The organism is Aquimarina sp. AU119 (assembly GCF_900312735.1).
GTDB classification, from domain to species: Bacteria; Bacteroidota; Bacteroidia; order Flavobacteriales; family Flavobacteriaceae; genus Aquimarina; species Aquimarina algiphila.
Genome location: NZ_OMPF01000008.1, coordinates 57,672 through 103,014, shown reverse-complemented (window position 1 = coordinate 103,014; position 45,343 = coordinate 57,672). Strand labels below are relative to the sequence as shown.

General features: G+C 29.6%; 62 protein-coding genes (1 of these 62 running past the window's edge). 59 read left to right on the top strand and 3 right to left on the bottom strand.

Features of this window, described 5'->3' with window-relative positions; genetic code table 11:
• Window positions 1–249 precede the first annotated feature (249 nt).
• From DK442_RS08165 to DK442_RS07990, 36 genes are all read left to right on the top strand, one after another.
• Window positions 250–831 carry a Crp/Fnr family transcriptional regulator gene (locus DK442_RS08165; protein WP_109435372.1) on the top strand — a complete coding sequence of 194 codons (582 nt, stop codon included), beginning with the start codon at window positions 250–252 and terminating at the stop codon, window positions 829–831.
• Window positions 832–897: 66 nt separating this feature from the next.
• Entirely contained in the window at window positions 898–1,521 is a 624-nt protein-coding gene (locus DK442_RS08160; RefSeq protein WP_109435371.1) for an FMN-dependent NADH-azoreductase, read from the top strand.
• A 173-nt stretch (window positions 1,522–1,694) separates the two neighbouring features.
• Complete coding sequence (locus DK442_RS08155; protein WP_160114088.1) at window positions 1,695–2,123, top strand: hypothetical protein; 429 nt, start codon at window positions 1,695–1,697, stop codon at window positions 2,121–2,123.
• A gap of 254 nt (window positions 2,124–2,377) precedes the next feature.
• Window positions 2,378–3,460: a hypothetical protein gene (locus tag DK442_RS08150; RefSeq protein ID WP_109435369.1), complete on the top strand. Its 1,083-nt coding sequence runs from the start codon at window positions 2,378–2,380 to the stop codon at window positions 3,458–3,460.
• Window positions 3,461–3,708: 248 nt separating this feature from the next.
• Window positions 3,709–4,395, top strand: coding sequence for a YqjF family protein (locus DK442_RS08145; protein WP_235010923.1), 687 nt, complete (start codon window positions 3,709–3,711; stop codon window positions 4,393–4,395).
• 201 nt (window positions 4,396–4,596) lie between these two features.
• On the top strand, window positions 4,597–5,652 hold the full coding sequence (locus DK442_RS08140; protein ID WP_109435367.1) for an AraC family transcriptional regulator: 1,056 nt from the start codon (window positions 4,597–4,599) through the stop codon (window positions 5,650–5,652).
• Window positions 5,653–5,757: 105 nt separating this feature from the next.
• Window positions 5,758–6,543: a type 1 glutamine amidotransferase domain-containing protein gene (locus DK442_RS08135; protein WP_109435366.1), complete on the top strand. Its 786-nt coding sequence runs from the start codon at window positions 5,758–5,760 to the stop codon at window positions 6,541–6,543.
• 1 nt (window position 6,544) lies between these two features.
• On the top strand, window positions 6,545–6,952 hold the full coding sequence (locus tag DK442_RS08130) for a nuclear transport factor 2 family protein (protein WP_160114087.1): 408 nt from the start codon (window positions 6,545–6,547) through the stop codon (window positions 6,950–6,952).
• A 177-nt stretch (window positions 6,953–7,129) separates the two neighbouring features.
• On the top strand, window positions 7,130–8,158 hold the full coding sequence (locus DK442_RS08125; protein ID WP_109435364.1) for a serine hydrolase: 1,029 nt from the start codon (window positions 7,130–7,132) through the stop codon (window positions 8,156–8,158).
• Between the two features lie 3 nt (window positions 8,159–8,161).
• Window positions 8,162–8,608 (top strand): DUF4440 domain-containing protein, encoded by a 447-nt coding sequence (locus DK442_RS08120; RefSeq protein WP_109435363.1) that lies wholly within the window; start codon window positions 8,162–8,164, stop codon window positions 8,606–8,608.
• A gap of 288 nt (window positions 8,609–8,896) precedes the next feature.
• Window positions 8,897–9,616 carry a hypothetical protein gene (locus DK442_RS28595; protein WP_235010922.1) on the top strand — a complete coding sequence of 240 codons (720 nt, stop codon included), beginning with the start codon at window positions 8,897–8,899 and terminating at the stop codon, window positions 9,614–9,616.
• A gap of 78 nt (window positions 9,617–9,694) precedes the next feature.
• Window positions 9,695–10,030: a hypothetical protein gene (locus DK442_RS08110; RefSeq protein WP_109435362.1), complete on the top strand. Its 336-nt coding sequence runs from the start codon at window positions 9,695–9,697 to the stop codon at window positions 10,028–10,030.
• Between the two features lie 187 nt (window positions 10,031–10,217).
• The gene (locus tag DK442_RS08105; protein ID WP_109435361.1) at window positions 10,218–10,658 is read left to right on the top strand and encodes a hypothetical protein; all 441 of its coding nucleotides are present in this window, start codon (window positions 10,218–10,220) and stop codon (window positions 10,656–10,658) included.
• Between the two features lie 228 nt (window positions 10,659–10,886).
• Window positions 10,887–11,483 carry a GrpB family protein gene (locus DK442_RS08100; protein WP_109435360.1) on the top strand — a complete coding sequence of 199 codons (597 nt, stop codon included), beginning with the start codon at window positions 10,887–10,889 and terminating at the stop codon, window positions 11,481–11,483.
• A 189-nt stretch (window positions 11,484–11,672) separates the two neighbouring features.
• Window positions 11,673–11,951, top strand: coding sequence for a hypothetical protein (locus DK442_RS08095; RefSeq protein ID WP_109435359.1), 279 nt, complete (start codon window positions 11,673–11,675; stop codon window positions 11,949–11,951).
• A gap of 288 nt (window positions 11,952–12,239) precedes the next feature.
• A complete protein-coding gene (locus tag DK442_RS08090) occupies window positions 12,240–12,761 on the top strand; it encodes a GNAT family N-acetyltransferase (RefSeq protein ID WP_109435358.1) in 522 nt (173 codons plus the stop codon).
• A 2-nt stretch (window positions 12,762–12,763) separates the two neighbouring features.
• Window positions 12,764–13,261 carry a GNAT family N-acetyltransferase gene (locus DK442_RS08085; protein ID WP_109435357.1) on the top strand — a complete coding sequence of 166 codons (498 nt, stop codon included), beginning with the start codon at window positions 12,764–12,766 and terminating at the stop codon, window positions 13,259–13,261.
• Between the two features lie 137 nt (window positions 13,262–13,398).
• Entirely contained in the window at window positions 13,399–14,121 is a 723-nt protein-coding gene (locus tag DK442_RS08080; RefSeq protein WP_109435356.1) for a hypothetical protein, read from the top strand.
• 23 nt (window positions 14,122–14,144) lie between these two features.
• Complete coding sequence (locus tag DK442_RS08075; RefSeq protein WP_109435355.1) at window positions 14,145–14,903, top strand: hypothetical protein; 759 nt, start codon at window positions 14,145–14,147, stop codon at window positions 14,901–14,903.
• A 238-nt stretch (window positions 14,904–15,141) separates the two neighbouring features.
• Window positions 15,142–15,678, top strand: a complete 537-nt coding sequence (locus tag DK442_RS08070; RefSeq protein ID WP_109435354.1) for a GNAT family N-acetyltransferase — start codon at window positions 15,142–15,144, stop codon at window positions 15,676–15,678.
• 295 nt (window positions 15,679–15,973) lie between these two features.
• The gene (locus DK442_RS08065; RefSeq protein WP_235010921.1) at window positions 15,974–16,600 is read left to right on the top strand and encodes a hypothetical protein; all 627 of its coding nucleotides are present in this window, start codon (window positions 15,974–15,976) and stop codon (window positions 16,598–16,600) included.
• 178 nt (window positions 16,601–16,778) lie between these two features.
• Window positions 16,779–17,468, top strand: coding sequence for an SH3 domain-containing protein (locus tag DK442_RS08060; protein ID WP_109435352.1), 690 nt, complete (start codon window positions 16,779–16,781; stop codon window positions 17,466–17,468).
• Window positions 17,469–17,663: 195 nt separating this feature from the next.
• Complete coding sequence (locus DK442_RS08055; RefSeq protein ID WP_109435351.1) at window positions 17,664–18,200, top strand: YcxB family protein; 537 nt, start codon at window positions 17,664–17,666, stop codon at window positions 18,198–18,200.
• Window positions 18,201–18,229: 29 nt separating this feature from the next.
• Window positions 18,230–18,913 carry a hypothetical protein gene (locus DK442_RS08050; protein WP_109435350.1) on the top strand — a complete coding sequence of 228 codons (684 nt, stop codon included), beginning with the start codon at window positions 18,230–18,232 and terminating at the stop codon, window positions 18,911–18,913.
• 161 nt (window positions 18,914–19,074) lie between these two features.
• Complete coding sequence (locus DK442_RS08045) at window positions 19,075–19,500, top strand: hypothetical protein (protein WP_109435349.1); 426 nt, start codon at window positions 19,075–19,077, stop codon at window positions 19,498–19,500.
• 202 nt (window positions 19,501–19,702) lie between these two features.
• Complete coding sequence (locus DK442_RS08040; RefSeq protein ID WP_109435348.1) at window positions 19,703–20,122, top strand: hypothetical protein; 420 nt, start codon at window positions 19,703–19,705, stop codon at window positions 20,120–20,122.
• 108 nt (window positions 20,123–20,230) lie between these two features.
• Window positions 20,231–20,719, top strand: a complete 489-nt coding sequence (locus tag DK442_RS08035; protein WP_200825098.1) for a nuclear transport factor 2 family protein — start codon at window positions 20,231–20,233, stop codon at window positions 20,717–20,719.
• A 76-nt stretch (window positions 20,720–20,795) separates the two neighbouring features.
• Window positions 20,796–21,359, top strand: coding sequence for a hypothetical protein (locus tag DK442_RS08030; RefSeq protein ID WP_109435347.1), 564 nt, complete (start codon window positions 20,796–20,798; stop codon window positions 21,357–21,359).
• 181 nt (window positions 21,360–21,540) lie between these two features.
• The gene (locus DK442_RS08025) at window positions 21,541–21,912 is read left to right on the top strand and encodes a DUF1428 domain-containing protein (protein WP_109435346.1); all 372 of its coding nucleotides are present in this window, start codon (window positions 21,541–21,543) and stop codon (window positions 21,910–21,912) included.
• A 107-nt stretch (window positions 21,913–22,019) separates the two neighbouring features.
• The gene (locus DK442_RS08020; protein ID WP_109435345.1) at window positions 22,020–22,544 is read left to right on the top strand and encodes a DUF4269 domain-containing protein; all 525 of its coding nucleotides are present in this window, start codon (window positions 22,020–22,022) and stop codon (window positions 22,542–22,544) included.
• 141 nt (window positions 22,545–22,685) lie between these two features.
• A complete protein-coding gene (locus tag DK442_RS08015; protein WP_109435344.1) occupies window positions 22,686–23,183 on the top strand; it encodes a DinB family protein in 498 nt (165 codons plus the stop codon).
• Between the two features lie 97 nt (window positions 23,184–23,280).
• Window positions 23,281–23,940, top strand: coding sequence for an alpha/beta hydrolase (locus DK442_RS08010; protein WP_109435343.1), 660 nt, complete (start codon window positions 23,281–23,283; stop codon window positions 23,938–23,940).
• A 175-nt stretch (window positions 23,941–24,115) separates the two neighbouring features.
• Window positions 24,116–24,715: a DUF6624 domain-containing protein gene (locus DK442_RS08005; protein WP_109435342.1), complete on the top strand. Its 600-nt coding sequence runs from the start codon at window positions 24,116–24,118 to the stop codon at window positions 24,713–24,715.
• 181 nt (window positions 24,716–24,896) lie between these two features.
• A complete protein-coding gene (locus DK442_RS08000; RefSeq protein ID WP_109435341.1) occupies window positions 24,897–25,511 on the top strand; it encodes a hypothetical protein in 615 nt (204 codons plus the stop codon).
• A gap of 133 nt (window positions 25,512–25,644) precedes the next feature.
• The gene (locus DK442_RS07995) at window positions 25,645–26,535 is read left to right on the top strand and encodes an alpha/beta hydrolase (protein ID WP_109435340.1); all 891 of its coding nucleotides are present in this window, start codon (window positions 25,645–25,647) and stop codon (window positions 26,533–26,535) included.
• A 111-nt stretch (window positions 26,536–26,646) separates the two neighbouring features.
• A complete protein-coding gene (locus DK442_RS07990) occupies window positions 26,647–27,132 on the top strand; it encodes a GNAT family N-acetyltransferase (protein WP_109435339.1) in 486 nt (161 codons plus the stop codon).
• Window positions 27,133–27,172: 40 nt separating this feature from the next.
• Here DK442_RS07990 and DK442_RS07985 read toward each other — a convergent pair whose 3' ends face one another.
• Window positions 27,173–27,850, bottom strand: coding sequence for a class I SAM-dependent methyltransferase (locus DK442_RS07985; RefSeq protein WP_109435338.1), 678 nt, complete (start codon window positions 27,848–27,850; stop codon window positions 27,173–27,175).
• A 233-nt stretch (window positions 27,851–28,083) separates the two neighbouring features.
• Here DK442_RS07985 and DK442_RS07980 point away from each other — a divergent pair, with 233 nt between their 5' ends.
• The 7 genes from DK442_RS07980 (at window position 28,084) to DK442_RS07950 (ending at window position 32,370) form a co-directional block, all read left to right on the top strand.
• On the top strand, window positions 28,084–28,464 hold the full coding sequence (locus tag DK442_RS07980; RefSeq protein WP_109435337.1) for a hypothetical protein: 381 nt from the start codon (window positions 28,084–28,086) through the stop codon (window positions 28,462–28,464).
• Between the two features lie 183 nt (window positions 28,465–28,647).
• Window positions 28,648–29,439 carry a DJ-1/PfpI family protein gene (locus tag DK442_RS07975; protein ID WP_109435336.1) on the top strand — a complete coding sequence of 264 codons (792 nt, stop codon included), beginning with the start codon at window positions 28,648–28,650 and terminating at the stop codon, window positions 29,437–29,439.
• 143 nt (window positions 29,440–29,582) lie between these two features.
• The gene (locus DK442_RS07970) at window positions 29,583–30,221 is read left to right on the top strand and encodes a hypothetical protein (protein WP_109435335.1); all 639 of its coding nucleotides are present in this window, start codon (window positions 29,583–29,585) and stop codon (window positions 30,219–30,221) included.
• Between the two features lie 140 nt (window positions 30,222–30,361).
• Window positions 30,362–30,925 carry a Crp/Fnr family transcriptional regulator gene (locus tag DK442_RS07965; RefSeq protein WP_109435334.1) on the top strand — a complete coding sequence of 188 codons (564 nt, stop codon included), beginning with the start codon at window positions 30,362–30,364 and terminating at the stop codon, window positions 30,923–30,925.
• A gap of 120 nt (window positions 30,926–31,045) precedes the next feature.
• Window positions 31,046–31,240 (top strand): 4-oxalocrotonate tautomerase family protein, encoded by a 195-nt coding sequence (locus tag DK442_RS07960; RefSeq protein WP_109435333.1) that lies wholly within the window; start codon window positions 31,046–31,048, stop codon window positions 31,238–31,240.
• 5 nt (window positions 31,241–31,245) lie between these two features.
• Entirely contained in the window at window positions 31,246–31,989 is a 744-nt protein-coding gene (locus tag DK442_RS07955) for an SDR family NAD(P)-dependent oxidoreductase (RefSeq protein ID WP_109435332.1), read from the top strand.
• A 12-nt stretch (window positions 31,990–32,001) separates the two neighbouring features.
• On the top strand, window positions 32,002–32,370 hold the full coding sequence (locus DK442_RS07950) for a nuclear transport factor 2 family protein (RefSeq protein ID WP_109435331.1): 369 nt from the start codon (window positions 32,002–32,004) through the stop codon (window positions 32,368–32,370).
• Window positions 32,371–32,437: 67 nt separating this feature from the next.
• On the opposite strand, the gene DK442_RS07945 is transcribed toward DK442_RS07950, so the two are convergent.
• Complete coding sequence (locus DK442_RS07945; RefSeq protein WP_109435330.1) at window positions 32,438–33,313, bottom strand: haloalkane dehalogenase; 876 nt, start codon at window positions 33,311–33,313, stop codon at window positions 32,438–32,440.
• A 115-nt stretch (window positions 33,314–33,428) separates the two neighbouring features.
• Here DK442_RS07945 and DK442_RS07940 point away from each other — a divergent pair, with 115 nt between their 5' ends.
• The 16 genes from DK442_RS07940 (at window position 33,429) to DK442_RS07865 (ending at window position 44,970) form a co-directional block, all read left to right on the top strand.
• The gene (locus DK442_RS07940) at window positions 33,429–34,295 is read left to right on the top strand and encodes a LysR family transcriptional regulator (protein WP_160114086.1); all 867 of its coding nucleotides are present in this window, start codon (window positions 33,429–33,431) and stop codon (window positions 34,293–34,295) included.
• A 116-nt stretch (window positions 34,296–34,411) separates the two neighbouring features.
• On the top strand, window positions 34,412–35,086 hold the full coding sequence (locus DK442_RS07935; protein WP_109435328.1) for an SIMPL domain-containing protein: 675 nt from the start codon (window positions 34,412–34,414) through the stop codon (window positions 35,084–35,086).
• 24 nt (window positions 35,087–35,110) lie between these two features.
• Window positions 35,111–35,611 carry a YfbM family protein gene (locus tag DK442_RS07930; RefSeq protein WP_109435327.1) on the top strand — a complete coding sequence of 167 codons (501 nt, stop codon included), beginning with the start codon at window positions 35,111–35,113 and terminating at the stop codon, window positions 35,609–35,611.
• A 63-nt stretch (window positions 35,612–35,674) separates the two neighbouring features.
• Window positions 35,675–36,106, top strand: a complete 432-nt coding sequence (locus DK442_RS07925; RefSeq protein ID WP_109435326.1) for a hypothetical protein — start codon at window positions 35,675–35,677, stop codon at window positions 36,104–36,106.
• The gene (locus tag DK442_RS07920) at window positions 36,027–36,983 is read left to right on the top strand and encodes an AraC family transcriptional regulator (protein WP_333925588.1); all 957 of its coding nucleotides are present in this window, start codon (window positions 36,027–36,029) and stop codon (window positions 36,981–36,983) included. The genes DK442_RS07925 and DK442_RS07920 overlap by 80 nt, the downstream gene beginning before the upstream one ends.
• Before the next feature lie 89 nt (window positions 36,984–37,072).
• A complete protein-coding gene (locus DK442_RS07915; protein WP_109435325.1) occupies window positions 37,073–37,630 on the top strand; it encodes a YbhB/YbcL family Raf kinase inhibitor-like protein in 558 nt (185 codons plus the stop codon).
• A gap of 150 nt (window positions 37,631–37,780) precedes the next feature.
• A complete protein-coding gene (locus DK442_RS07910) occupies window positions 37,781–38,689 on the top strand; it encodes an AraC family transcriptional regulator (protein WP_109435324.1) in 909 nt (302 codons plus the stop codon).
• A gap of 90 nt (window positions 38,690–38,779) precedes the next feature.
• Complete coding sequence (locus DK442_RS07905; RefSeq protein WP_109435323.1) at window positions 38,780–39,544, top strand: SDR family oxidoreductase; 765 nt, start codon at window positions 38,780–38,782, stop codon at window positions 39,542–39,544.
• A gap of 135 nt (window positions 39,545–39,679) precedes the next feature.
• A complete protein-coding gene (locus DK442_RS07900) occupies window positions 39,680–40,069 on the top strand; it encodes a DUF4345 domain-containing protein (protein ID WP_109435322.1) in 390 nt (129 codons plus the stop codon).
• Between the two features lie 131 nt (window positions 40,070–40,200).
• Window positions 40,201–40,962 (top strand): hypothetical protein, encoded by a 762-nt coding sequence (locus DK442_RS07895; protein ID WP_109435321.1) that lies wholly within the window; start codon window positions 40,201–40,203, stop codon window positions 40,960–40,962.
• Between the two features lie 90 nt (window positions 40,963–41,052).
• Complete coding sequence (locus DK442_RS07890; protein ID WP_109435320.1) at window positions 41,053–41,520, top strand: N-acetyltransferase; 468 nt, start codon at window positions 41,053–41,055, stop codon at window positions 41,518–41,520.
• Between the two features lie 25 nt (window positions 41,521–41,545).
• Window positions 41,546–42,268, top strand: a complete 723-nt coding sequence (locus DK442_RS07885; RefSeq protein ID WP_109435319.1) for a DNA alkylation repair protein — start codon at window positions 41,546–41,548, stop codon at window positions 42,266–42,268.
• The gene (locus DK442_RS07880) at window positions 42,252–43,154 is read left to right on the top strand and encodes a radical SAM protein (protein WP_109435318.1); all 903 of its coding nucleotides are present in this window, start codon (window positions 42,252–42,254) and stop codon (window positions 43,152–43,154) included. Before DK442_RS07885 ends, DK442_RS07880 begins: the two co-directional genes overlap by 17 nt.
• 39 nt (window positions 43,155–43,193) lie before the next feature.
• Complete coding sequence (locus DK442_RS07875; RefSeq protein ID WP_109435317.1) at window positions 43,194–43,745, top strand: DUF1697 domain-containing protein; 552 nt, start codon at window positions 43,194–43,196, stop codon at window positions 43,743–43,745.
• Window positions 43,746–43,815: 70 nt separating this feature from the next.
• On the top strand, window positions 43,816–44,352 hold the full coding sequence (locus DK442_RS07870; protein ID WP_109435316.1) for a Crp/Fnr family transcriptional regulator: 537 nt from the start codon (window positions 43,816–43,818) through the stop codon (window positions 44,350–44,352).
• A gap of 51 nt (window positions 44,353–44,403) precedes the next feature.
• The gene (locus DK442_RS07865) at window positions 44,404–44,970 is read left to right on the top strand and encodes a DinB family protein (protein ID WP_109435315.1); all 567 of its coding nucleotides are present in this window, start codon (window positions 44,404–44,406) and stop codon (window positions 44,968–44,970) included.
• Between the two features lie 90 nt (window positions 44,971–45,060).
• Here the strand turns inward: DK442_RS07865 and DK442_RS07860 are convergent, their stop codons facing one another.
• Window positions 45,061–45,343, bottom strand: partial view of an endonuclease gene (locus tag DK442_RS07860; RefSeq protein ID WP_109435314.1) — the final stretch only. 2,294 nt of this gene lie beyond the right edge of the window; the window shows 283 of its 2,577 coding nt (coding positions 2,295–2,577); the start codon falls outside the window, past its right edge; the stop codon is at window positions 45,061–45,063.

Below are 45,343 nucleotides of genomic sequence, written 5' to 3'. Positions count from 1 at the left end.
AAAAGAGAAGGGATTATCAATGTTGACGAACTGCAATGTTCTACGTGTATATTAATCTTATTCCTCTCTTTTGTTCTTTCTGATTAAACCTTAAAATTAAGAGATTGTAAACTTAAGACGTGTATAACAAATTGCGGTCGAATTCCTTAGCGGAATTCATTGCAGATTTGCTACCTTAGTGACTTATCAGAATGTTTCCTTCGGAAAATTCCGAAACAAGCCATACGCAGAACGTTGGCAACAATTTAAATGAAAGAGAAACTAATCAATTCCATTTCAAAATACATTAAGTTAAGTTCCGAAGAAGAAAATTCAATTGAGACTTTTTGGACAGAAAAAACCCTTGAAAAAGGAGATTATCTTTTGAGAAATGGGGAAACTTGTCGAACTGACAATTTTATTGTTAAAGGAGCATTAAAGGCTTTTTACATAAATCCTGAAACAGGAAAGGAAGAAATCCTATATTTTGCAATTGAAAATTGGTGGGCAACTGATATTGAAAGTTTTCAAAAACAAAAGGCTTCTATCTATAATATTCAAGCAATTGAAAAAACTGAACTGCTTCAAATTAACTACCACTCATTTCAAAAAATGTTACTTGAAATCCCGAAACTTGAACGCTTTTTTAGAATCATCCTTGAAAATTATCTTGGCAGTTTACAAAAAAGGTTAATTACAAATATCACCTTAGATGCCGAACAGCGTTATTTCAGCTTTATTGAAAATTACCCAAAAATTGCAGATAAAGTGCCTCAATATTTAATCGCTTCTTACTTAGGTATCACTGCCGAATTTTTGAGCAGAATTCGTAAAAAATACAAACCATCTTAAACTAGGTCAATATCTTTCTTCTTCTATTTATAGAACTTTGCTTCTTTATTCAAAAATTAGAAAAAAATGAACAAAGTACTTATCATTAATGCAAGTGTCAGAAATAAAAAATCACACAGTAGAAAATTAACACAACTTTTTGTAGAAAATTGGAAAAACAAAAATCTAAAAGATAGTTTTTCTTATAGAGAGGTCGGACTTACTGAAATTCCATCAATAAATGAAAAATGGATTGCAAGTGCATTTATCAAACCTAATGAAAGAACAAAAGAAAATCAGTCGGGAGTTGAGTTTAGCGACGAATTGATTAAAGAGTTTAAGGAACATGATATTTATGTTTTAGGAACCCCGATGTATAACTGGTCAATTCCAAGCGGACTAAAATCTTACATCGACCAACTCATGAGAATAAACGAAACTTGGAAATTCCGTTCAGGAGAACCAGACGGAGATTATGTTGGACTTCTTGAAAACAAAAAAATGTTCATTCTATCTAGTCGTGGAGACACAGGTTATGGAGAAAATGAGAAAAATGAACATATGAATTTCCAAACAACCTACTTGAAATTCGTTTTCGGGATTATGGGTATAAAAGACATTTCTATAATTTCATTGGATAATGAAGAGTTTGGTGGAGAAATATTTGAGAAATCAAAAAAGAAAACCTATCAAAGGATTGAACACATATGAAAAATATTGTCAACACCTTGTGTAATTAATTGCTTAGTCATAATCTACTTGCAAAAGTCTTCACGGACTTTCTTTCTGTGATTTATTTGCTAACTTTAGTGCATAAAACATCCAACTAATCATACACAACCCCATTGTGCAACATATAAATTACTCTTGCGAAAGAATTTACAATGCTAAAAACTCTGACTTTAATTTTACTATTATTATATCTACTCTCTTGTAAACGAAGAGAATGCCCCTTGCCGATTGTTGAAATTGAAATGATTAACAAAGCGAAACACTGTTATGGAGGAAAAAGCTCTTTGACAATTACAGATAAAGAAAAAATCAATAAAATTGAATCTCTTTTAAAAAAACTCAAAACCAATATTTCTAACAAAACTTCAGCGAAAAATAATTTTGGATTTATTGAAATTTTATATTCCACATCTGACTGTAAGAACGTTGAATATTTCAATATAGTCTTTACGAAAAGTTCTGGAGATTTAATTCACTATAACTCAGATAATGATTTTGATTACGAATACTTCAAAAATGATGAAATTGTTCAGTACGCAAAAACTGAAATGATGATGTTAGAAGATAGAAAAAGTAAATAAAATACATTCCACAACACTATATATGTGATCATAGCAGCTAAGTGATCTATCGAAAGGTTGTTGTATTTTTGGTAAGGCGCAATGCTTGCAAAAAGTAAAAGTTAGCAATCAATGCGCAGATAATGTCGATAACTGGGTAACATTTTGCACAGCTACCACACATATGTTAAACGTTACCTGCAATAATGAAGAAACACCTGTACATATTATTAATTTTCGGATTTTCGATTTTAGTTTGTGCCCAAAACAAGCAATTGAATTTTGAAAAACAGCTCGTGGATTATTTTCAGAAACAAAGTTGGGATGAAATAACAATCACTCGCGATAGTCTCTACACAAGTCTATTTAAAGAAAAATTCAATGTTTCTGTCAGTAAAAATTTTATAGAATTCGATACAACTCATATTGTAGTTAAAAATCCATATTTCGCAGAGAAATATGAAGAAGCTGAAGAAGATAGGGATTACGTTAAAAATTTCCCCAAATCATTTTCAGTTATCTATAAAAACTCACTTGTTTCCCTATTCGAAAATGGCAAGTTTTCTTGTTTTAAACTTGATAGCTTTGAAAGAGATACAAAACTTGAGAATAAACTAAATACTAAAAAGTTCAAATACCATTGGATAATCGACAAACAGTTAGGAGCATCATCTGGTAATTCAATTTATAAATGGAATGGAAATAAATGGATAAAGTATAAAGGCTATTTTCCTTTAAAAAATCAACCTAAACTATTTGAAGATAATGAGTTCATAATTTATGGAGATTGTCACGGAGAATGGGGTGGAACAGTTTATTTTTATGAAAAAAAATCTTCAAAAATATTTTTTACCGAATCTACTTGTGCCAATTCTGTTATTAAGGACAAAAATGGATATAATGTAATGGCTCATTTGGGACACGGTGGAGGTTCGGCTGAAATAAAAACGATAGCTAACCCAAGAAAATTAACCATAGCAAAACCAACTGAAATCAGAAAAACAGTAAATGGAGAAGCTTTAGGTTATGTTGACAAATCCAAAGCTTACAAGAAAAAGATTGATTTTTATGGAGTTCAAATATTTTCATCTTTCAAATACCAAGACAAAGAGCTATTTATAGTTCATCTTTCTGACTTGACTTTTCTCGCAGAAATTAAAGGCAATGAAATTGAGATTATAAATCCTTTATTTTTTAGTGATTTATATACGCACGACCCGATTACCAAACAATATGGAAATTACATTTTGATGAATTTAGACCATTATGGAACAGGGCTTTATAGAGAGATTTCTGTTCTGATAATAGATAGAAATAAAATAATAAAAGTAGACTGGAATGAAAATCACAACCGCTAACATGGTGTATAAAACATAACTAATGAGTGCTTAACCGATAGGTTTCTGTATATTTAGAAAGTCCGCCAAATTTTTAATTTGGCTTTTAAAAAGTGAAAATTAAAACAAAATATGAAAATTTGGCTCAGTACTAAATCGAAATATAGAGTCTCTTTACACGCTACGTTTCATACACTTAGCCATTGTAGTCAGTTGCAGAAATGACAATCCGAGAGATATTAAATACGGTTGATCACAGACCTTGGAAAATGCCAACTGAAAAGTGGAAATTTTATCAAGAGTGGAATAATGCAATATTTCTTCATTGGCAAGTGGAATTATCTGAATTGAAAAAGTTTGTCCCAAAAGAACTTGAAATTGACCTTTTTGATGGAAAACCTTGGATTTCTGTTGTTGCTTTTACAATGGAAAAAATACGACCAAAAAATCTACCTTCTTTTTCACCAATTTCGAATTTTGATGAAATTAATATCAGAACTTATGTGAAATTTAATAACAAAACAGGAGTGTATTTTTTGAGTATCGAAGGCGGAAAAAGTTTGTCATGTAAAGTTGCAAAAGGAATGTCTGAACTGCCATATAGATTTTCAAAAATAAAACGGACTGAAAATCAATACGAATCCAATAACCAGGAATTTAATGACAGATTGAATATTCAGTTTGGGATTGGAAATGAAACTACTGAAAAAACAGAATTGGAAAAATGGTTGACTGAAAGATATGCTCTTTTTCAAAATACAGAAAAATCTATTAATGAATTCGAAATTCACCATTTGGAATGGCCTATTAATGAACTTGAATTGACGAATTTTGAGTTTAATTATCCAAGATTTAAAAACCTGATCAAAAATGATCCTGTTAAAACTCAATTTTCTAAAGGTGTGAAGGTTCTTGCTTGGGGGAAAAATAAACTGACTACAACACCATATATGTGATCGTAGCAGCTAGGTAATTAATCGAGCGGTTATCGTATTTTTGGTAAAGCGCAATGCTTACAAAACTGAAAAAAATAGCAATCAATGCGCAAATAATGTTGATAGTTAAGTAACATTTTGCCCTGCTACGACACATATATTAAACGTTAGCAAATATTAGAACAAAACAATAAAATCTTTGAAAAACATCAAATTATATAAATGAATTTTGATAATCAACTATTATTTTTCTTTAGTGCATTAGGGGCATTCAATGGGCTTTTTTTGAGTACTTATTTCGCGTTTTTTATAAAAAAGAGAAACCGCTCTACTTATTTTTTAGCTGGTTTATTATTTGTAGTTAGCGTTCGTGTTACAAAATCAGTATTTCTAACATTTTACGAGAATATTTCTACACATTTCATTCAGATTGGTCTCTCTGCATGTTTACTCATCGGGCCATTTTTATATCTTTACATTAGAGAAACAACTCGCTCAAAAAGTAGCAATTCCTATGGTTGGCTTATTCATATTATACCAATTGTAGTTATAATGATTCTACTTGGTTATTATTTTCCATATAGCGAACATCGTTATTTGTGGCAGCGCTCTTCAGCAGGCTACTTGTCTTGGTTCATGTTTGCGCAATGGTTTGTTTATATTGTTTTGTCGCTTGCTTTAATTAGATCACAATTGTACAAACTAATCTCAAAAACTAAAAAATTAAATAGTAAAGATATTTGGTTAACTACAGTTACAATAGGAGTGTCTATTATTTGGCTGGCGTACTTTACAAGTAGATATACATCTTATATCGTGGGCGCTTTATCGTTCTCATTTGTACTTTATCTTGCAATTCTTTTGGTGATTTTAAAGCGACGAAATAAATTGTTATTTTTTGAAGAACCAGAAAAATATGCTTCTAAAAAAATTAAAAATACTGAAGCAGAACAACACATTCAAAAGATGAATGATTTAATGATTGAAGAAAAATTATTTAGGGATAGTACTGTAAAATTGAAATTATTGGCGGATAGATTAAACGTTTCAACACATTATTTATCCCAACTGCTTAATGATAATTTAGGGCAATCCTTCGCTCAATATATAAATACGCTCCGTGTGGAAGAATCAAAGAATTTAATTAAAAATAACAATCAGTTTACACTCGAAGCTATTGGTTTAGAAGCTGGCTTTAGCTCTAAATCATCCTTTTATTCTACTTTTAAAAAGATTACAGGCGCTACGCCAGCAGCTTATAAAAAACAGATGTTATAAAGTTTTTTGTCCAAAATTATAATTCTGTACTTTTCTATTATAACTCCGGATTGAATTTCAAAAGGATTTGTCGAATTTTGATAGCATCATCAAAAAACGATAATCATGAAATTTAAAATCTTATCGATAATCTTAAGTTTTTCCCTAGGATTATCAAATCAAGTACATTCAGAACAAGAAAGTAAAGGCAACATTTTGTTCATCATGTATAATGCCAAAACCTATGGCGATTCAGATATTGAAACAGGTACAAGTTTTGCCGAAATTGTTTATGCTTACGATGTTTTTGTAAAGCATAATTACAAAGTTGATTTTCTGACTCCAGATGGCGAAAGCATTCATTTAGGGGATTACTACAAAGCCAAATACCCTTTACAATATCGCTATTTTAATGATAGTGGTTTTATGATACGTCTTAAAACAACTTTAAAACCATCTGAAGTTAATCCTAAAACTTATAAAGCCGTTTACTATGTTGGTGGTAGAGCGGCTATGCATGATGTGCCAGATAACGAAGCTATTCAAAATATAGCGATGGAGATTTATGAAAAGAAAAACGGTGTTATTTCCGCAGTTTGTCATGGAACTGCTGGAATAGTCAACTTAAAAACTAATAATGGTGACTTTTTAATAAACGGAAAAAAGGTCAATGGTTACCCAGACGCTTTTGAGAGAAAAGAGAAACCTTATTATGAAGAATTTCCTTTTTCTATTGAAAAAAAAGTCAACAAACATGGAGGTCATTTTACATACTCAGCTAATGGTTGGGATAGTTATGCCATAGCTGAGAATAGACTTATCACGGGACAAGCCCCTACAGCTTCTGCAAAAGTGGCGGAGTTGGTTGTTGCCAAACTTCAAAAAAATCAAAATCAATCTAAAAACAATTAAAATGAAAACATTAATCACTACATTATTACTATGCCTAAATTTTTTTACAATTTTAGCTCAACAATCTGATTATTTACAAGTTGAGAAAACAGTTTCTTATTACCTAGATGGTGGAACAAACAACGACTTTGAAATGCTAAAAAAAGCATTTCACGAAACCGCAACCATGAAGTTTATCCGTAATGGCGAATACAGAGAAGTCAATGCTTTAGAATTCTTTAAAAAAGCTGTTAAACCTGGATCAAAACAGAACCGGAAAACGCATATTTCTTACATCAACGTTACAGGAAACGTAGCAAGTGCAAAACTTCAAATAGATTATGAAACCTTCAGTTTTATTGATTATATGAATCTTATTAAGATTGATGGTGAGTGGAAAGTCGTGAGTAAGATATTTTATAGAAAGTAGAACTAATGAAATTGATTTAGCCATTGAAAACTATAAAAAGCCCTTAGAATTGAACCCAACTAATACTAATGCGATTGAAATTCTAAAAAAACTAAACCAATAAATATAATTCTTATCCTATTCATAATAGATTAAGGAGCATTGTGCCTAAAAAGATTAAAAAAACCTAATTATAAAATGAAACATAAAATAATTCAACTCTTAATATTAGTATTAACCTTAACGTTTTCTGCCTGTAAAAACTACAAAAGTGTAGAAGCTTATGTCGATGAAATAAATCAAAAAGGAGAACTCAATGGTAATGTTCTCGTTGTAAAGAACAATGAGGTTTTATACGAAAACTCTTTTGGTATTGCTCATCCTAAAACCAAAGAGCCTTTAACAGCGTCTCATCGTTTCGCTATTGGTTCTATTTCTAAAGAATTTCCAGGAGTGGCCGCAATGCAACTGTACGAAAGCGGAAAACTGAAGCTTGAGGATAAGGTAAGTAAATACCTTAAAAATTTACCATCTTGGGCTTCTACAATAAGCATTCAGCAATTGTTTAAATACACAAGTGGTTTGCCAAGAGTAGCATGGGAGCGTTATGGAGAAAACGAAATGACCGTTACTCACGACTTGTTACTGAATGATTTAAAGAACATAGAACAGCTTGCTTTTGAGCCAGGAACAGACTATCTCTACTCAAACTACAACCCTATATTACTCATGCATATTATAGAAGAGATTTCTGGTCAATCTTTTGAAGATTATGTAACTCAGAACATATTTAAACCTGCAAAAATGAAAAGTAGCTATTTTGGAAAAGCTACGCCTTGGAAAAACGAAACGTTACCTGCTCATCCATTTAACAAAGACAATAATCTTGATGCTTTTAAGATGGATGGCATTAAGTTTTTGATGTTATTTACAGCACAAGATATTTACCAATATCTCCAGCACTTGCACAGTTATCAATTACTGTCAAAAGAATCCATAAAGCTTCTTTCTGAAAGAGAAGGCTCACAATCGCCTTTAGGTGTTTTAGAATGGGACGATAGTAAATTAGAGGTTCACCATCATCATGGCGAACAAGGAAGCTATGAGTCTGTAATTAGATATTTTCCTGAAGAAGAATTATATATTATTATCTTAAAGAATCAAAAGTTTTTTAATGTAATGGATATGGCAGATGAGATACACGATATAATAATCACTAATAAATAGTAAATGAAATTTATAACTAAAATAATCTTAGCACTTACAATATTTAGTCAAGTGCAGGCTCAAACATTAAAAGGGAATAAAGAAGACATCAATCAAATTATAGAAAACGCCAAGGCATTTTCGCGCTATGTTATGGCATCGGATTATAAAATGATTGCTTCATCTTATACCGAAGACGCAAAAATCTTCCCTAATTACACTATAATATTAGAAGGTGAAGACATTATAAAATACTGGACACTACCTAAAGGAATAAGTACTAGTTTTCATAAAATCACCCAAACAGAAATTACAGTAGTTGAAGACACAGCTTATGATTATGGTTATTACGAAGGAAAAACCAAACAAAAAGATGGTCAAATTTCTTCTTGGCAAGGAAAGTATGTCATTGTTTGGAAGAAAGTAAAGGGTAACTGGAAAATGCATTTAGATATTTGGAATAATATATAAAATTGTAATAAATCAGAACCAAGGTAATGTTTATGCTATCTGATAAGATTTTTGAAATAGTAATTTGGAAAAATAACATTTGCTAACACGGTGTATAAAGCATAGCCAATAAGTGCTAAATCGAAAGGTTTGTGTATATTTAGGAAGTCCGCCAAATTTTTAATTTGGCTTTTAAAAAAGTGAAAAATTAAAAACAAAATATGAAAATTCGGCTCCGTGATAATCCGAAAAGTTAGTGTCTTTTTACACGCTATGTTTCATACACAATACCGTTAGCAAACATATCCAATGAATATCAGTTTTGATCTTGACAGTACATTAATTCCGAATGGAAAAGAATTTGAAACCGAAAAGAGGAACGGAATTGCTAAACTATTCGGAATTGAAGAAATACGGAAAGGAACGAGTGAATTGATTTCTGATTTACAAAATCAAGGACATAAAATTCATATCTATACAACATCATTTCGAACTAAAAGAAAAATAAGACTGACTTTAAAATATTATGGAATAAGAGTAAACCGAATTGTAAACCAAATGGATAATCGAAAAGTTTTAAAATCTCGGAATATTAATTCATCGAAATATCCACCAGCTTTTGATTTTGATTTGCACATTGACGATTTAAAAGGTGTCGGAATTGAGAGTGAGAGATTTAATTTTAAAGCAATTATTGTTAATCCGAGTGATAAAAATTGGATTGAAAACATAAAAAGTGGAATAGAGCGAATATTTGAATTGAAAATACTCAAAAGACTATTAAAGGAACTTTGGCTTCAATCGGATGACTGTTCAGAACCTATTGAAAATATGTGGTTCTCTATTCAAGAAGTCGCCAAATCTACTGGAAACAAAAGAAAGGAAATAAGAAAACATTTGAACTTATTAATAGATAATAAGTATATTGAGATTACGTCAGAAGAACCTTTATTGTTTGAATTTACCGAAAAAGGAAAAGCAATTAAGACAGATTTGGAAATAGAAAAAATAATAAAAAATGTTGGGTAACAAGGTGTATAAAATCATAGTGGCTTTGCCACGACGATTCATACACGCAACGTTATAGCCAATTAAAAAGAAATCAAATTGAATTTAGATAATAAAAAATTTATAACTACGGAGAATAAAAGTGGATTATCATCAGGTGAAACCATCTTCCATTATTTCCAAAATGGAACAACTATTACAGGAAAGTATAAAGGAGGGTCGATTTTGGAGGGACTTTTTATTGGAAAACAAACTCAAGACTCAGAAATAGAACTCTTGTATCAGTGCTTAACAACTGAAGGAGAATTAAAAGCTGGAGAATCTAAAGGCAAAATTTCAGAAACAAAAAGTGGAAAACTGAAATTGGAATTTGACTGGAACTGGTTGAATGGAGATTTATCAGGCGGAAAATCGGAATACAAAGAAATTGAATAAAAAACTGGCTACAACTTTATATATAAAATCATAACAAAAGTTTAGTGCTATTTCCTTGTTACAATGGTGCTAGATTTTTATAAATTAAACAAAAAATAAAAATGCGCAGATAGATCAATTGGTTCAGGCTTGCCTTGCCTTGCTAGGACAAATATATTTAACGTTGTACACAATACCGAAAATCGTTTTGAAAAATAAATCGAACAATAAAAATCGAATTGAAGAGGACTTTATTGATAGCTGGAATTTAATTGAGAATTTCTATCAAGAATATCCTGATGATAGTCGTCCGTTCACAAATGATGCTCTTAGATTGATAAAAGAAATGAGAAATTGTAATCTTGATAAAGAATTAAGAGCTGGTCAATCTCTATGGTTTTTCCTTTTATCAAGAAACAGATGGCATGGTTTGGACAAAGAGCCACATATTCGAATTACTTTTCTAGGTAAGAATAAAATGGATATCAAGTCAAATTTTGATGGAAAAGAAATAAGCAAAGAATCTGAAGTAAATTATAGTGAATATTTAAAAAAAATGATTAGTAAATTATTAGAACAAGAAATAATCCTGAATGAATATGAAGATGACGACCTTGATACGTTTTTTGCTTCTATTGATAATGATTAATGCTAATTAGAATTTAAAAAATACTGTGTACGACAACATATATGAGATCATAGCAGTTAAGTGATGATAGACCCAACAGTTCTTGTATATTTGGTAGGGCGCAATGCTTGTAAAAAGGAAAAGTTAGCAATCAATACGCAGATAAATCTAAAAGCAAGGTAACATTTTACTCTGCTACGACACATATATTAAACGTTGTGCACAAGCCGATAAAAAATCGAAAAACAAATGAAAAAAACGCTAAATGATTTAACCAAAGAAGATTGGAATACACTTTTTCCAATTGAACTGGTAGACCATAATCCTGAATGGAAAAACATTTATGAAAATGAAAAGCAGCGAATTATAGATAATGTAGGACAGGAAAAAATAGTAAGGATTGAGCACTTTGGCAGTTCATCTATTACCTCAATAAAATCCAAACCTTATATCGATTTAATGATTGAAATTCCTAAAGGTTTATTGTTTGACGAACAATTAATCGATCAATTTACGGAATTAGGTTACTCTCATTTTAAAGTCCCGGAAAGAGAAAATATAGAGGAATACTCATCATTTGGAAAAGGATACAATGTAGACGGAACAAAAGAACAGATTTTTCATATTCATATGTGTCCAAAAGAGAATTTGATGTGGAAACAAATCGACTTTCGGGATTATCTGAATGCAAACTACAAAAGAGCAAAGCAATATGAGGATTTAAAACTCGAATTAGCGTCTAAATTCAAAAATGACCGAGGTTCATATGTGCTTGGAAAAACCGACTTTGTAAATGAAACGCTGGAAATAATTAATAGAAAAGCCAACGCACAACATGGTATATAAAACATAGTTATTATAGGATTTTCAAGAGGTAATTACTTATCACGTAAGACCACCAAATTTTTAAATTTGGCTTTTAAGAATGATAAATAAAAAACAAAAAATAAAAATGCGCAGATGCATCAATTGGTTTAAGTATACTTGCCTTGCTCTAATTTATATATTTGGCGTTGTAGATAATAATTAAGGATAATGTTTGACGAGATTTTAAAACATATTGAAGAAGTTATCGAGCTTAATGAATTGGAAAAAGAACGTTTCACCTCTATTCTGATTAAAAAGAAATTACGGAAAAGACAATTTCTTATACAAGAAGGTGATTTAGTTAAGTATGAATACTTTGTTGCAGGTGGTTGTTTAAAAGCCTATGAAGTAGACGATAATAGAGATGAACATATTATACAGTTTGCAAAAGAAAATTGGCGGATAAGTGATTCAAAGCTTTTTTTGAAGAAGGAAAAGCCTCATTAAACATTGATTCTATTGAAGAATCAGTCGTTTATGGAATAGAAAAGCATTGACATACAAAATTAACATGACTTAATATTCTATAATTTCTTGTGAAAATATTGTTTGTTACAATGAACTTAAAAAGGATGATTATTTGATATCTAAAGGTTTGTACAAACAATGTAAAAAAACCTAAATAGAATTAATAGAACTTGAAATAAGAAAATAAAAGTGCCTAACAAATGTATAAACTACATTAACATAACAGTTTATATGAAACGTTGACAAACCATTTGAAAAATTAACGAAATGAATGAAGTTACATTTGGAAAAGCAAAATTGTCTGAAGCTTTACAAATATCCATTTTAATGAAAACGGTTAATGTTCAATCATATGCTACAGATGGAATAAGACTTGAAATGGCTACTTATATTGATGAAAGGTTTTCACCTAAATATCTTGAGAAAACCATTAAAAACAATCCAAACAGCTTAATCGTTGCCTATATTAATGAAAATCCAATTGGAGTAGCCGAAATTATATTTGATACTTCTTGTCCAATTAGAAAAATTCAAATTCCTGAATTGAGTAAACTGTATGTTTTGGAAAGATTTTATGGAAAAGGGATTGGATATAGATTACTTAAAGAAGTCGAAAATGAATTGTTAGAAACTGGATTTAAACAACTTTATCTTGAAGTATTTACTGAAAATCCAAAAGCAATTTCATTTTATCTAAGACAATCATATCAAAAAATAGGAAAAGTAAATTTTCCAATGCAAGATAATACCTATAAAAATTGGGTTATGACTAAAACCTTGAATCAATAGTAATGATTGAAATTAATAAGACACAAAATAGAAGGGATTATAGAATTATCGAAAAATTAGCGACTATAATTTTGCACGAAGTTTATGACCCAATAATTCCTGCTGAACATACCGATTATTTTTTAAAAGAGTTTCAGTCAGAAAATGCAATTGAAAACCAAATTAAAAACGAAAATTTCAACTATTTTCTCTTAAATTTTGACGCTAAAAATGTTGGTTATTTAGGAATTCAAATACTGAATAAAAAATTAATTTTAAGTAAACTTTATATTCTGGAATCTTTTCGTGGACTAAAAATCGGAAAAAAAGCGCTAGAATATGTTAATGAATTTGCAACGAATAACAGAATTGAAAAAATTGAGTTAATTGTTAACCAACAAAACCAGAATACGATTGATATTTATCTGAGAAACGGATTTAAAATTATGGAATCGATTGTAAACTCCTTTCCGAATGGACATTCTGTTGAGGATTATAAAATGGAAAAGATAGTTAGTTAAAAATAAAAGCCGATTTGCCAAAAACGTATAAGAAAACATAGTGTGGTTTAAGAAAATTTGATAGGTTCGTGTTTATTGGCAAATCGCCAACCCTATATTTCTTATACTAGATGTTAACATTAATTTAGCTCAGAATAATGAATATTTTTAATAAAATCAAAGATATAATTGATAGACGAAAATCTATAAGCAATATCTACGATGATATTCAAAATTTGGATGAAGTATTACTTGAAAAACGGATTGAAATATTCGCAAAAGTAGTTACACCAAGATTTGCAGAAATTGGACTCAATAATTGGAATGGAAAATATATTTGGTTCAGTGATTTCAATGATGAAGGGATAAAACATGTTGTTGAATACAATGTACTTAAAGGTTTTGGCGGTTCTTTCTCTTTTGGTAACTGTTTTGATTTTGTTCCCACAATATCAGGTAAAAAACTAATTAATCACCGAACAGATAAATCAACAAAAGTTATTTATTTCAATCGTTTAGAAAGTTGGCAAGAAAGTTTTAAAAAAAACAGACCTATTAACCCTGATAGAATAAGCACTGTAAACGAACAAAAATTTAAGGATAGTTTAAACCGTGTATTATCAAATAACATCCCTAAACTAAAAAAATGGTTTAATGGAAAAACCACAATTGAGAAAAATATTTCAGCGTTACTTAAGGATATCAAAAATCCACCTTTTGAAATTGGACAAAGAATAATTTCTTTCGAATATATTTTAGCTTTTCTTCATAAAGAAATAAAAGATTATGAGTTAGCTAATTATTGGATCAATAAACACTTTGACAAAGGTTTGAATAGTGAAAATGAGAAAGAACTAATTTTAAAACGAATAAAAAATTAATGTTAACAATAATGTAAAGATTGATGGATAAAACATATCAAGACAATGTAGCTTTCTCTTTTATCAAAGTTCTTACAATTATTTTTTTATTTACTCCACTTATAGCTTTTATTGGTTACATAGCAATTCAAAATTTAGAGGGACATTACTACTTATATGCTTTTATATATGGGCAATTATCAATTTTATTTGTAAAATTAATCTTCGAACATAGTAAGCGAGCTTTTATTTCAGATATTGTTGAAAAAAGACTTGAACCTATATTAAAGTTTGAATATGAACAAAAGGAATGGAACAAATTTATCAAGAAGGTTTTAAAGAAAAAGATTAAAAAGAACTCTATTATTTCAATAGTGATTCTTTTAATTTCAATTACTTCAATAATTGCAGGGTATAACTTAAAAAATGATGGGGAATTCGCCTTGGCTGTTGGATATAATCTCTTGATGATTTCATTTTTTTGGGGACTAAATTCTTACCTTTATGTTCTTAATCCAATTTATAATGCTTTGGATAACAATACTAAAGAAATACAATGTTTTAAGTATGGTATAGTTTTAATAAGTAATTATTATATTTTAAAGACCTTTAATTATATGGTTAATATAGAATTAGAGAAAAAAAATAACGAAATATACATTTGTTTTACTGATGAAACTAGAAGTACAAGTGTCGATGGAAATGATGCAAATGTGATAACAAAAACACATATACTTATCCCTCAAAAAAATAAAAATGATTCAGATAAAATATACACAAAAGCTTTTAGAAAGTTAATGTGATTTTATAGGTTGGTTATTGAAGCTTTTAATTAATAAACTATTTTTGTAAAGTATATTCTAATAAATAATGCTAGTGTTAACACCGTATATATAGCAAAGAAGGCGTTCATTAGTTTACGAAAGTTCAGTGCTATTTACCAATGCCGCCAAATCGTTGATTTGGCTTAGTACAAACCTAAATGTTTATTACTTTCTATTACCCTACTTGCTATATATTTAACGTTATCTATAATTTGGAATGAAAATCTTGATAGAAACAGAAAGATTATTGTTAAGAAAAATTACTCTGGATGATAAAGAGAAATTATTTAGGTTGCACTCTGATCCAGATGTACAAAAGTATACAGGTGAACCTATAGTTGAATCTATTGGAGAAATAGAAAAGGCAATACAAACAAGAATTAAGAATTATGAGAAGTATGGATACGGGAGATGGGCTACTTTTCTAAAAAATGAAATGCAATTTGTAGGATGGGCTGGTTTAGCATATCTACCAGAATTTGATGAAATTGACCTTGGCTATAGATTCTTACCAGAATTTTGGGGGTCAGGTATAGCAACAGAAGCTTCTCGTGCAATTTTAACTTACGGATTTGATAAACTCAAATTAAAAAAGATAATTGCGATTGCAATGAAAGAAAATAAAGCATCGATCAGAGTAATGGAAAAAGCCGGAATGGAATTCGAAAAATTTGCCCCCTATGAACCTGGGAGTGAAGATGCCGTCTGGTATTATTGCGACCAAAAGCTTTTAACAACAAATAAATGCTATTAAAACGAGTGTTTATTGAGAACACTATGAGCAAGCTACAAGTTAAAAACACTCGAATGAAAATTCTATTTTTTACTATCATTTCTGTTTTGCATAGAGTGAAAAAACAAATCTAATTGTCAAACAGCTAAGAAATTTATATCATAAATTTATTTCTATTTATGTAAATGGACTTCCAAAAAATAAAAAAATCACATTCACGTTGAAAGCAACAAATGCTAAAATCATAATTGGAGTTAAAAAGCGATAGATATTTCAGACTCGAACGGTAATATTAACTTATCTAAACAACCATCTATTGGAGGCAATTCTTCGAGGTAAAACCGTTTTATTATATTTACCGTCGTCATTAATTATAAGAATTATGTGTAGATACGGAATGACTACATACAAACAACATTATGCTTGTTTTGAATGTCGAAAAACATTTAAACGTAAATTATTGGTTGATATTGATAAAGGAGCAGCCTATTCAAAAGATTTTGAAAGTGTTCCTTCAAAATGTCCTGAGTGTAGTGCATTAATGGCAAATATGGGTTTGGATTTCGAATCTCCCAAGAAAAATGACTTAAAAACTTGGAGCCATATGAAAAACTTATACAAAAGCGGAATTACTTTCCACTCTTGTGGTTGTTCTGGACCAGGTTATATTCCAAAAAACAAACCTCAACTATTAGAGTTTTTAAATGAGAAAAGAGAAGGGTTTATTAAACATAAAAGATTCTGGTCTAATAGAATCGAACCAAAGACCAATAGTGAAAAAAATAAAGATTTAGCCAACAACAGTCATTACATATATAGCATACCTAATAAAATAAAATCTGGTACAAAAAAGAACAAAAAAGCTGATAAAGTTTTAGCAGTTCAATATTGGGCTGAAAAAATTGAAGAAATAGAACTTCAGATAAATAAACTAAACTATTGACAATAATACCTATATTGTTATAGCAGCTAATTGATAAATCGAATGACTATTGTATTTTTATAAAAGTGCAATGCCTAACAAAAAGAAAAGCTAGAAATCAATGAGCAGAAAAATCCAAAAAGCATGGTAATTTTTTGCTCTGCTTAGATACATATATTTAACGTTGGTTACAATTCGAATGAGAAATTTTATATACATATTAATCGGATTTCTTGGTTTAAATACAAATGCTCAATTAATCAATGATGAATCTTATTTAGATTTAGAATTTTTAAAATTTAAGACAGAACTTTTGCACTGTGTAATCCAAAAAGATAAAGAAAAACTTAAAGGTTTTCTTGCAAATCGTGTATTAGAAAGTAAAAACACATGTGGATATCCCGGTTGTACTAAGGATGAATTTATCAAATACTATTTTGAAGAAAATTCTGAAGAATCTTGGAAGAATATGCTAACTATTTTAAGATTTGGATTTAGTAGAGTTGAAGATGAAAACCCCAACAATATTATCCCTCATGACAAAATAATATTTCAAGGACCTTCATATTTAAAAAAAGTAGATAGAGATAACGAAATAATCGTAATTGGAGAAAATGTAAATATAAGAGAAAAACCAAGCTTGAAAGGAAAAGTTATAAGACAATCATCTTTTGAAAAGTTTAGTTGTGATTGTAATATTATTACAATGAAGAAAAGTACATATCAAACGGTTGACGGAATAAATTGGCTTGAAATAAAGCTAAAATCCGGACAAGTTGGATATATTTCAGCAGAATTAACTTCTTATTCCCTAATAAAAGAAATGATCATTGCAAAAATAGATGGAAAGTGGAAAATAATATCTTTTTTTAACTCTCCAGGTTGTTAAAAAAAATGTATCCAATATTATACCTAAAAATCAGAGCAAAGTTAAGTATCAATCATAAGGTCATTTCTTTTTTTGCTGTGGCACTAAATTTTTATAACTTAAACAAGAAATAAAAATTGTGTAAATAGATCGATTGGTTCAAACATACTTGCTCCTCTCCTATTCATATATTTAGCGCTACCATTACTACCAAAAATGAATCTAAACTATAAACTTACCAACTTAGATTTTTTAGAATATCAACTATACGCATCTTCAAAATCTAAATCCCATAAAAAGAAACGTCAAAATAGTAGAATTATAATTCCAATTATTTTTTTGATATATGGATTATACTTGACTCTTAAGGACAAAAATTACATTGGAATTTTAGTTTTTGGAATTACAGCAATTTTATGGTTTGCCTTCTACCCTATTTATTCAAGCTGGAGATACAAAAGGCATTTTAAAAAATACGTTGAAGAAAACTATAAAAACCGTATTGATACGTCCGTAGAAATTATCCTTGATGAAAATTTTGTAAGGGCAAAAGACTTCACTTCTGAAACTAAAATAAACGGAACTGAACTTAAAGAATTAATTGAAACAAAAAACCATTTCTTTATAAAATTGACAACCGATTTATCACTTATAGTTCCAAAACATTCGATTAAGGATAAAGCTGAATTTAAAAGATGTCTGGCAGAATTGGGAACCGAATATATTGACGAACTAAATTGGGAATGGAAATAAAAAAGTACTAAGGATAATATACCGTTAGAATGAATCAAAGAACAAGCAACATACTTTTCAATATTGGAATTGCATTTCTCATACTAGGTGGAATTGGATTGACCTTTATGGCTTTTTTTACTTTTATCGGATTACCCATTTTTATTATTGGGATAATTCTCATTTCATTGAGTAAAAAAAAATTAAAAACAAAAATCATATGGATTTTTTCTATGATTACTCTTGTAATTTTATTTTGGCCCATTTGGATTAAAATTAATACTGAAAAACCAGAAACCTACCTCATACCAGAGAATTATTCTGGAAAAATAATAATAGTTTACGGAGAAGATTGTGGAATAGAACCTTTAATAGAAAATGGACGTCGAGTTTTAGAAATACCTAATAACGGAATTTTAATTATTAAGCCTGAATTTGAAGGCGGAATTATTGACCACAAATACTACTTTGTCAACAAAAATAAAGAAAGAACAAAAATTGAACGATATGAGAATGATTCAGATAGAACTCAACATGTTCCGGGAATTCGATTGATCGGTTCTGGAGGAATTGGCGGAATCATGATTGATGGAAGTTCTTCAACAGAATCACCTTTAGCAATACGTTATACAGAATTTGAAGTCTATCAAGACACTCTAACTGATTATAATTCTAAGGAAGAACAAAAGTTTGATTCTTTAATGAAAGATATTGTAAATGAGTGTCGAAACTAAAAAAATAGCGATAACAATACCACATGTAATTAATTATAGGTTCTGTGTATGCTAGTAAAATTCTACGTATTTGCCTCTGGCTCGTCTCGTTTGCTTTTACTAACTTAGTCTTTGCTGATACAACTAACCTTTCATAATCATGTTAGCAAACATAAATTCTAATGGCCTATTCGAAATTAAAATATTCTGAATCTCACCCTTTAAAAGCCGAATTGGTAAATAAAAGATTATTATCTAAGGAAGAATTTGTAAATAAATATGAAAAATTCCCTTGGAAAGAATTGTTAGAGGAACAACTGAATGCAGATGACAAAAACATTCATTGCTCTCCTTCTCTAAATGTTGAAAATAATGATGGAAAATTAATATCGGTTTCCATAGTTGGTCAATTAAATGATTATGAATTTTATGTTTGTTTCAAAAGACCAATAACTCGAAAGAGGAAAAAGTGGTTCGGACTTATCGAATATGATTATTACGATAAAGATTTCTGTAGTGTAATCCCCGAGCAAACAAAAAATGACGGGCTTGAAGCTTTTCTACTCTTTTATGAAGGTAATTTTGAGAAATTGGAAGAAAGGTGGTAAAACCAAAGATTCGTTAACATCAAGAAGTATGATGAAGTAATAACTTATTAGCTCTAGTATATTTGATATGTCATCAAGTTTGTATGAAGTATGAAGAAAAAGTTATAAAATCCGCGTAGATTTACAGATCGTATTATGGTAACATTTTGCCTTGATACAATAAAACCTAATAAACGTTGTACATTATGTGAATTGGATATTCATGAATCATAAAAAGATTTACCGATATACTAATATTGAATTGTTTGACCTCATCAAAAATGGAGTCAATAAAAATGACGTTAAAAAAGCTGAATTAGAATTAGAAACTCGGAATCTGACTCAAAAACAGTTATCAGAAGTCGAGACTGAGTACATCAAGTATAAAAAATTCCAAAATAATCGCAAAACTGCTCCTTTGACAACGAGAGAATGGATACCCCTTTTCTTTTTACCATTTTTTATTCCTATGCAAAGATGGAGAAAGTCTGATCATTTTTCAACGTCAGAATTTGAACGATATGAAAAGTATGGATATGAAGAAAAGGCACGAGAAGCTAGAAAAGTTCGATGGTATGGAACTTTATTCTGGATTTTAATTATAATAAATATCGTGTTTATTCATAATTACCTCACAAGATAAAAAGAGGTAAAAAACACATAATATTGTCGCCAATTAAGTAACAATTTACACGACTACGACACATATATTAAACATTACCTGTACGCCATAAACCATTAATAAAGTTAAATGAAACAAGCAATTATATTATTTACATACTTAATTATTTCAATCTCATTTTTATCATGTAAATCAGAATCAGAGAAAAAAGATAATCAAATAAGGCAATATACTCCAGCGAACAAGAATTTATTCAATGAAATATTAGCTATGGATAAAGAGTTTTTTGACGCCTACAATACTTGTGATTTAAAAAAGCAAGCAGACATTTATAGTGATGATATAGAATTCTTTCATGACAAAGGTGGATTAATGACCTCAAAACAAGATATTATTGATGGAACCAAACGTAATATTTGTGGAAAAGTAACAAGAACACTATTAAAAGAAAGTGTTGAGGTATATCCGATTCACGATTATGGAGCAGTACAAATAGGTTTTCATAAATATTACAACAATCAAGAGCCGGATGCTGAATCAATACCTATGAAGTTTATATTAATCTGGAATAATCAAAATGGAAAATGGAAAATTAAGAAAGTAGTAAGTCTTCATTAAGAAAACTAATTTAAAAAAAAACAGTGGGTAACAATGTATCAAAACACATAAGGTTTTTATACTTAATCTAAAATATATGAATAGAATTATAATCCTATTATCGTTTTTGACAATTGCATTTATATCCTGTAAAACTTCTAAGGAAGAAATTGATCAACTTGAAATTGCAAAGCAATACTTTAAGGTTCTTGACAATTCTGATTATACTGGAATAAAGATTTGGTTTGCAGATAGTTTAATTACCAAAGAAGGAGAATATAAACAGGTTTATTCTCAAAACGAATACCTGGAGTTTCTAAAATGGGATTCTGTTTTTGATCCTAACTATGAAATACTAGAAATAGAGCAACAAGACGGAATTATTAAAGCAAAGATTTCAAAAATGGATAAAAGAATCTTTTTCCTTCATGAAGAACCATTTATAACTAATCAAAGTATAAGGTTTCAAAAAAATAAAATAGTTACTGTAGAAATAGATTACGTGAATTTTAATGAAAAAACTTGGGAGAAAAACAAAACTAAACTCTTAACCTGGATTGACGAAAATCATCCTGAATTAAATGGATTCATATACGACCAAACAGAAACTGGGGGAATAAAGTTCTTAAAAGCAATTGAGCTGTACAAAAACAGAAAATAACGTCCTAAATTACTAGGTGTTATGTCATAGCGATTAAGGGATAGCTAGATGTTTTTTGTATATTTAATATGATACTATGCTTGCAAAATAAAAGCTAGTGAGTAGAAAAATCTACTAATCTTACAAGAGATCGTTGATTAACAACAAAAAATAGATTCTAAATAAAAACGATTAAGAAAACATGACAAATTATATCGACGGATTCGCCCTTCCCATTCCGCAAAATCATCTGGACGAATACAAACATGTTGCCGAAACTGTTGCAAAGATTTGGAAAGAACATGGTGCACTAGCATATTTTGAGTATGTTGGTGAGGATTTAATGTTTGAAGGGACACGTACTTTCCCAGAACTCTTAGATGCAAAAGAAGATGAAGTCATTGTATTTGGATGGGTTGTATTTGATTCAAAAGCAACACGTGACTTAGCAAATCAAAAGGTCGCTAAAGACCCGAGAATGAATAACTTAATTTCCCCATTAACAGATCCTTCAAAAATGATCTTTGATGCCAAACGAATGGTATATGGTGGATTTCAACCTCTCGTCCAATAGATTAACAAGGGGTCTTGATCAGTTATTGACAAAAAATTACAACCGATTTTCTATAACTCACCATGAACAAACTGTTATGTACATCGTCTTAAATTAACTGGTACTAAATGAATGATTTCACAAAAATTGATTATTTAAAATCTGGAAATAAACGTCAACGACAAGCTTATAAAGTGTTGAAAAAAATTAAGATTTTAGATCACCTTAGAAGTTATAACCCAATTTTAACAGGAACAATTCCAATTGATATTGATTTAACCAACAGCGACCTGGATATCATTTGTGAATGTAAAAATTATGAAGAGTTCTATATACTTTTAACTGAATTATTTGCAAACGAAAAGGATTTTCAAATCAGAACCATAAATTGTAATAATGTGAAATCAATACTAGCAAAATTTAGAATCGAAAGTTTTGAAATCGAAATTTTTGGGCAGAATATTCCTACTCAAGAACAAAACGCATATAAACATATGATGATTGAGTATAAAATTTTGAAAAAAATGGGAGCAAAATTTAAGACTGACATTAGGAAACTAAAAAAAGAAGGATTAAAAACTGAACCTGCTTTTGCTAAATTACTAGGGTTAACTGGTAATCCCTATGAAGAATTGTTAAAGGTTCAAATATAAAAACAAAGTATACAATAAGGAAAGTTTATAACCCCTAAAATAGTTCAGGATATTATTTCAAATTTTGTCACTCTTTGTCCTTTTTTGCTAACTTAGTTCACTAGCGTCATATGTCAAACACGAATATCTCATAACAACTTAATGAATACCTTAATCAACCACATCGTTGAACAACTAATTGAAGTCCAGAATGGAAAATTATGGATTGGGAGTAATTTTAATACTAAATTGAATCAAATTGATGAAAATTTGTTTTTCACAAGACCAATAAAAGGTTTGCATAGTATAGCAGAAATAATTTCTCATTTAACCTTATGGAGACAAGAAACCATATTAAAGATTCGAACCGGAAAAGGAAGTAAAACAGACGATTGTGAAGAAAATTGGCTGAATAATCAAAGATTAGAACCAATGGGTTGGCAAAATATCATATTAAAATATAACAAAACCCTAACCGAATTAATAAACCTGCTAGAATCAAAAAGTGATACGTTTCTTGAGGAAGAGTACTATGATACAGATTTTAAAGATTATTATAAATATAGCTTTGTAATCAACGGAATGTTACACCACGATTTATATCATTTAGGCCAATTAGGAATAATCATCAAATATTTGAAAGAAAGTTACAACCAATGACTCATTGCATGTTGTTTACTTGTATGGGACTAAACCTTTATAAATTGAATTAAAAACAATAAAGTAAAAAAATAAACGTCATATTAATTAGAAAAAAATGACAAAAAACATCTATTATGTTAGTGGATTAGGTGCAGATGAAAGAGTCTTTACTTTTTTAAAAATTGAAAATGCTAATGAAACTTTTATTAAATGGTTAGAACCAAATAAAAAAGAGTCACTTGACTCCTATTCAAAAAGGCTGATTGATCAAATTGATAGATCAAAACCAATTATACTTATTGGAGTTTCTTTTGGAGGAATTGTTGTACAAGAAATAGCTAAACATATACAGGTAGAAAAACTTATAATAATTTCAAGTGTCAAAAGCTTTAAAGACTATGGACTTAATCTAAAGCTAGCTAGTTTTACCAAAATATATAAGATTATACCTTCATTTATCCTCAAATGGTCTAATAAATTAACTGCCGATTATTATTTTGGTACAGAGTCAAAAGAAGAATCTAAACTATTAAGTGCAATTATTAATGATACTGATGAAAGATTCATGGTGTGGGCTATTGATAAGATTATGCAATGGAAAAACTTCTCCCAGGGAAAGTATAATATCATACATATTCAAGGTAGTAAAGACAGAATTTTTACAAATAGAAATATAGATAATACAATATGGATTAAAGGAGGTGGTCATTTTATGATCGTAAATAAAGCAAATGAAATATCTGATATTATTAATCAATCTCTAGCTAAGATGTAAAAACACGGTAAATATTAAGAAGCAAATGGCTAAAGATTGAAAATAACTAAAGAACAATTTTATCTAAAAAAAAAGAGATAAATCTAATAGAGATACCTCATTCTATTTCACTTTGGTGAATGTGAATAAACAAGAATTATCTTATTTAGTAATTTAAGTCAATAGGAACAATAAAATGGATTACAAAAACATTGCAAAAAGAATAATTGAATTAAAAAATGCGGACCTTGAACTTAGGGACAAGCTGATACAAACTGGACAACTCGATGAAGGATATAACAAAGAAATGGAGAAATTGCACAACAAAAATGCTGAAGCTTTAGATGAAATAATAGATGCAATCGGTTACCCTACAATTGATAAAGTAGGTAAAGAAGCTAATGAAGCAACTTGGTTAATTATACAACATTCGATCGGGCAACCTTCTTTTATGAAAAAGTGTGAGAAACTATTAGAAAAGGCTGTAAATGATAATAAAGCAAATCCAAAAAATCTAGCGTGTCTAACTGACCGAATAGCTGTATTTGAAGGTAATCCACAACGTTATGGAACTCAATTTGATTGGGATAAAAACAAAGAGTTAAGTCCATATAGTTTTGACGATTTGACCAAAGTAAATCAAAGAAGAAAATCAATTGGACTTAATACACTTGAAGAACAGACAGAAATTATAAGAACACAAGCTAAAAATGAAAATCAATCACCGCCAATTGATTTTGAAAAAAGGAAACAAGAAATTAAAAAATGGCAAAAAAAGGTTGGATGGACAAAATAAAAACTATCAATAACCAACCTGTTTGAATTGAAAAAAGAAATAAGAGAAAATTACTGTTATGGTTTTAGAAGTAAAAATATAAAATCAATGTATAATTGTAAATACCTAGGTAACATTTTGCTCTATCATGACATATATATTAAATGTTGACATTAATTAAAAAATAGGTTAAAGTATAAAAATGAATAAACTCTGGAAGCTTTCTGAAGCTAAATCTGACAAGTTAATTTTGATTAAAAATCAAACCATTTACAAAGGGAATCTTGATCCTGAAAAAATAAACAAATTCAATTATAATATAGAAACTTCCACAAATAATGAAATTGAAAAGGAATTATTCAGTATACCCTACAAATACATAAAAAAAATAATTAACCAAAAGGGGATTAAGCATATAAAGATATTCTTTGGAAAGGACTCAGAAGAGGAGCTCAATGTGGAGGATGAAAAAATAAAAAACGAAATTTTTGATTTTTTAAAAGATGATATTAAAGGATTAAAATATAAATCTGAATTACCAACTTTTTTAAATTATTGTAAAGCTCAAATCTTTGCCATACTAATTTTAACCGGAGTTTTTATATGGAGTATGTATTATGCAATTGAAATCGATAACGGAACCGTTTTTGAATTACGTGGAGGAGGTCGTATCGGATTAGCCGGGCTAGTTTTTATATTAGCCAATCTAGGAAAAGTGAAATTAATTATTGGATATTCTTTATTTTTAGGAATTACTCTTTTATCCCTGTTTCGAAAATTAAAATCTAGAGCAGAAAGACAGATTTTACATAGGTAAAAACTGAAGGCAATACCAAGAATTATTGTACATAAGCTATAGTATTGAAAAGTTTTAGTAGTAAAAGATTAAAAAGAGTACAGAAAAATCACTGAATGAGTAATGTTTTGCTTTGTTATTATACCTATTTATTATGAAATCTAAATTATATACGAAAAGATATTTTTTATTGGTCATACTCTCGTTGGGGTCCTTTCTTAATGTATCATGTCAAGAAACCACATATAAACCCGTTAAGTATCCAAATAATTATAAAGCCCAAATTGACGTAGTCTATACCAAAATAGAGCATTGGGAAGGTCGTATGGATATATATACTAATCCGATTTCAGAAAAACCAACTCCCATTGTTATTAATATTCATGGCGGAGGATGGAATCATGGTGTTAAAGAGTCACAAACTGGTTTTGGATATTTTTTTAAGAAAGGATTTGCTGTTGCCAATGTAGAATATCGTTTGGTAGACGTTTCTCCAGCCCCTGGAGCGATTGAAGACCTTCGATGTGCGCTAATATATTTGTATAAACATGCTAAAGCATTAAACATTGATACTAACAAGATCGTTGTAATGGGAGGTTCTACAGGAGGTCATTTGGCTCTTATGACCGGTTTATTGGGTAATAATAGAAAATTTGATACGAACTGTGAATATGATACTAAAATTAAAATAGCTGCAATTATTGATAAATACGCACCATCAGATTTAACATTAATGATAAAGGGATCTGTCAAAAGATGGCTGGGTGATGCTTATAAAAACAAAGAATTTATAGAATCTGTTTCACCATTTTATTATGTAGATAAAAATAGTCCCCCAATACTAATTATACACGGTAACAAAGATCCATATGTTCCATATCAACAGTCTGTGCTTCTTTATGAAAAATTAAAAGCAAATAACATTAAAACAGAATTAGTAACTATTGAAGGAGGAGGTCATGGAAAATTTTCAAAAGAACAAAGATTAATGTTAAATGAAAAAATATGGAGATTCTTAAACGAATTAGAATTGACAAAGGACTAAGTGTAAATTAAATTTTAGTTGATCTCATAAATACAATTAAAAGTTCACTGCTTTAATCCTGTGCTAATATCATCGTCGAAATGTTATAGATAATTTTAAATCTAAATAAAATTGAATATACGCAAAGCAACAGAGCTTGATTATAATCAAGTTTGGGATATCTTTTCAAAGGTTATTGCAACAGGAGACACATATGTTTTCGATCCAAAAACACCTAAATCTGATTTAAAAAAATATTGGTTTGCAGATTATATGCAAACTTTTATCATTGAAGAAAATAAAACTATTCTCGGAACATACGTTATCAAACCTAATCAAATAGGTTTGGGAAATCATATTGCAAATTGTAGTTATATGGTAAGTCCTAATGCTCAAGGAAAAGGAATTGGAAAAAAACTTTGTGAACACTCTATAAAAACAGCTAAAGAAAGTGGATATAAAAGTATTCAATTTAATATTGTTGTTAGCACAAACAAAGGTGCTGTAGAATTATGGAAACGATATGGATTTAAAATAATTGGAACTACTCCAAATGGATTTAGGCACTCAAAATTAGGATTTGTTAATACTTATATTATGTATAAAGATCTTAGCTAAGAACGAAAAGAAGCACATAAATATCAATATTAAGTGAAATTTAAAAAATTTTATAAAGTGTAGTTACTATACGTCCTTTATTGTCATCTAAAATAACAGACAATAATTGTTTTTCTTCTATTACTTTAAGATTAAATGGTGGAGCCAATAAGTCTAAGCCACTTTGCTTCTTCAGTCTAATTCCTTGTCCAGAAATAATTTCTTTATTAGGCACAAAATCTCCTTTAGGTAAATGTTCTGTTACAATAACATATTTATAATCGATTAATTTATTTACTATACTTTGTACTTCAGTATTGGATAAATGTTGTAGTACTTGTCTTAATAAAGCACAATCTCCAGAGGGTAAATCATCTTCTGCAAGATCTAAACAATAGAATTCTAAATTCGCATCCTTAAATCTTTCTTTATTATATTCTATGAGGTCTTCTACTATATCTACCGCAATATATTTTTTGGTATGCTTTACCAATTCTTTTCCTACATTAAAATCTCCACAACCTAAATCACATACCACAAGGTTTTTTTTGAAGGATGATAAGAATGATGTCAAAACATCAATATATGGATGTACCAATTCGGGATGATGTGACCCTATACCCGAGTAAAAATTAGTTTTGTTATCACCCCAAAGCTTCATTTCATAAACCTGCTCCATAACATCTTTGGTTGGCCAGGGTTTCTTTATTCTTTTAGTCTCATTTTCTTTCTTCTTCATAAACACTCTATACAAGTTATAAAAGTATGATGATATGTATTCAGATGTAATTATAAAACAAACCTACAAATTATATGTAATAACAGATATTCAATTCTCTTTAGCAATCTAATGTGATTTATCCTTTTTGAAGTCAGCAATCCGAATTTATTAGTATTTTAGATTATATAACTAACTATATTGTTTTATGTACGGTACAAATTCTTACGTTAAGTTTTCAAACCTGAATAGATATGAAAGAACAGCAAAAAAATATGATTGAAAACTATGTTACATCATATAATGAGTTTGACATAGATGGAATGTTGAAAAATTTAGACAGAAAAATTGTTTTTGAGAATATGTCTAATGGAAAAGTGGATTTTAGAACCGAAGGAATACTTGAGTTTAAAAATCAAGCAGAATCGGCAAAACATTATTTTAAAAAGCGTAAACAAATCATTAAGTCTTGGAAATTTGATAAACAAAATGTTACTATTGAAATTGACTATAAAGCAATTTTGGCTATAGATCTACCCAATGGATTAAAAACAGGAGAAATTTTAGAGGTGAAAGGCAAATCAGAATTTAAGTTCGAAAATGGAAAAATTAAAAGTATTACAGATAAAAGTTAAATACAAAACACAATAAAACGTATTATTAATTATAACAACGTTTTCATACTACAACAAGCTAAGTACAGTATCAAAAACTAACTGATATTAAGTATCTTTATCCCTGATAAAATATTCTCTTATTTCCATTATTGATTCAATACAAATAGTTAAAATCGTATACAAAACATAGTTTTACTCTAAATGCAACACACAACACTTATAATCTATTCCATCATCTTAATTGTAAATCTAATTACTCTAAATGGTTTCACCCAAGAGATGAATCATAATGCATTGATGGACTCAATTACAAGATCAACAAAAAATGAAACAGAAACCCAGAAAATTGCAGTATTGATATATCAGGATGTAGTCTTACAAGATTTTGCCGGACCGATTGAGGTGTTTTCCAAAGCAAAAAAATTGACCAAAGGAAAATATGAAATATTTACAATTGCATTAGATACATCGATAATTCGAACAGAAAATAATACCATTAGATTAAAACCAGATTATAGTATTAAAGACATGCCAGATGCTAATTACCTAATAATTCCAGGAGCTAGTATGCCTGTTATTAATACTTTAGTCCAAAATAATACATTTACTAATTTTATAGCAGATTGGAATGCTAAAGAAAAGACAAAAACGGTCTCCATATGCACTGGTTCTTATTTATTAGCAAATACAAACGCCTTAGATCATAAAAAAGCTACTACTCATTATTTTGTAGCAGATGATTTTTCTAAACAATATCCGAAAATAAAGTTGATTAAAGATGTACGATTTGTAGATGAAGGTAAGTTGATTACTTCTTCTGGAATTACCTCAGGAATAGATGCAGCTTTACATATTGTTGGTAAGCATAGTGGAGAAAAGATAAAACAAATGATTTCAAGAGCTTTGCAATATAAATTTCACGAAAAAGAAGATTGGCCAATAGCACCAAATGGTATGAAATATAGAAGAAAAACCAAAAGCATGAATCACTAATAATCGATTAGAAAATCTATGATGGGATTGAATAACTGAAGGTTGTCCTGTTTTCGTTATGATTTAACAAAATTGCTCGTGATAGGGTAACATTTTTCTAAGTTGAGATACATACTTATAACGTTAGTATTAATAAAACACACATGAGACAAATTATTTACTTAATTATTGCGATAACAACTCTAAGTTGTACAAATCAAGAAAAGAAATTACCAGACAACTTTGATTTTGGAAAAACCGAAAATGGTTCATATAAAAATGAATATTTTGATATGGAAATCTCATTTGACCCCAATTGGATTGTTCAAGACAAACAACAGATGAACAATATTATAGAAATGGGTAGTGAATTAACTACAGGAGAGGACAAAAACTTAAAAGCAATCGTTAAAGCATCACAGGTAAATACAGCCTACCTCCTAGCCGTTTTTAAACATGAAGTTGGTTCGGCAGTCGAATTTAACCCTTCATTCATGGTTGTTGCAGAAAATATCAATAATTTCCCTGGGATTAAAAACGGAAGTGATTATCTATTTCACGCAAAGAAGTTATTGGAACAATCTCAAATGTCATATTATTTTGAAAAAGAAGTGTATGAAAAAACAATCGGGAAATCTACTTTTTACATTATGGAAGCTAAGCTTGACCATATGAATAAAACAGTAATTCAACATTATATTTCTACAGTAACAAAAGGATTTAGTCTTTCGTTTATTGTTTCTTTCGCAACTGATAATGGAAAAAATGAGTTATATGAAATCATTGAAAAAATTAAAATATAAAGTGAATACCGTTGTATGTAGTAAAAAATCATTCTATGGTTTGGAAGAATGTATTGCTGTTCACAAAATTTGTTAAACCTAAAAACTTATCGTCTTCTATTACCCTACTTACTACGTACTAACTGCTATCAACAATTAAAATGACACATCCTCTTAGAAAACATATCGAAGAAATCATTAGCCTTACCGATGAAGAGTTTGATTTTGTTTTAAGTCATTTTGAGCAAATCAAAAAGCGTAAACATCAATATATTATTCAAGAAGGAGAGTTCGTTAATAAAGAATATTGGATTATTAATGGTTGTCTGAAAAGCTATTTCGTTGATGATAATGGAAAAGAACACATTATCCAATTTGGAATGGAAAATTGGTGGATTACGGATTATGAATCTTTTGTAAAACAAGTCGCATCTAAAACCTCTATCGATTGTATTGAAGATAGTGAACTTTTATATATCACATATGAAAATAGGGAACGATTAACTGCAGAAATGCATAAGATGGAACGTTTTTGGGCCAAAAAAAGTAAAATTGGTCGAATTGGACTTCAGAATAGAATTTTATCGCTTTTACAAAACTCTGCAAAAGAAAGATATAACTTACTTCTAGAACAATACCCTACCCTTTTACAGCGTGTTCCTAAAAAAATGATCGCAGCCTATTTAGGAGTTTCCAGAGAGACACTTAGTAGGTTAAACTCATAATTTTCTTTTCTTTTCACCTTCAAAATGTGATCTACATCACTTTAAAGAAGTGACATACCTCCTGTGTACTATTCTCATTACCTAGCACCTTTGTATGACTATTAATTTAATAAAAAAATTATGCCATACATTAATATTAAAGTTACTGATGAACAAGTAACATTAGAACAAAAACGTCAATTAATAGCTGGAGTTACTCAGCTACTGGTCGATGTTCTCAACAAAGATCCCAAAACCACTCATGTAGTTATTGACGAAATACCCATCCAAAATTGGGGAGTTAATGGAAATCAATATTTAGGAACCAAAAAGTAAAGAAAATGAAAAATAAAACAGTAATTATAACAGGAGCATCTACAGGAATAGGTAAAGCAATTGCAAAGCACTTTATAGAAAGAGAAAGTAACGTTATTATGAATTCTTCTAATGAAGAAAACTTAAAAGCTGCGTACAAAGAACTTGGTTCTCCTTCTAATGCAATGTATTTATTTGGTGATATCAGCAAACAAGAAACAGGTAAAAAACTCATTGCTCTGGCATTAGATAAATTTAACGCTGTAGATGTGTTGATTAATAATGCGGGAGTATTTTCTCCAAAACCTTTTTTAGATGTTGAAGAAAAAGATTTAGACCTTTATTGGAATGTAAACCTAAAAGGAACTTATTTCACCTCACAAGCTGCTATTGCAGCAATGTTAAAGCAAAAAAGTGGTTCGATTATAAATATTGGAACTGTTTTGGTAGAACATGCTATAGATGGATTTCCTGCTACAGCACCATTAACAAGCAAAGGCGCAATACATTCTTTAACAAGGCAATTAGCTGCTGAATTTGGGAAAAAAAATATAAAGATAAACACAATCGCTCCAGGAATAATCAGAAGTCCCTTGCAAGGAAAAATCGGAATTGAAGATGCTGACAGTTTAGCTGGATTACATTTACTAAATAGAATCGGAGAAGCCAATGAAATTGCCGAAGCTGCTTACTATTTAGCTACTTCAAATTTTGTAACAGGAGAAACAATTAATGTAGCAGGAGGACATACCGTTGGCCACGCTATCTAAAAAAAACAAACGATGTATAAAGAAAATATAAAACAAGTCGAAACTCTAATCGATAATTACTTTCAAGGCATTTTTAACGGAGATGTAACCAAGCTTGAATCTTGTTTCCACAAAAATGTAAATATATATGGAGATATCAATGGTGCTGATTATCTAAAAAGTATAAGCGAATATCTTGAAGGTGTAAAAAATAGAAAAAGTCCTAAAGATTTAAATGAAAGTTTAAAGATGAAAATCATAGGAATTGACATTATTGGTAAAATTGCCATGGTAAAACTACACGTTCCTATGTTAGGTTATAATTATTATGACTATTTATCTTTGGCCAAAATCAATAATGATTGGAAAATTGTAAATAAACTATTTACTCATGTAGAATAAATAAGAAATTATCAATATTTATAAAAAATATAGCGGTTTGGATATTAGTTCAAACCGCTATTTTATCTTAATTTTCAAGCTTTAACATGAACTCTTTAATCTTTTCACCTATCAAATCAGGATTATCCTCCTGAATAAAATGAACTCCCTTACCAATATTCACAGACTCTAAATTTGGTATATTTTCAATAATCCAATTACGAACAGGCTCTGGCATAAATGCTCCTGGTTCTGCATAAAAAAAGAGTTTAGGAATTGAAGATTGTTGTAATTTTTCTCTATAATGTTGTACGATCGAAGCTGTCAATTCAGGTTTTCCGTTTAAGGGGACTTGGGATACAAACTTCCAAATTGGTTTTCTGCTTTCTACAGTCTTAAATGGAGCTTTGTATGCCTCCAACTCCTCTTCTGTCAAAACCCTGGATACCCAGGTAGGTAAAACTTCATTTAAGAATAGGTTATCTTCTGCAATCATTTTCCATCCTTTTGGACCTCTTAATGTATTGAAAAACTCAATATTCTCTTTTGGAAAAAATGTTCCTATATCTTGGATTATCCCCTCCATAAAAACAATAGCTTTTACATTTTCAGGATGGTTAGCAAAGTAATTAAAACCAAGTCCAGAGCCCCAATCGTGTAGTACCAAAGTAATATCCTTTAGATTCAATATCGAAATAAGCTTTTCTATATAAGTATATTGCTCCATATACGTATAATCAATAGCTGGTTTATCAGATTTTCCCATGCCGATTAGATCTGGTACAATAATATGATATCCTGTTCCTTCTACATATGGAGTGATGTTTCTCCATAAAAAACTATTAGAAGGGTTGCCGTGTAGAAAAAGTATTGGACTTCCCTCTTCTTTTCCAGATTCGAGTACGTGCATCTTGCTACCATATACTTTATAATAACTCGATCTTGTTTGACTTTGTTGTACCATTATTTGGATGTTATAGATTATCACTCAAAGGTATAATTCTTGATTATATGAAGAAAATGAATTAATTTTATCATTTCCATAAATTTACTGCATAATGGGTATTTCTTTAAGAAATTTGAAACTAGTTAACGTGATTGTAAAAGAAGGTTCTGTGACCAAGGCTTCAGAGAAATTATTCCTTTCCCAACCTGCACTAAGTCACCAGTTAAAAAAACTAGAAGAAGAAATTGGTTTAAAAGTATTTAATCGCCTGAATAAAAAATTAATACTCACAGAGACCGGACAAGTAATATTCAAAACCTCAGAGAAGCTATTAGCATCTATCGATCTACTTAACTCTGAACTGGATGAAATCAAAAAAGGTAAAAAGAAAAAAATCCGTTTGACTACAGAATGTTATACCTGCTACCATTGGCTTCCAAAAGTCGTTCAGGAATTTAGAAAGGATAACCCCGAAATCAATGTTCAGATCAATATTGAAGCTACAAAAGAACCTCTTCAATATCTCATAAAAGGTAAGATTGATATGGCAATTGTAAGCAATACAGCAAATAATCCATCTATCCATTTTGAACCATTGATTACTGATGAAATGGTTGTAATTCTTTCAAAAGAGAATGATTTGGGTGATTCTGAACATCTTGAATTATCCGATCTTAAAAATCAAAATTTAATTCTCTATGATATTCCCGAAGAGAAAAATTATGTTTTGACCAACATTTTACAAAATAATATCAGTTTGGTAAATTCTATTCAAAAAGTTCAACTAACCGAAGCCATCATAGAATTGGTAAGTGCTAATTTGGGTATTTCAGTTATGGCAAAATGGGCAGTTACTCCATTTTTACAGAATAAGCAGTTAAAAATAATTCCTTTTGAAGCAAATCAAGGGCAAAGAGATTGGTTTATTGCAAGTCTCAATAAAATTTCAGAAACAGAGAGTTTGTTTATCGAGCAAATCAAAAGAGATTTTAAACAATAGAAGTATTCTTAAACCGAAAAGAAAAAATTATAAAATCGGTTTAGAGTTGTAGATGGATAGGTAACATTTTGCCATGTCATGACACATATTTATAACATGTCTGTAATATTTGAAATATGAAAAATATATTTTATACTCTTTTTTTAATTACTTCTCTTGGATATTCTCAATCAGGATTTATAGAAGTTGAAATCCGCGATTCGATTAAAATTAAGCCTTTAAGTTTTGAATACAATGTAACTATTGATGATTCAAGATTTCTTAGGCTTTCGCAAGATGGAGAAAAGAATGAAAAAGAAGCAAGAGCAAAAATGAATCAAAAGTTTAATGAACTTGGAGTCTTTTTAAAAAGCAAAAGTTATCAATTTAGAATATTACACAATGAAAATTATGAAATACATAGCTATATTGGATTTATGAAATCTGGATATGCCGTTAAAATCAATAATATTATAGATTTGAATACATTGACTGCAGAATTAAAGACAATGGATTACATTATAGCTTCAATTGGTGAAATGGAGTACGAAGAAGAGTTAAAGTCTGAAAAACGTTTATTTAAGAAGTTGATAAACAAAGCTAAGGAAAAAGCAGAAACAATAGCAGAATTATCCGGTTTGAAACTAGGGAGAATAATTGAATTTAAAGAGGTGCCAGAAATTCATAATATCACTTTTAACATAATGGACATTTATACTACTAGTCAAGAACGCAAAGAATTTGGTATGGAAAAAGGAAACCTATTCGGGCAAAAGTGGAAAGCAGTAATAGTAAAATTTGCAACTAAATAATTTAACAATTAAAAAACATCAAACATGGGAATGATTGGAAATATCGTAAGAGTTAGTCAAAATGAATTAAATACATTTCTTGAAAACTCTGAGTTATTTGAAAACAAAATATATAGCGAGGAGAATTATGATGCAGAATGGAATCTTGATTTAGATAAATCCTGGGAAGGAATACAATATTTACTAACAGGAAAAGGAATGGCAGAATTAGAAGAACCAAATATCTTAACAAGAGCATTTTTTAGTTTTCAAATTTTGGATGAAGAACAAGATTTAGGTTATGGACCCGCTCAATATTTGACTTCTGAACAAGTAATAGAAACAAATTCTGAACTTCAAAAACTTGACATCGATAAACTTAAAAATAAGGTGAGTGGGACTGATATGATTGAAAAAGGAATTTATCCAGAAATTTGGACCGAAAGTGAAGCAATAGAATTCTTATTTGATAATTTTAAAGATTTTTTAGATTTTTATAAAAAAGCATCAGAAAATAACGAAGCTATTTTGTCATTTATCAATTAAATTACTCCACAACCAGGACCATGCTACAGCACTGAAGAAACAGTGTTGAAATATTATGATATCATGAAAAAATCCATAACATTTCTAATACTCATCTCTTCTTTTTTAGGATTAAATGCCCAAAATGAATATGATATTTTAATCAATCAAACATTCATTTCAAATATTGGATCTGTTTGTGAAGAAACTCCAGAACCTGATCCATGTGCTGGTCTAGAAGTCTATTTAATTCTAAAATTCACTAAAGAAAACATTTCAATAGTAGAAAAAGAAATCTCAAGCTGTGGCTCCGAATATATTACCTCTAAGCTTGATTATCATTGGGAGTTAATTCAAAATTCTGAAATTAAGGTACATAGTATCCCTAAAGAAATAGAATACAAATTCTTAAAAGATCTAGTCTTAAAAATTGAAGATGGAAAAATCATTGGATATAAAAAATTATGGAACAAAAAAACCAGCAGAATCGAATTTAAGAACACAAAATTGTTATGAAATAGACTTTATTTCTAATAAGAAGAGAATTGAAAAAATGGAAATAATTAATTTACCCGATGACTTAAGGCTACAAGGTTCCTCAACCTTTAAAGTATTTGATTATCAAACTTCCAAAGAATGTTTCAAACAAATGGTATCTCTACAACAGAATACATTTAGTTTTTTAATCGAGGGGAGTAAAGAGGTCTTTTCGGATACGACATCAATTTCAATAGAAAAATCAAACTTCTTATTAATGAAGATGGGGCACTGCTTAATGACAGAAAAACTTCCTAACGCTATAGACAATTATAGAAGTATTCTATTTTTCTTTTCAGATGAATCCCTTTTAGAATGTATCCAAAAGCATAAAATAGAAAATACTGGTAACTATAATCAAGAATCTATTTATTCCTTTCAATATGATGATTTTTTAAAAACGTTTGTAAAAGGGCTCATTGACATTAGTAAACTTAATCTTCAAATTCAGGCAAAACTGCTTAAAATAAAATTTGAGGAATTAATATTATATTTAATTCATATCAAAGGTCCTGATTTTGTTTTTTCATTAATTTCTGATGTTGATAGTCAACTACAACACTTTATTGAAATCGTAGAAACTAATAAATTAAATAAACTCACCATAAAAGAACTTTCATTTTTATCAAATATGAGTGTATCCACATTCAAACGAGAATTTGAAAAACATTTTCATAGTTCACCAAGTAAATGGTTTCAAGATAAAAGACTAGAGTATTCTGCTTTTCTCTTAAAAAACAAATCAAAACGACCATCTGATATATTCGAAGAAATTGGTTATGAAAGTTTATCCAATTTTATACAGGCATTTAAAGCTAAGTTTGGAATCACACCAAAACAATATCAATTAGATTGACCTTTTATCAATACTTTTTGAGCTTAATTACACACAGCATCTTTTATAGTTGTCAATAAATTTGTACTCATAATTAATTAAAAAACATTATGAAAAAAACAACTATTATTTTAGGAATCATATTGATGATATCGAGTTTCATGTTTGCTCAACATACGTTTACCTTAACTAGTAAGGACTTAGGCGGGGAAGCAACTATCAACGAAGAGTTTAATGGTTTCGGTTGTACCGGAAAAAATCAATCTCCTCAATTATCTTGGAAAAATGCTCCAGAAGGGACAAAAAGTTTTGCTATAACAATGTACGATCCAGATGCTCCTACAGGAAGTGGATGGTGGCATTGGATTGTATTTGATATTCCATCTAATAAAAACGAATTGGTATCAAATGCAGGAAACCTTAAATTGAATTTAGCTCCAGAAGGTTCAATCCAAAGCATTACAGATTACGGAACAAATGGATATGGTGGACCTTGCCCTCCAGAAGGTCATGGTTTGCATCAATATATAATCACAGTCTATGCTTTAAAAACCAATAACCTTGGGCTAAGCAAAAGTACTAATCCAGCAGTAGTAGGATATTATCTATGGAATAATACGATAGCAAAAGCAAGTATAGTGACTTACTACAAAAGAAGTAAAGTATAACCTATTACTAACAATTATCAAATTAAACGCAAGTTCTTATTACTTGCGTTTTTTATATATTTTCTATTAAAACGTTAACTCATATAAAAAGTAAAACCAATAAAACTTTACATATTCAGATGTCATGTTTGAATTTCATAACTTTAGGATATGAATAAAACGCTTAAACTACAAGAATTCTACTCTAAAAACTTAAATTGGATTCCTGATAATTTAAAAACTGAAATCGGACATTTTAATGTGTTTCAGACAGAAGAATTTTCTGGTCCAAATCCTAAACCTATGCCCTACAGCAGGAAGGATTATTATAAAATAAGCCTGATACTTGGTAAAAGTAAAGTACATTATGCTGATAAAGTTATAGAAATCAATAAACAAGGGCTACTCTTTGCAAATCCTCAAATCCCGTACAATTGGGAACAAGTAGACAAACAACTAAAAGGATACTTTTGTGTTTTTACAGAAAGCTTTTTCAGCCAATTTGGTGACCTAAATAAATACCCTGTTTTTAAATCCGATGGTAACCCTATTTTTGACTTAACATCTGATAATATTACTGAATTTTCAAAAATATTCGAACGAATGTTTACTGAGATAAATTCTGATTATGAATTTAAATATGATGTTTTGAGAAATCTTGTCTTTGAGCTCATTCATTCTGCCATAAAATTAAAACCTACAAACCTTTCAATTAACTATCAATCCAATGCATCCGAAAGAATATCCTCTTTATTCTTAGAACTTCTGGAAAGACAGTTTCCAATAGAAAATGTAAGACAACAAATTAAACTACGAACAGCATCAGAATTTGCTAACCAATTAGGCATACATGTAAATCATCTCAATAGAGCATTAAAAGAAATTACAAATAAATCTACCACTACTATAATTGCTAACAGACTTTTGCAAGAAGCAAAAATACTTTTATCACATACTAATTGGAATATTTCGGAAATAGCAAATTGTCTTGGTTTTGAAGAGACGGCTCATTTTTCAAATTTCTTCAAGAAACATACAACATACTCACCTATTCGATTCAGGAAAGAGTATATTATTTGATTTTTGCAAATATCTATTTGAAACAGGTAACTTTTTCCTTCATATACTCTTGACCTTTGTACTATTAAATAATTAAAAAAACAGTACAAAATGAATCAAAGTAAAATAGCATTAGTAACTGGTGGAAGTAGAGGTTTAGGAAAAGATATGGCGATAAACCTTGCAAAAAAAGGACTGAACGTTATCCTTACCTTTCATTCAAACAAAACAGAAGCAGAAAAAGTAGTTGCTGAAATTCAAAAAATAGGTCAAAAAGCATTTTCTATACAATTGGATGTGTCAGACCACTCCCAATACAAAGCTTTTTTTAATGAAAAATTAACTTCAGTATTACGTAAACAATTTAATACAACCAAATTTGATTTTCTTATAAATAATGCTGGAACAGGAGTTTATGAACCTTTTCAAACCACAACCTTAGAGAATTTTAAAGATATGGTTCATATACATTTAATGGCTCCTTATTTTGTAACTCAAAGTGCTTTAACATATTTAAATGATGGTGGAGGAATCATCAATATTTCATCTGGTTTGACCCGGTTTACTCAAGATGGATTTTCGGCATATGCATCAATGAAAGGGGCAGTTGAGGTGCTTTCAAAATATCAGGCAAAAGAATTAGGAAGTAGAAAAATAAGAGTAAATATAGTTGCTCCAGGTGCTATAGAAACTGATTTTGGAGGTGGAATTGTAAGAGATAATAAAGAATTAAAAAGTTACATTTCGTCAACAACTGCATTAGGAAGAGTCGGTTTACCAACCGATATTGGTCCTGTAGTTGCCTTTTTGTGTACGGATGATTCTAACTGGATAAACGGACAAAGAATTGAAGTCTCTGGTGGAGTTAATCTGTAAAGTTTAGTACCACAGTCAAGAAAGTGCAAGCTTACTAGTTTAGCACTTTTTTAATATATTTATATGATCTGAAAATTTTACATTTATTAAATTTCATTTACAAAACCATAATAATAAGCTTGAAAAATAACTTATTTGGATAAAACGATTAAGAACTTGCATTTAGGTTTATCTGCTACTGTTGTTTTTGGAGCAGCTTTACTTTATGGTTTCAACCCTAATAAGATTCTTCCTTTGATTTTTGAATTTAAGGTAGATAATCTAGAGCTGAAAAACATTTTCAGAGCAATTATGGGACTGTACATTGCATTTGCCATATATTGGGTTATCGGAATCAGAAAATCAGAGCATTGGAGAAATGCTACACTTACTAACATTATCTTTATGGGAGGACTAGCGTTTGGAAGGTTAATAAGTACGATTCTGGATGGAATTTCAATCCAATATACCATCGGCATGATTTTGGAGTTAATTGTAATGATATGGGGAATATATAATCTAAAAAATGAAAGCTACAATGCATAATTAATTATCTATGTAACAATTATGATCTTTTCATCTTTATGAAAACAAAAATGAAATATAACATATTGACCTGTAACAATTTGACCTAAAACAACTCTTATATTTAATAGAATCTCTAAATATATAAGAATATGAATTCTTCAATCAAAAAAATCAAATCACCATCTTATTTACACTTATTTCTTTTCATCTTCTTAATTGCCTTTTCCACTACTCTTTTTGCTCAAAAAGAAGAACTTTGGTTTGGAACTTATACTGATGACAATGGAAAAATACTTCAAGGAAGGTATAACATCATCAAAAAAGGTAGAGCATTAACAAGTATCGTTCTGGCTCCATACGGAAAATCCCCTATAAAATTCATCGTAATCAAAAATGATACAATTCAAAGATTTGTCGAGATTTCGTGGCCAAATAAGCCCCATAGAGTTGCAACGCTTATTCAATATACTGATGGGTATTATGCCGGAAATTTTGAAGATGGAACAAAAATACTACCAATAGTCATTAAAGAATTTAACTTTCAAGATGCTCAATTACAAGGAAATTGGTTCAAACCGAATGAGATTGAAGTAAAAATTATTGATAACACTATTAAATTACTTGACTCTAATGATGATTGGAATAAAAATGATAATAGAATATGTAACTCTAATGACTCCTATAGTCTTTTCTGTGCACTATATAAATCATCTATGACTATTGATGGAGAATATCGGCACTTAAGACCTGCTGTAAAATTTGTTAGGGAAGCTATACAAGAAAAATATCCAAAAAAATACGATCATGTGCTTGTCGATTTCAATAACGCTAAAGAAATTACGCTAACAGAATTACATGGAGTTTTAGAATCAGCAAAAAAAAATCTGATTGCAGCAATGAAAAAAAATTAAAGTTTTAATTTATACTCACCAATAGAACTGCCAATCATAAAGTTATATTGTACACAAAATTTAGAGTAATTTAGTCATAATTAAAAACTCATGGAAATTGTATGTAAAGAATATAGCAATGAAAATATTTCTGATATCCTTCAAATGATGAAGGATTTCAATACTATAGATGGTTACCCTTTTGACGCAAAAATTAGAGAAAAAAACCTAATCGAATTTACAAACAAGCAATCATTAGGGAGATTATATCTAATTAAAAATAGATCTAATATCATCGGATACATCCTTTTAATATTTGGATTTAGCTTTGAATATGGAGGACACGATGCATTTATCGATGAATTCTACATTAAAGATGATTTTCGAAATCAAGGCATTGGTAAAATGGTATTAGAATTTATTGAAAAACAATCGCAAAACCTTAAAATTAATGCAATTCATCTGGAAGTAGAACATCATAATAAAAGTGCAAATCATTTATACTTAAAACAAGGGTTTAAAGATAATCAACGTGCACTATTAACTAAGAAAATAAAAACTAGTACTATTAATAATTAGAACCTTTAGATAATCAAAAGTAACATTGAGAGTAATAACAAAGAAATCTGAAATTAAGGAACTCCTTCAAAAATGTCTGTTAGAATATCACTCTGATGGATTAACACAATGTATTTCTAAGCTAAATACTCTAATTCTTTCAAATAAAGTTAAATTTCCATTGTTAGAATACTGCGCAGAAGAATTTTATAAAGAAGTTCCTCAAAATAAGCAGTTATCTTTTTGTGATAAAATTCAATCCCTAAAAACCGAAGGCGGAAATGTAATTTTAGGAATTATGTTACAAAAAAGGTTACAGGAAAATTTTACAGAATCCATTAGTAAAGCCACTGCATACATTGCAGATGCAGACATCTGGTATGTTTGTGATATTATTGGAGAACGCGTTTTTGGGTTTGCTTTATTACATCAACCAACATCTACAATATCTCAAATAAAAAAATTATCATCTCATGAGTCTAATTGGGTTATACGTTCCTTAGGAGCAGGCATTCATTATGCCATTAAAAAGGGATTAGATAAAAAGAATGTAAAAACCGTTTTTACATTATTATTATCAATGGCAAATACAAAAGACAAAGAAATAAGACAAGGAGTGGGCTGGGCTGCGAAAACCACTGCAAAATTTCATCCAGATATTATTAAGTTTTATAGACATGAAATTGATAACCCCAATCAAGTGGCGCATTGGTTTAGAACCAAAATTTCAATAGGCTTAAACAGAAATAATTATGCCAAGAGAAATTAAAGTAAAATCGGTTTTAAACAAAACTAAGAGACGAGACTCTTGGTTTTTAGATGACTACACACTTAATCTATATAGTAGTTGTTCTTTCAATTGTTTATATTGTTATATTAGAGGAAGTAAATACGGGACAAATCTTGAAGAAAGCTTATCGGTTAAAACAAATGCAATTGAAATATTAGACCGTCAATTATTTAATCGGGTAAAAAAAGGTCAATACGGAATTATAGTACTCTCATCAGCAACAGACCCGTATCTTAAAGTAGAGAAAGAGTATCAATTGACCAGAAGCGCTCTTAAAATAATTGCTAAGCATAAGTTTCCTGTACATATCATCACCAAATCTGATTTAATTGAAAGGGATTTTGATCTTTTACATCAAATAAACAAAACCGCTATTCTTCCCAATGATCTCACTCATCGTTTAGATCATGGCGTCATCGTCTCTTTCTCCTTCTCTACACTTGATGATAACGTATCTAAAATATTCGAAAAAGGAGCTCCCAAACCTTCTAATAGACTAATTGCTTTACATAAAACAAAAAAAGAGAACTTCCTAACAGGAGTCAGTTTAATGCCTTTGTTACCATTTATTTCAGACACCACAGCACATTTAAACACAATGTTCTCTACCTTTAAAAAAAGTAACATCGATTATATTTTACCTGCAACGATTACTTTGTTTGGTAATAACAAGGCCGATAGTAAAACTCTAGTGTTAAATGCTATAAAAAAGCATTATCCCGAATTAGAAAATCGATATATAAACTATTTCAAAAAGGGTTCTGAAATGCCTGATTATTATAAAAAAGCTTTTTCAAAAAAAATGAATGAACTTTGTAATGAGTATGGCATAAAGAATTGGATAACAAGTAATAATCGTAAATAAAGATGAGAATAACCTTAGATCTTTGTAAAAAATAATGAAATGAACCAATATGTCGCTTTTTTAAGAGGAATTAATGTGAGTGGTTATCATAAAGTTCCTATGATCGAACTTCGTGAAGAAATGCATAAATTAAATTTCAAAAATGTAGCGACAATTTTAAATTCGGGGAACGTAATATTTAACTCTATAAACAATGACTTAAAAAATCTTGAAAAAACAATTTCTGAACATCTAGAAAAGGTTTTTGGGTTTCCTGTTCCGACAATCATAAGACAATCGGAAAGGATATATCGTTTGTTAGAGCGTAATCCATTTAGAGATATTGTAAATACAAAAGATATTCGATTGTATATTTCATTTTTGAGAAAAGATATTCAAACTGAATTAGATTTTCCCTGGACTAATAATGACAAATCTTATACAATCCTGGAAAAAAGTAACAAAGAAATAATCAGTATCTTAGATCTTTCTATAGCCAAAACTCCTAAAGGAATGGAAGCTTTAGAAAGGTATTTTGGGAAGGATATCACTACAAGAAATTGGAACACCATTAAACGAATAGAAAAAAAACTCAGGGCCGATTTAAACTAAAGTTATCATAATTTAAAAAACTTAAATTAACCTTAGAATATTACATATAAAGTATTATTACATTTAAAAAATGAATCCAATTTTACTTCTAATTACAGAACTCAATACCCAAAACTTGTGGGATGGAGAAATAGAATTGAAAAGAAATGAGTATTTAAAAGTAAAAGGAAGTATTGATACTAACTGTTATCTGGTTATCAGTGGTAGTTTAAGAATATTTGTACTGGATGAATTTGAAGAGCATACTATTCGGTTTGGGTATAAAAATAACCTCATTGCCGCTCTTGACTCATTTTTAAATGAAAAACCATCAGATTTATATATTCAAGCCCTAAAAAAGACAACTTTAAAAGTAATAAGTAAAACAAAACTCATGAATTTAATATGGGCGTCTTCCCAAAATATCAAAACATGGAATATCATTCTTGAAGATTTTGTTTTACAACAAATGGAAAGAGAACGAGATATTCTAACCATATCTCCCTTAGAAAGATACAATCGTGTATTAAAACGTAGCCCTCAACTCTTTCAGGAAATTCCTAATAAATATATAGCATCATATTTGAGAATGACTCCAGAAACACTTTCCAGAATCAAAAAATCTTAATTTCGATCAATGTTTTAAGAGTTTAGAATATAGACTTTTGTAAAAAAAACAATGGAAATAACATCAAAAGACTTAATACAGGACTTAATAGAAAGAACCCGAAAAAACATAAACGAAGTAGAGAAATTTAATCAGTTATCAATCGAAGTACTTAACTGGAAAAAAACATCTGAATACTGGAGTATATTAGAATGCTTAGAACATTTAAATTTATACGGAAATTTTTATATTCCTGAAATAAAGCAACAAATAGCAATCTCTAAGCACCATGAATCAGAGAACTTTAAAAGTGGATGGTTAGGGAATTATTTTGCAAAAAGTATGCTTCCTAAAGAAAAACTAAATAAAATGAAGACATTCAAATCAATGAACCCTGCTGGGAGTATGCTAAATAAAGATGTATTGAGCACATTTATCAATCATCAATATATGCTCCTTGATGTATTAGATATGTCTAAAAAGGTAAATCTTATTAAAACAAAAACCGGGATTTCGATTTCTAAATGGCTAAAGCTAAGATTAGGCGATACTTTTAGAGTTGTAATCTATCATAATCAAAGACATATTTTACAAGCTAAAAAGGTACTGGAAGAGGTCAATAGAAGAAAAACATTATAGGCATATCAACCTAATTAATTTATTCTACATTATACAAAACAGAAAAGCCTCACGTAAAGTGAGGCTTTTTGTTTAAATATTGTCAAAACATTACTGAACTACTATTTTTGATGAAACCGAACGGGTACCATCATTAAGTTCTATACTATACATACCTGATTTTACATCATTTAATTCTATTCTATTTTTTGTAGTTTTTCCAGATTTTATAATTCGACCACGCATATCAGTTAATTTAAAACTAATTTCACGGTTATCTCCAATACCTAAATTGACATAACTGGATGTCGGGTTAGGATATACTTGAGCTGAAAATATCTGGTTTTCATTCTCTAATTTACCATCAATACTAACCTCTGCTAATTCTTTGGTT

Bases quoted from the DNA above. Each gene is read 5' to 3' on its own strand.
- DK442_RS08165 (WP_109435372.1), top strand. From the start codon at position 250: ATGAAAGAGAAACTAATCAATTCCATTTCAAAATACATTAAGTTAAGT.
- DK442_RS08160 (WP_109435371.1), top strand. From the start codon at position 898: ATGAACAAAGTACTTATCATTAATGCAAGTGTCAGAAATAAAAAATCA.
- DK442_RS08155 (WP_160114088.1), top strand. From the start codon at position 1,695: ATGCTAAAAACTCTGACTTTAATTTTACTATTATTATATCTACTCTCT.
- DK442_RS08145 (WP_235010923.1), top strand. From the start codon at position 3,709: ATGCCAACTGAAAAGTGGAAATTTTATCAAGAGTGGAATAATGCAATA.
- DK442_RS08140 (WP_109435367.1), top strand. From the start codon at position 4,597: ATGAATTTTGATAATCAACTATTATTTTTCTTTAGTGCATTAGGGGCA.
- DK442_RS08135 (WP_109435366.1), top strand. From the start codon at position 5,758: ATGAAATTTAAAATCTTATCGATAATCTTAAGTTTTTCCCTAGGATTA.
- DK442_RS08130 (WP_160114087.1), top strand. From the start codon at position 6,545: ATGAAAACATTAATCACTACATTATTACTATGCCTAAATTTTTTTACA.
- DK442_RS08125 (WP_109435364.1), top strand. From the start codon at position 7,130: ATGAAACATAAAATAATTCAACTCTTAATATTAGTATTAACCTTAACG.
- DK442_RS08120 (WP_109435363.1), top strand. From the start codon at position 8,162: ATGAAATTTATAACTAAAATAATCTTAGCACTTACAATATTTAGTCAA.
- DK442_RS28595 (WP_235010922.1), top strand. From the start codon at position 8,897: ATGAATATCAGTTTTGATCTTGACAGTACATTAATTCCGAATGGAAAA.
- DK442_RS08100 (WP_109435360.1), top strand. From the start codon at position 10,887: ATGAAAAAAACGCTAAATGATTTAACCAAAGAAGATTGGAATACACTT.
- DK442_RS08095 (WP_109435359.1), top strand. From the start codon at position 11,673: ATGTTTGACGAGATTTTAAAACATATTGAAGAAGTTATCGAGCTTAAT.
- DK442_RS08090 (WP_109435358.1), top strand. From the start codon at position 12,240: ATGAATGAAGTTACATTTGGAAAAGCAAAATTGTCTGAAGCTTTACAA.
- DK442_RS08085 (WP_109435357.1), top strand. From the start codon at position 12,764: ATGATTGAAATTAATAAGACACAAAATAGAAGGGATTATAGAATTATC.
- DK442_RS08080 (WP_109435356.1), top strand. From the start codon at position 13,399: ATGAATATTTTTAATAAAATCAAAGATATAATTGATAGACGAAAATCT.
- DK442_RS08075 (WP_109435355.1), top strand. From the start codon at position 14,145: ATGGATAAAACATATCAAGACAATGTAGCTTTCTCTTTTATCAAAGTT.
- DK442_RS08070 (WP_109435354.1), top strand. From the start codon at position 15,142: ATGAAAATCTTGATAGAAACAGAAAGATTATTGTTAAGAAAAATTACT.
- DK442_RS08060 (WP_109435352.1), top strand. From the start codon at position 16,779: ATGAGAAATTTTATATACATATTAATCGGATTTCTTGGTTTAAATACA.
- DK442_RS08055 (WP_109435351.1), top strand. From the start codon at position 17,664: ATGAATCTAAACTATAAACTTACCAACTTAGATTTTTTAGAATATCAA.
- DK442_RS08050 (WP_109435350.1), top strand. From the start codon at position 18,230: ATGAATCAAAGAACAAGCAACATACTTTTCAATATTGGAATTGCATTT.
- DK442_RS08045 (WP_109435349.1), top strand. From the start codon at position 19,075: ATGGCCTATTCGAAATTAAAATATTCTGAATCTCACCCTTTAAAAGCC.
- DK442_RS08040 (WP_109435348.1), top strand. From the start codon at position 19,703: ATGAATCATAAAAAGATTTACCGATATACTAATATTGAATTGTTTGAC.
- DK442_RS08035 (WP_200825098.1), top strand. From the start codon at position 20,231: ATGAAACAAGCAATTATATTATTTACATACTTAATTATTTCAATCTCA.
- DK442_RS08030 (WP_109435347.1), top strand. From the start codon at position 20,796: ATGAATAGAATTATAATCCTATTATCGTTTTTGACAATTGCATTTATA.
- DK442_RS08025 (WP_109435346.1), top strand. From the start codon at position 21,541: ATGACAAATTATATCGACGGATTCGCCCTTCCCATTCCGCAAAATCAT.
- DK442_RS08020 (WP_109435345.1), top strand. From the start codon at position 22,020: ATGAATGATTTCACAAAAATTGATTATTTAAAATCTGGAAATAAACGT.
- DK442_RS08015 (WP_109435344.1), top strand. From the start codon at position 22,686: ATGAATACCTTAATCAACCACATCGTTGAACAACTAATTGAAGTCCAG.
- DK442_RS08010 (WP_109435343.1), top strand. From the start codon at position 23,281: ATGACAAAAAACATCTATTATGTTAGTGGATTAGGTGCAGATGAAAGA.
- DK442_RS08005 (WP_109435342.1), top strand. From the start codon at position 24,116: ATGGATTACAAAAACATTGCAAAAAGAATAATTGAATTAAAAAATGCG.
- DK442_RS08000 (WP_109435341.1), top strand. From the start codon at position 24,897: ATGAATAAACTCTGGAAGCTTTCTGAAGCTAAATCTGACAAGTTAATT.
- DK442_RS07995 (WP_109435340.1), top strand. From the start codon at position 25,645: ATGAAATCTAAATTATATACGAAAAGATATTTTTTATTGGTCATACTC.
- DK442_RS07985 (WP_109435338.1), bottom strand. From the start codon at position 27,850: ATGAAGAAGAAAGAAAATGAGACTAAAAGAATAAAGAAACCCTGGCCA.
- DK442_RS07980 (WP_109435337.1), top strand. From the start codon at position 28,084: ATGAAAGAACAGCAAAAAAATATGATTGAAAACTATGTTACATCATAT.
- DK442_RS07975 (WP_109435336.1), top strand. From the start codon at position 28,648: ATGCAACACACAACACTTATAATCTATTCCATCATCTTAATTGTAAAT.
- DK442_RS07970 (WP_109435335.1), top strand. From the start codon at position 29,583: ATGAGACAAATTATTTACTTAATTATTGCGATAACAACTCTAAGTTGT.
- DK442_RS07965 (WP_109435334.1), top strand. From the start codon at position 30,362: ATGACACATCCTCTTAGAAAACATATCGAAGAAATCATTAGCCTTACC.
- DK442_RS07960 (WP_109435333.1), top strand. From the start codon at position 31,046: ATGCCATACATTAATATTAAAGTTACTGATGAACAAGTAACATTAGAA.
- DK442_RS07955 (WP_109435332.1), top strand. From the start codon at position 31,246: ATGAAAAATAAAACAGTAATTATAACAGGAGCATCTACAGGAATAGGT.
- DK442_RS07950 (WP_109435331.1), top strand. From the start codon at position 32,002: ATGTATAAAGAAAATATAAAACAAGTCGAAACTCTAATCGATAATTAC.
- DK442_RS07945 (WP_109435330.1), bottom strand. From the start codon at position 33,313: ATGGTACAACAAAGTCAAACAAGATCGAGTTATTATAAAGTATATGGT.
- DK442_RS07935 (WP_109435328.1), top strand. From the start codon at position 34,412: ATGAAAAATATATTTTATACTCTTTTTTTAATTACTTCTCTTGGATAT.
- DK442_RS07930 (WP_109435327.1), top strand. From the start codon at position 35,111: ATGGGAATGATTGGAAATATCGTAAGAGTTAGTCAAAATGAATTAAAT.
- DK442_RS07925 (WP_109435326.1), top strand. From the start codon at position 35,675: ATGAAAAAATCCATAACATTTCTAATACTCATCTCTTCTTTTTTAGGA.
- DK442_RS07920 (WP_333925588.1), top strand. From the start codon at position 36,027: ATGGAAAAATCATTGGATATAAAAAATTATGGAACAAAAAAACCAGCA.
- DK442_RS07915 (WP_109435325.1), top strand. From the start codon at position 37,073: ATGAAAAAAACAACTATTATTTTAGGAATCATATTGATGATATCGAGT.
- DK442_RS07910 (WP_109435324.1), top strand. From the start codon at position 37,781: ATGAATAAAACGCTTAAACTACAAGAATTCTACTCTAAAAACTTAAAT.
- DK442_RS07905 (WP_109435323.1), top strand. From the start codon at position 38,780: ATGAATCAAAGTAAAATAGCATTAGTAACTGGTGGAAGTAGAGGTTTA.
- DK442_RS07895 (WP_109435321.1), top strand. From the start codon at position 40,201: ATGAATTCTTCAATCAAAAAAATCAAATCACCATCTTATTTACACTTA.
- DK442_RS07890 (WP_109435320.1), top strand. From the start codon at position 41,053: ATGGAAATTGTATGTAAAGAATATAGCAATGAAAATATTTCTGATATC.
- DK442_RS07880 (WP_109435318.1), top strand. From the start codon at position 42,252: ATGCCAAGAGAAATTAAAGTAAAATCGGTTTTAAACAAAACTAAGAGA.
- DK442_RS07875 (WP_109435317.1), top strand. From the start codon at position 43,194: ATGAACCAATATGTCGCTTTTTTAAGAGGAATTAATGTGAGTGGTTAT.
- DK442_RS07870 (WP_109435316.1), top strand. From the start codon at position 43,816: ATGAATCCAATTTTACTTCTAATTACAGAACTCAATACCCAAAACTTG.
- DK442_RS07865 (WP_109435315.1), top strand. From the start codon at position 44,404: ATGGAAATAACATCAAAAGACTTAATACAGGACTTAATAGAAAGAACC.